The organism is Arthrobacter sp. AZCC_0090 (assembly GCF_014207375.1).
In the GTDB taxonomy this organism is placed as follows: Bacteria; Actinomycetota; Actinomycetes; order Actinomycetales; family Micrococcaceae; genus Arthrobacter.
This window is the reverse complement of record NZ_JACHEE010000017.1, coordinates 1-56759: the sequence shown is the minus strand read 5'-3', so window position 1 is coordinate 56759 and position 56759 is coordinate 1. Positions and strand designations below refer to the sequence as shown.

Here is a 56759-nt window from a genome sequence, read left to right as displayed (position 1 = left end):
ACGCGGGCATGGTTGATCTCTGGGTCCCTGGCTCCGTAAAGGAGCGTCACACGCTTCTTGCCTGCCGCCAACTCCAGCAACTGCTCCACGGCGGGGTTCCGTTCCAGTTCGGCTTGGTACGAGCGGCGGAAGTCCTCGAATCGCTCCCGCATATGGGCAAACTCGGTGCGCAGCGGAGGCGAGGGCGCGATCTCCTTCAGCCAGAGATCCAAACGGGCGCGTTCTTTGGATACCCCTCGCGGCCAGAGCCGGTCCACCAGAATCCGGTAGCCGTCGTCGTCGGCTGCCTCGTCATAGATGCGCTTGATCACCAAAACGTCCCTGAGATCCGCCATGGAGTGCACGCTAGTGCAAGAACCTGTGCAAGAACCTGTGCAAGAACCTGTGCAAGAAGATGAAACAATTGGCCCATGGCTGAATCAACGCAGGGTACAGACACGCCCGCCACCGCCCCCATCAACGTTCCCGACAAGCCGGCCCTTGAAGGCCTCGAGGCTGCCCTGACGCAGCGCTGGCTGGATGAAGGAACCTACAAGTTCAACCCGGACACCACCCGGGAGCAGGTCTACTCGATCGATACTCCCCCGCCTACCGCCTCGGGTTCGCTCCACGTGGGCCACATGTTCTCGTTCACGCAGACGGACGTCCAGGCCCGCTACATGCGCATGACCGGCAAGAACGTCTTCTACCCGATGGGCTGGGACGACAACGGCCTGCCTACCGAGCGCCGCGTCCAGAACTACTACGGTGTCCGCTGCGATCCCGCCATTCCGTACAACGCCGGCTACCGACCGCCGGCGGAACCTGCGAAGAACCAGCGGGACTTCGACGTCGTCTCCCGCCAAAACTTCATCGAACTCTGCGAGGAACTCGCCGTGGAGGACGAGAAGGTCTTCGAGAACCTGTTCCAGACCCTCGGCCTCTCCGTTGACTGGGACCTCACGTACCGCACTATCGATGACACTTCCCGTGCGGTGTCCCAGCGCGCCTTCCTCGCGAACCTGAACGCCGGCGACGCCTACATGGCCGAGGCTCCCACGCTGTGGGACGTGACGTTCCGTACCGCCGTCGCGCAGGCCGAACTGGAGGACCGCGAGGTTGCCGGTGCGTACTACCGCTACCCCTTCTTCACTGCCGACGGCGAGAAGATCTACATCGAGACAACGCGCCCGGAGCTGCTCGCTGCGTGCGCGGCCTTGGTGGCAAACCCCGACGACGAGCGCTACCAGCCGCTGTTCGGCAAGACAGTGACGTCTCCCCTGTTCGACGTCGAGCTTGAGGTCAAGGCCCACCCGCTCGCCAAGGCGGACAAGGGCTCCGGCATCGCCATGGTCTGTACTTTCGGCGACTTGACTGATGTCACCTGGTGGCGCGAGCTGCAGCTGCCCACGCGCGCCATCATGGGCCGCGACGGCCGAATCATCGCCGAGACACCTGAGTGGATCACCACCGACGCCGGCAAGGAAGCCTACGCCGCGATTGCCGGCAAGACGGCGTTCTCGGCCAAGGAAGCCGTGGTTGAGCTTCTCGCTGCCGCCGATCTGCTGGATGGCGAGCCAAAGAAGATTACCCACCCGGTGAATTTCTTCGAGAAGGGCGACAAGCCCCTTGAAGTCGTCACGTCGCGCCAGTGGTACATCCGCAATGGCGGGCGGGACGAGGGCCGCCGCGAACGATTGATCGCACGCGGACACGAAATCGAGTTCCACCCATCCTTCATGCGCTCGCGTTACGAGAACTGGATCTCCGGCCTGAACGGTGACTGGCTCGTTTCTCGCCAGCGCTTCTTCGGCGTGCCGATCCCCGTCTGGTACCCGCTTGATGCCCAGGGCAACCCGGACTACGAGAACCCGATTCTCCCATCCGACGAGTCCTTGCCCGTGGACCCCGCCGCGGACGCGGCCCCTGGCTTCGACGAATCCCAGCGCGAGCAGCCCAACGGCTTCATTGGAGACGCCGACGTCCTGGACACCTGGGCGACGTCTTCACTGACCCCGCAGATCGTGGGCGGCTGGAGCCGTGACGAGGCACTGTTCGGCAAGGTCTACCCCTTCGACCTCCGTCCGCAGGGCCACGACATCATCCGCACCTGGCTCTTCTCCTCCGCTGTCCGGGCAGACGCCCTCCAGAACAGCGCGCCGTGGAAGCACGCAGCCATCTCGGGCTGGATCCTGGACCCGGACCGCAAGAAAATGTCCAAGTCCAAGGGCAACGTGGTTGTTCCCACCGACGTCCTTAACGAATTCGGCTCCGACGCCGTCCGTTACTGGGCCGCGTCCGCCAAGCTCGGTGCTGATACCGCCTACGAGATCGCCCAGATGAAGATCGGGCGCCGCCTGGCCATCAAGCTGCTCAACGCCTCCAAGTTCGTGTTGAACCTGGGCGCTACGGAGAACTCCGTTGTCGGCGCGGACCTTTCCGTCCTGAGCAACCCCCTGGACCGTGCACTGCTCGCCCAGTTGGCCGACGTCGTGGCCCAGTCCACCAAGGCGTTCGACAACTACGACTACGCCCGTGCCCTGCAGATCACGGAATCGTTCTTTTGGCAGTTCACGGACGACTACGTGGAGCTCATCAAGGACCGCGCGTACGGTGCTGCCGGCGAGACCGAGCAGGCGTCCGTCCTTGCTGCCCTTGCCACCACGCTGGATTCGTTGTTGCGCCTGTTCGCGCCGTTCCTGCCCTTCGCCACCGAAGAGGTCTGGAGCTGGTGGCGCACGGGTTCAGTTCACCGCGCGGCGTGGCCTGCAGCCGTGGAAATCGTCGACGGCGACACCACCATGCTGGGCACCGTCGGCATCGCGCTGAGCGGCATCCGCAAGGCGAAGTCTGAGGCAAAGGTCAAGCAGCGCACCGAAGTTCTCTCCGCAACCATCACGGCTACCGAGTCGTTTGTTGCCCAGCTGGAAGCCGGATTGGGAGACCTGAAGGCCGCGGCCAACGCACAGGAGATTTCACTGGTGGCCGCTGAGGGCGAACTCACGGTGAGTGACGTGGTCCTGGCACCTGCCGAAGAGCCCGCGCAGGCCTAATTTCGAAGGTCCGGGAGTTTCCGGGTCGGTCCGGGAGTTTCCGGGTCGGTCCGGGAGTTCCGGGCAAAGGGGAAGCCCCATCAGCGTTTAGCCGTTGGTGGGGCTTCGACTTTTCGGCTGTCCGGTGACGTCTTGACAGTCTGGCGGAATCCTCAGACTTTCAGGTCTTCCTACCTCGTCACTGGTAGCTTGTATCCAACTTTGCCGAAGGCTGCGTCAGATACATATCACTGAATCTTTGGTTTCCGTGTCCCTCTTCTTTCGAAGTGGGTAAGTTCTATTCTTGACCCGCTTCCCGGTCAGCACAACCCCTCTGCAGGAACTACTGGCATGTAATTCCGGGACTTCGTGACTGGCCTGCGGGGTTCTGGCGGCTGGATGCTTGTGGCACAGTGTTGCTATGCCAGAACTTCCCGAAGTGGCCGGGCTAGCCGCCTTCCTGGGCAGGAATCTTCTCGGTGCCGAACTGACGAAGATCCAGATCACCTCTTTTGCAGTGCTCAAGACCGCCGATCCACCGTATTCATCCCTGGAGGGTCGGAAAGTCCTCCGGGTGGAGCGCTTCGGCAAGTTCGTCAGCCTCGACGTCGGGGGGATCCATTTCATTTTCCACCTCGCCAAGGCCGGGTGGCTGCGGTACACCGAGCAGCCGTCGCAGACCCAGCTACGGATGGGCGGCAGCAATATTGCCGCCAGGCTCAGCTTCACCAAGAGCGATGGTTCAACGCACGTCGGCGTGGATTTGACGGAGGCGGGAACGAAGAAAAGCCTGGCCGTGTACGTGGTGCGAAGCCCCATGGACGTTCCGGGCATCGCAACGCTGGGTCCGGACCCGCTAAGCCCGGAATTCACCGTGGAAACCTTGACCGGGATCCTGGCCACAAGCTCACACCAGATCAAGGGACTGCTCAGGAGCCAGAGCATCATCGCTGGCATCGGCAACGCCTATAGCGACGAAATCCTCCACGCCGCCAGAATTTCACCGTTCGCGATCGCCAAGTCGCTGGACAGGAATACCACGCAGGTCCTTTATGAGGCCATCGAAAGCGTCCTGGGGGCGGCTGTTGCCGCCGCAACCGGGAAAGCCTCCAACGAACTCAAGGACGCGAAGCGGAGCACCATGAGGGTACATGGCAGGGCGGGCCAGTCATGCCCGGTGTGCGGGTCCACGATCCGCGAAGTGTCCTTTGCCGACACCGCATTGCAGTATTGCCCGGGCTGCCAAACAAACGGAAAGATCCTGGCGGACCGCAGAACGTCGCGCTTCCTGAAATAGCCGTGCCAGCGGTCGCGTCAACCGCCAGCAGCTCAACCACGAGCCCGAATCGGGCCTAGTTGAATTCGGGGCTTTCGGTCCGGCTGCGCTTCAGCTCGAAGAAGTGCGGGTAGCCGGCCAACGTGACCGTGGCATCCCAGATACGGCCAGCTTCTTCTCCACGGGGAACGCGGGTCAGGACCGGGCCGAAGAACGCAGTGCCGTTGACCGCGACCACCGGAGTCCCCACGTCCTGGCCCACCAAGGAGATGCCGGATTCGTGGCTGGCACGCAGCTGCACATCGTATTCTTCAGAATCGGCAAAGCGGGCCAACTCGGCGGGCAGGCCGGTTTCAGCCAGTGCCTTGGAGATGACCTCGGCGAAATCCTTGATGCCTTCGTGGTGGATGAGGGAACCCATCGCGTCGTACAGCGGCTTGATGTACTTGGTTCCGTGCAGCTCGCGGGCGGCAATGATGACACGCACGGGTCCCCAGCCAAGCTCCATCTTCTCGGCGTACTCGGCCGGCAGTTCGCGGCCCTCGTTGAGAACAGACAGGCTCATGACGTTCCAATTGGTCTCGATGCCACGCACGTCTTCCACTTCGCCAATCCAGCGCGATGTCACCCAGGCAAAAGGGCACATGGGGTCGAACCAGAAATCAACCTTGTTTGCGGTCTGCTCGGGCACAGTGAACTCCTCGGATAGGACGTACGGGGGCGCGGCTAGCCGGAAGAATGTGCGTCCGGCACCGACTATGCCAACCTTGGGCTAGGCCGACTTATTCCGCCGCTTCGCCACGACCTCGTGCGCGATCATGGTGGGCTGGCCCTTCTTGTTCACGGCGTCGGCAGTGATGACGACGCTGGCGATGTCGTCCCTGCTGGGCAGGTCGAACATGACCGGCAGCAGCACTTCCTCCATGATGGCACGCAGTCCGCGCGCTCCGGTGCCACGTTCAAGGGCTTGGTCCGCAATCGAGTCAAGGGCGTCGTCGTCGAACAAAAGCTCGACGCCGTCCAGCTGGAACATCTTCTGGTACTGCTTGATCAAGGCGTTCTTGGGCTTGGAGAGAATCTGGATGAGCGCGGAACGGTCAAGGTTGGACACGGTGGTGATCACCGGCAGGCGTCCAATGAATTCAGGAATAAGCCCGAACTTGAGCAGGTCCTCCGGCATCACCTCGCCGTAGCTGTCTGCGTTGTCCTTGACCTCGTTGAGCGGGGCCCCGAAACCAATGCCCTTGCGACCGGACCGCGATCCGATGATGTCCTCAAGTCCGGCAAAGGCACCGGCCACAATGAACAGCACATTGGTGGTGTCGATCTGGATGAATTCCTGATGCGGGTGTTTACGACCACCCTGCGGCGGAACCGAGGCCACCGTGCCTTCGAGGATCTTCAGGAGTGCCTGCTGCACGCCTTCGCCAGAGACGTCGCGGGTGATGGACGGGTTCTCACTCTTGCGCGAGATCTTGTCGATCTCGTCGATGTAGATGATGCCTTGCTCGGCCTTTTTGACGTCGTAGTCAGCGGCTTGGATGAGCTTCAGCAAGATGTTTTCGACGTCCTCGCCCACGTATCCGGCCTCCGTAAGCGCGGTGGCGTCCGCGACGGCGAAGGGGACGTTCAAGCGGCGGGCCAGGGTTTGTGCGAGGTAGGTCTTGCCGCAACCGGTGGGGCCAATCAACAGGATATTGGACTTGGCGATCTCCACGTCCTCGTGGTGTCCACCTTCGCCAAGGCCGGTCTTTGGTGCGTGACCTGCCTGGATGCGCTTGTAGTGGTTGTAGACCGCGACGGCGAGGGAGCGTTTCGCCGGCTCCTGGCCAATGACGTACTCCTGGAGGAAATCGAAGATTTCCCGCGGCTTGGGCAACTCGAAGCTGCCCAGATCCGACACTTCAGCGAGTTCCTCTTCGATGATCTCGTTGCAGAGTTCGATGCACTCGTCGCAGATGTACACGCCGGGCCCGGCAATCAGCTTCCGAACCTGCTTCTGGCTCTTTCCGCAGAAAGAACACTTCAGCAGATCCGTGCTCTCGCCAATCCGAGCCATGTGGGAATCCCTTCGTTTCATGCGGGTGGTGCAGCCCCGTACCTATCCGCCAATTTCGCGAGATCGCAGCGGGGGCGCCACCATGACAACTTCCACTGTAGGACACAATGGGCTGCTTGGGTTGAAACAGAACGCCGATGCGGTCCATATTTCCTGAACCGCACCGGCGTCGAGTTTTGGCCAGTTACCTGGCGATCGCCTGGGGCTTGATCTTGCGGGAATCGAGCACCTGGTCGATCAATCCGTAGTTCATCGCTTCAGCGGCGGTGAGGATCTTGTCGCGTTCGATGTCATTGTTGACCTGCTCAGAGGTACGGCCGGAGTGGTGGGCCAGCGTGTCCTCAAGCCAGGTGCGCATGCGCATGACTTCGGCCGCCTGGATCTCGAGGTCCGAGGCTTGTCCGCCCTGGCCGCCGGACAGCGCCGGCTGGTGGATCAGGACGCGGGCGTTCGGCAGTGCGAGCCGCTTGCCGGGAGTACCGGCAGCGAGCAGCACGGCTGCGGCGCTGGCCGCCTGGCCCAGGCAAACAGTCTGGATCTCGGGACGGATGTACTGCATGGTGTCGTAGATGGCAGTCATGGCTGTGAATGAGCCACCCGGGGAGTTGATGTACAGGGTGATGTCCCGATCCGGATCCGTAGACTCGAGCACCAACAGCTGGGCCATGATGTCGTCGGCGGAAGCGTCGTCAACCTGTACGCCGAGGAAGATGATGCGGTCCTCGAACAGCTTCGTGTACGGGTCCTGGCGCTTGAAGCCGTAAGGGGTGCGCTCCTCGAACTGCGGGAGGACATAGCGGCTGGACGGGAGATTACCGGCAGACCATCCAAAGTTGTAATTCATGTTCATTGCTCCTGATCTGAATGTTTCGTGTGCCGGTTACTTCTCGGAATTCGAGGAGTTGGCCGTTCCGCCCCCGCCAGCGACCGATCCAGCGTGGGCTGAGATCTTGTCGAAGAAGCCGTATGCAAGGGCCTCAGTGGCGGTGAACCACTTGTCCCGGTCGTTGTCCTTGAGGATGGTCTCGACAGTCTGCCCGGTCTGTTCAGCGGTCAGCTCGGCCATGACCTTCTTCATGTGAAGGATCAGCTCGGCCTGGATCTTGATGTCCGACGCCGTGCCACCGATGCCGCCGGAAGGCTGGTGCATGAGGATGCGGGCGTTGGGCGTGGCGTAACGCTTGCCCTTGGTGCCCGAGGAAAGAAGGAACTGTCCCATGGAGGCCGCGAGTCCGGTGGCGACCGTCACGACGTCGTTCGGGATGAACTGCATGGTGTCGTAAATGGCCATGCCGGCAGTCACGGAACCACCAGGAGAGTTGATGTAAAGGTAGATGTCCTTCTCCGGGTCTTCAGCCGAGAGGAGGAGGAGCTGGGAGCAGATCGCGTTGGCGTTCTCGTCACGGACTTCAGATCCGAGCCAGATGATGCGCTCTTTCAGCAGGCGGTTGTAGATGTAGTTGTCCTGGGCCGCGGGATCGACGGTGGCCATCCTGGGTGCCTCTGCGTGCTGTGACATAAGTACTTACCTCTCGCTGGTGACAGGGCCATTGCTGAACTTGCCATCCCTGATCTTCACTACTTGGACACTAACCGTTTTCGATGGCGATTTGTTCTCCCAAATCGCGCTGTTCGCTGACGGCGCACGATTGGGGAGCGTCCGGCTTTTCGGCGCTGGCGCGGCTTAAACCAAGCCGCCCCCGGATCGAAGGATCCGGGGGCGGCAAGAGGCAAAACTAGAACTTCACTGCGGCAGGGTCATCGCTCGGAACGACGGCTGCTTCTTCGGCTTCTTCGACGCTGACGGTCTCTTCACCGGCGGGGCGCACGAAGTCGCTGAGGTCAACCTTGTTGCCTTCGGAGTCGACAACCTCGGCCTGACCCAGCACAACTGCGAGGGCCTTGCGGCGGCGGACCTCGGAAACCATCATGGGAACCTGGCCGCTCTGATCGATGATCTGGGCGAACTGGTTCGGGTCCATGCCGTACTGGCTTGCCGTGGAGACGATGTAATCGATCAGTTCGTTCTGGCTGACGTTCACTTCTTCCTTGTCGGCAATAGCGTCAAGGATGATCTCGTTCTGGAAAGCGCGGGCGGTGTTGGCCTTGACCTCCGCGCGGTGTTCCTCGGTGTCGTGCTCGCCTTCACCGTGGGCGTTCTCCGGGTTGAAGTGCGCTTCGAGCTGCTCTTCGACCACGGAGTCCGGAACCGGGACCTCGATGAGCTCGACCAGCTTGTCCAGGACCTTGTCGCGGGCTTCGACGCCCTGGCCGACCACCTTGGACTCAGCAGCCTGCTTGGCAAGGTCTTCACGCAGTTCAGCGAGAGTGTCGAACTCGGATGCCAACTGGGCGAAGTCGTCGTTTGCGTCAGGAAGCTCGCGCTCCTTGACGGTCTTGACAACAACCTTGACCTGGGCGGCCTCGCCGGCGTGCTCGCCGCCAACAAGCGTGGTGTCGAAGATTGCTTCTTCATCGGCAGACAGGCCGGTGACGGCCTCGTCCAGGCCTTCGAGCATGGTGCCGGCGCCAACCTGGTAGGACAGCCCGGTAGCGGAGTCAATCTCTGCGCCGTCGATCGTGGCGGTGATGTCGATGGTCAGGAAGTCACCATCGGCAGCAGGGCGGTCAACCGACTTCAGGGTGCCGAAGCGGCCACGGAGTTCATCCAGGGCCTTGTCGACGTCCTCGTCGGAGGACTCTGCAGCAGCAACCTCGATCTTGATGCCGGCGTAGTCGGGCAGTTCAACCTCGGGGCGGACATCGATCTCAACCTGGAACTTCAGCTCACCGTCGGTTGCGGAGGGGTCCGGAACCTCGGTGATCTCAACCTCGGGACGGCTCAGGGGGCGGAGGCCAGTTTCCTGGACAGCAGCCTGGTACCAGCCATTGAGGCCATCGTTGATGGCGGTCTCCAAGACGTAACCACGGCCGACGCGCTGGTCGACCAGCTTGGAGGGAACCTTGCCCTTGCGGAACCCGGGAACCTGGATCTGCGAAGCAACGGTCTTGTAAGCGGCATCGATGCTCGGCTTCAGTTCCTCAAAGGGAACCTCAACGTTGAGCTTGACCCGCGTGGCGGTGAGGTTCTCGACAGCGCTCTTCACAGTCTAAGTACTCCTGGTTTTGTGGGATGGGGTTCTGCCGCGTCCCGGATCGGGACAGGCACACAGAGTCGGGGTGACAGGATTTGAACCTGCGACTTCCTGCTCCCAAAGCAGGCGCTCTAGCCAAGCTGAGCTACACCCCGTGAATGCACAGGACAGTCTACGGGCATAGCGCCGGAGAATGCACATTTGACACTTGGCCCCTGAATTAGGTTTAGTTATATCCGGCTTCAACAGCCGCCGGAAAGATGCGCGGAACACCTCCAAGGGTGCATGCAGTCTCGCCCGGGGACGTAGCTTAATGGTAAAGCCTCAGTCTTCCAAACTGATTACGCGGGTTCGATTCCCGTCGTCCCCTCCAAAGAACGGAAGGGCCCCTCATTGAGGGGCTCTTCGCATTTAAGCAGGTTGAGCGTGCCTTTCCCTTCCTGACCTTCTTTGAAGGGGATTCTCCCTCAACACGCCGACGACACACCATTGAGAGAGCGTGTTCCGGTTCAAAAAGGGTAAGGACGGGAGGCACTAGGCGCCGACAGCGCCACGCGTTTTGCCTAGTCCTGGCAGCCAGGGCACCAATAGAGCTTGCGCGCACCGATTTCAGCCATCCCCACTGCTTCGCCGCATCGCCGGCACGGCTGGCCCTGGCGTTTGTAGACAAAGTGCGCCTCGCCGTCGAGCGCTCCTGCGTTCCCGCCGGTCCACAAAGCCGTTGGGGTCGTAACAATCCGCCCGTCCCGGACGCCGTCGTTCATGGCGGCCACGGTGTCATCCCACAGAAGTCCAGCAGTTTCGGCGTCCAAGGCGCCGCCCGTAGTCCACGGATCAACGCTCTGCCGGAACAGCACCTCCGCCCGATAGATGTTCCCGATTCCGGCCACAACGGACTGGTCCATCAGGAGGAGCCCCACGGCCGTCTTGCGGCGCCGCAGCCGCCGAATGAACTCGTCCCGGTCGCCCGGGAGGTTGTGGAGGGGATCGGGACCGAGCCGTGCCAGGACAGCTGCCGCCTCGGCCTCGGTGATCGCCGCACACGTGGTGGCGCCCCGCAGGTCCGCCCAGCCGTTGGCCGAGACAAGGCGAACGCGGACAGCCCCCACCGGTTCGGGCGGCCCCGCGTAGCCACTTTCCACATCCGCCGCATCGGGTCCCGCCTCCTGCTCTGTGCCTTGTGAATAGCTCTCCCGCTCGCCGATTCGCCGAGGCGCCCCGATGCTCGACGCCCCGCGGAAAGACTCGTCGCCGCCAAAGTTCCATGCACCATAGAGACCCAGATGGACATGCAGAATCACGCCATGGTCAAAACGGAGGAAGAGCTGCTTACCGTGTGCTCTCGCTTCCTGCAGCTTGTGGCCGTCCAGAAGCGCGGCACCCGCCGTGAAACGGCCCTGCGGGCTGGACAGTTCCAGTGTTTGACCGGCAAAGACATCCTGGAACTGACGCGCCAGGCGATGGATTGAATGCCCCTCAGGCACTATTCGACGATTTCGCCGGTCGTCTCGTAGGCGGCGATTTTTCCGATGCGGCGCACGTGGCGTTCGTCGTTGCTGAAGGGTTCCTGCAGGAAGGCCTCAATCAGTTCGGTGGCTTCATCGACTGTGTGCTGGCGGCCGCCGACGGCGATCACGTTGGCGTCGTTGTGCTCGCGCGCCAGTTTCGCGGTGGAAAGGTTCCAGGCCAGCGCGGCCCTGACGCCTTTGACCTTGTTTGCGGCAATTTGTTCACCGTTACCGGATCCGCCCAGGACAATGCCCAAAGCATGGATGCCGGCGCGCTGGTCGGCCACAACGGCAGCGGCCGCGTTGATGCAGAACGAAGGGTAGTCATCGAGGGCGTCGTACACCTTGGGACCGTGGTCAACCACGTCGTAGCCTTTGGCCGTCAAGTGGCTTACCAGGTGGGCGCTGAGCTCCATGCCGGCGTGGTCAGTAGCGATGTGGACGCGGGGTGTGGTCACAGGAAGTCCATTCAGTCTGGCACGCGAACGCGGCGAGGCCGGGCGCGGCGGTAAGGGATGCGGTTCCTAGATTACTAGGATCGGACCGTTGCTCACGTCTTAAGACGAAACCGGCAGACGCGGCAAACTTCGTGCCCTCAGGGAGCAGGAGGCTGCTCTCCACGCTGCGCACGGGCCGCGACGCGGTTCAGGATTCCCGCGAGCCTGTCCGCCGTGGCGGAGCTCCCGGCGCTGAACGCGACCCTGCGGCCACTGACCTGGCGGACGACGACGGCGGGCCCGCTACTCACGAGGATGGCGGTGGCTCCGGCGTGGTGCCGGAGTCCCCAGCCGCCAAAGTCAGCGGCCCTGACTTCTTGTGCGGCCGCTCCGGCGATGTCCACGGCGGGCACGGTCAAGACCTTTAGGACGCCGGCAACGAAGACCTGCACTCCTCCCCGGTCAGCACGCACCCGAACGAAGAGGAAACACGCTCCGATGACTGCGGCCGCCGCGAGCAACGCGCCCAGCCACGGGAGCGCAATCGCGATCAACAGGGCAGGAAATAGAGTGGCCACGCAGATCATGACGAACACCGAGCTTCTCGCGTGAACCCACAGCAACATGGAATCTTCCGCCAGGCCGGGGTCTTCCTTCAGGGTTACTTCGGCTTCGAGGGCGGCGTCATCCTCCGGCGTCCAGCGTGGATCAGGCTTGAAAACCATCATCATGACCACGCCCAGGGGCAGGGCCGCACCGGCACCGAGCGCGAGGACGGTGGCGTCAACGTGGGAGTTGCGGGCATCGGCGAGGCCCGTTTGTCCCACGAGTCCGGCGGCTAGCACGGCGGTGATGAAGAGCGTCACCATGAGACCCAAGCCCATCATGAACCGACGCATGATCACTGGCCTGGCAAGGGGTACGGCTTGGATGAAGACCAACCACCCTGTCAGGACCATGAGGCCGGTTCCTCCGAACATGTAGGCGGCGAACGGCGCAAAGCTGCTTCCGCCGTCGGCGTTCCACGCAATGGCGACGGGCTCGGGAAGGTTGTTGCGCAACATGAGCGCGCACACGGCGAATGCGGCGGCGAGCAGCAGCGGAAATGCCACTGCAAAGCGGAGAGCCCGGAGGTCCAACGAGTCGCGCATCTTTCCCATGTTCCAACGCTACCCCCGGCCAGCGACACTGTAATCCAGCGTCCTTGCCAAGCCGCGTTCAAATGAAAGAATGACTTCACAGCGCCGGCGTTGGCTGAAGTCAGCCGGCTTCCTGCAACCCCTTCTTGGAGGCACCACCTTGCCAGGCCTGAACCTGACGCGCGCCGAAGCCGGGCAGCGCGCAGAACTGCTCACCGTGACCTCGTATGACGTCACGCTCGACTTGACGAAGGGCGCCACGGTCTTCGGCTCCACCACGGTAGTGAAGTTCTCCGCCGTCGAAGGTTCCTCGAGCTTTATCGACGCGATCACGGAAACCGTCCACAGCGTGACGCTGAACGGCACCGAGTTGGATCCCGCAGTTGTGTCCGACGGCGAGCGCATCCAATTGCCCGGGCTCGCCGCCGAGAACGAGCTCAAGGTAGTTGCCGACGCCCCTTACATGAACACTGGTGAAGGCCTGCACCGTTTCGTGGACCCGGTGGACAACGAGGTCTACCTGTACACCCAGTTCGAGGTACCCGATTCCCGCCGTATGTTCGCTGTGTTCGAGCAGCCGGACCTGAAGGCGGCATTCAGGTTCACGGTTACTGCGCCTTCGCACTGGGATCTCATTTCCAACTCCCCCACTCCCGTACAGGTGGAAACCACCCCCGGGGACGACGGCGGTGCTCGCTCGGTCTGGCATTTCGCCCCCACTCCCCGAATCTCCTCCTACGTCACCGCCCTGATCGCGGGCCCGTACCAAGCGGTCCGCAGCAAGGTCACCAGCTCAGATGGCCGGACCATCCCCCTGGGTGTCTTCGCCCGCAAGTCCCTCATGCAGTACTTGGACGCCGATAACATCTTTGAACTGACCCGCCAGGGTTTTGAGTTCTTCGAGGCCCAGTTCGGTTTCCCTTACCCCTTCGAAAAGTACGACCAACTGTTCGTCCCCGAGTTCAACGCCGGCGCCATGGAAAACGCAGGCGCGGTGACGATTCTCGAGGGATACGTCTTCCGGGGCAAGGTCACTGGCGCCCAGATCGAACGCCGGGCCATCACAGTGCTGCACGAGCTGGCGCACATGTGGTTCGGCGACCTCGTCACGATGCGCTGGTGGAATGACCTCTGGCTCAACGAGTCCTTTGCCGAGTACATGTCCCACTTGGCTGCCGTCGAGAACACGGAATTCGACCGGGCGTGGACCACTTTTGCCTCGGTGGAGAAATCCTGGGCGTACCGGCAGGACCAACTGCCCACGACGCACCCGATTTTCGCCGAGATCAATGATCTCCAGGATGTCGAGGTCAACTTCGATGGCATCACCTATGCCAAGGGGGCTTCCGTCCTGCGGCAGTTGGTTGCCTGGGTAGGACCGGAACAATTCATGGCCGGCGTCCGCGAGTATTTCCAGAAGCATGCTTGGCAGAACACCGAATTGGTAGACCTCATGAAGGAACTCGAAGCTGCCAGTGGCCGTGACTTGGACCAGTGGGGCAAGCTCTGGCTTGAGACCGCCGGCGTTAACACGCTCGCCCCGGAGCTCGAGGTCGATGCGGACGGTATGATCACGTCGTTTTCGATCCTGCAGACAGCTATCGACGAACAGCCCACTCTGCGCCCACACCGCCTCGCCGTAGGTTTCTACAACCTCTCCTCCGATGGCAAGCTCGAGCGCACCCACAGGGAGGAGCTCGACGTCGACGGCGCCCGGACCGATGTCCCCGCCCTTGCCGGGCTGGAACGTCCGGACCTGGTCCTGCTCAACGACGACGACCTCGCCTACGCGAAGGTCCGCCTCGACCCCACTTCCTTGGCCACCGCGAAGGCCCACCTGAAGGACTTCGCCGGTAGCCTGCCCCGCACCTTGGTTTGGGGCTCGGCATGGGATGCGGCGCGCGACGGCGAGACTTCGGCCCGCGGCTATGCCGAACTGATTCTCGCGAACATCGCGTCCGAGACCGATTCTTCCGTGACCCTGGTCCAGCTGCGCCAGCTGGCCACGACACTGACCTACTACGTCGCAGCAGAACACAAGGTTGCCGCTACAGTGTCTGCCGCGGACAAGCTGTGGGAACTCTCCTCTACTGCGGCTGCCGGATCGGACGCCCAGCTCCAATTCGTGAAGTCGTTCGCGCTTCTCGCCGCCAGCAGCTCCCAGCTGGACACCGTCCAGGCGCTCCTGGACGGCCGCACCATTATGGATGGCCTGACCGTTGACCAGGACTTGCGCTGGGAACTCCTCACCTCACTGGTGGTGGGCGGCCGGCAAGGTCAGGACCTGATCGACGCCGAACTTGAGCGCGACCACACGGCCAACGGCCAGAACGCCGCAGCCTTGGCGACGGCAGCCCTTCCCACCCCGGAGGCCAAGGCCACTGCGTGGAAGAAGATCGTTGTGACCGGCGAGCTTTCCAATGCCATCCAAAGCTCCGCCGTCGCAGGTTTCACTCGCGTGCTGGATACCTCCCTGCTGGAACCGTACGCCGAAAAGTACTTTGAGGCCGTCCCGGAGATTGTTGCCAACCGCACCCATGCGCTGGCCCAGCAGATCGTCGTCGGGCTTTACCCCGCGCAGCTGACCACCCAGGCCACCGTGGACCGCACGGACAAGTTCCTGGCTGAGCTGCCGGCGGATAGCAGCGCGCTGCGGCGCATGATGCTCGAAAACCGCGACGGCGTGGCCCGCGCCTTGAGGGCCCGCGCAGCAGACGCCTAAACCGCGAGGCCCCGGTTCCGTATTCCTGGAGCCGGGGCCGCATGGCACGCCTGACCCCGAGTGCCGCCGTTAGACTTTCCGCATGAGCCTGGACGAACACCACTACTCCCTGACAGTGCGCTGGACCGGAAATCTGGGCAGTGGGACCTCCACCTACCGCGGCTATGCCCGGGACCACGACGTCGAGATCCCCGGGCTGCCCGTCCTGAAGGGATCCTCGGACCCGACATTCCATGGCGACCGTAGCCGGTACAACCCCGAACAGTTGCTGCTCGCCGCCCTGTCCCAGTGCCACATGCTGTCCTTCCTGCATGTCGCGGTCAAGCACGGCGTTGTGGTCACGGACTATGTTGACCACGCCGAGGGGATGATGCGCCTCAACCGCGATGGCAGCGGCCAGTTCGAGAACGTCATTTTGAAGCCGCAGGTCACGGTTGCCGACCCCGCGCATCTCTCCCTGATGGACGAATTGCACCATGAGGCCAACCAAGTGTGCTTCATCGCCCGGAGCGTCAACTTTCCGGTTCTGCATGAGCCGAGCACGACGGCGGCGGTCAGCTAGCCGGATGGCAAGAAGGCTCTGCGCCCCGGAATCAGTATGCGTATGCCGCCACGCTACGGCGATAGGGTTGGCTGTGGACAGAGTGTTCAGCGCCCGGCGAAAAAGGGCCCGGCGAACAATTGGATCCAGTGAGGAGCATTTCCCCAAATGAACGTCGCCTCGTCGACCGATAACATCGTGGCTGATGCCGCCAAGATCGATTTCGCGTCAATCTTCGTGACGCTTGGCATTGGATTGGTTGTCTGGGTTGTGGCCCGGTTCGTCATTCTGCGTATCACCCGCCGCGTGGCCGAGGGCACCAGTTTCTTCAAGAAACCGCATTTCAAGTGGGCCCAGCCGGCCTTCCGGGCGCTGGACCACGAACGGCGATCCCAGCGTGCGCACACCATTGGTTCACTGCTGACGAGTATTCTCAGCGTCGTGGTGGTGGTCATCGTCATCATCTACGTGCTCAAATTCCTCAACGTGGACATTGCGCCGCTACTCACGAGCGTCGGCATTTTGGGTGTGGCCATTGGCTTTGGCGCCCAACAACTCATCCGCGATTTCCTGTCCGGGATCTTCATCACCATCGAGGATCAATTTGGAATCGGCGACGTGATCGTCACCACCGAAGTGATTGGTACCGTTGAATCGGTAGGTCTCCGGATCACCCGGCTCAAGGCCGAAGACGGCGCCATCTGGTACCTGCGCAACGGAGAGATCCTAAGGGTGGGCAACCGTTCGCAAGGCGACTACGTTCCGGAGGAACCTGCTTCACCGGACGACGTTCCGCCTGCACCTCCCGGTACTGCGCCTGCCGAAGCCGCGGCATCTGGTGCGCCTCGATCTTCAAAGGAATCCCTCAAGATTCAAGAGCAGAAAGCCAGTGAGTGACATGAGCAGCCAGCCGGAATCCGCACCACCGCATCCGGCCGAACGGCGGCAGTTGATGCAAAATGATCCGTTCAGCCAGCCTGCCTACACCGACAGCTTCTATGAGGCCATCGGTGGCCACGAGACTTTCGTGAAACTCATCGATGTGTTCTACGACGGCGTCGCCGGAGATCCTTTGCTCCGGCCCATGTACCCGGAAGAAGACCTCGCTCCGGCAAAGCGACGGTTCCTCATGTTTCTTGAGCAGTATTGGGGCGGTCCAGTCACCTACAGCGAGGAACGTGGGCACCCCCGATTGAGGATGCGGCATATGCCGTTCCAGGTGACACCAGAAGCCAAGGACCGCTGGCTCTTCCACATGCGCTCGGCAGTGGATTCGCTCGGGTTGTCGCCGCTCCACGAAGGCACACTGTGGGACTACATGGAGCGGGCTGCACTCACCATGGTGAACAGCCCGTCGATCCAGCAGCCCTGAGCTTGTAGGCGGCTGGGCTGTGTTGGCTCGGGGTTGGCTCGGGCTCAGTGAGCCTGGAAGGCCAGGCCTGATCCCGATCGTGCCAGGATGTGGCCCCGGCTTCCGCTGAGCCGGAACCAACGGCCGTTGCGGAAGAGGCGGTGTTCCCCATCGCCAAGGAAACCGAGCGCCATGGCCGCGAACGCTGCACCTGCGGGCACGCCGTCGAGTCCCGGAATCTCCCGTCCCCACACTGTTGCCCTGGCATTGTTGACAATCAAAGCGCCCGGCTGATCCGGAACAATCCCGGCAACCTCGGCGATGCCGGCATTCGCAACGGACTTGAGCTCGACGTCGGGAACTGAACCCAGCGGCTCCCAGCCGCTGCGCGGCGCCCCAACTCCCGCCCACGATTCGGAAACGGTCGACGGCGGGATCGGCAACTCGACGTCGTCGGCACCGGAGCGCGCTAGGCGGTCCAAGACCGACGACAGGGTCACGGTGACGTCCGCGTGGGCCTCATCGGCCAGGGCGATGGTGCGCAGCCCGAGGATAGTGGGGGTCGATTCGCCCAGGAGGCGCGGCCTCAGGACACACACATATGCAGCCAGGACGCGGCCGGATGCCTGGAGCCGAATCGCGCCGTCGTCGATGCTCTTGGCACGCGTGACATAGGTGCGGAGATCGGCCAGATCACGGGGATCGACGAAATGGAAAGACTGGGTCAGTACATCGGACACATCATCGACTCTACCGGCATGTCCGCGGTTGAGAGGGGTCGGGGCGGCGTCTAGAGTCGAACCATGACTGACGCGCACGCCGGCCTGGAACATCAGGTTGCCATCGAGGACCCGACATCCACCCTCATCGAGCTGTTGTCCCTGGCCGATTTCGACGGCGCGAGGACAGCCGAGGACATCTTCCTTGGGCCGTCCCAGAAACAGCCGCGACATCGCGTCTTCGGCGGGCAAGTGCTGGCGCAATCACTTGTGGCCGGTATGCACACCGTGGAGAAGGACCGAACCGTCCATTCGATGCACGGCTATTTCCTTCGTCCCGGGGACGCCAACCAACCGATCACTTTCAGCGTGGAACGCCTGCGTGACGGACGCTCGTTCTCGGCGCGCCGGGTACACGCGTATCAAGAAGGAAAACCGATCCTGTCGATGATCGCTTCCTTCCAGACCGAGGCAGAGGGCGTGGAGCACCAGACCGCCATGCCAGTGGGGATCCCGGACCCCGAATCCCTGCCGAGTACGGCCGAACTCCTGCAGAAGTACGACCATCCGCTGGCCCGCCACATGTCCTTCGAGCGACCCTTCGATGTCCGCCACGTCAATCCGGCACTGTATGTGGAAGCACCCAAGGACCGGATAGCCAGCAACGCTGTCTGGATGAAGACCTTCGGCCCGATGCCGGACGACCCCAACCTTCACCTGGCAGCCCTGGCCTACGCGAGCGACTACACGATCCTCGAATCTGTGCTGCGCAAGAACGGGTTGAGCTGGATGTCGCCGGGCATGAGCGTAGCCAGCCTTGACCACGCCATGTGGTGGCATCGTCCCGTCCGCGTGGATGAATGGCTGCTCTACGTCCAGGAGTCCCCCAGCGCCCAAGGCGCCCGTGGACTGGCCACCGGCAAGATCTTCAGCCGTGATGGCCAGCACGTCGCCACGGTGGCGCAGGAAGGCATGCTCCGGATTCCGTCGTAGTTGCTTGCCTCGCCGCCACAAGGCAGCCGAGATCATCCCAACAAAAAAGGCCGGCGCCCCGGAAAGATATCCAAGGGCGCCGGCCTTCTATGGTTGCTTACGCTTAGTCGCGGGTCAACTTGCGGTGTGTCACACGGTGCGGCTTGGCAGCGTCCGGGCCGAGGCGCTCCACCTTGTTTTCCTCGTAGGACTCGAAGTTACCCTCGAACCAGTACCACTTTGAGGGGTTTTCCTCGTCGCCTTCATAGGCCAGGATATGGGTGGCGACACGGTCGAGGAACCACCGGTCGTGGGAGACCAATACAGCACAGCCGGGGAACTCGAGCAGGGCGTTCTCAAGGCTGCTGAGTGTTTCGACGTCGAGGTCGTTGGTGGGCTCGTCAAGCAACAGCAGGTTTCCGCCCTGCTTGAGGGTCAGCGCCAGGTTCAGACGGTTGCGCTCACCACCGGAGAGTACCCCGGCTTTCTTCTGCTGGTCTGGCCCCTTGAAGCCGAAGGCCGCGACGTAGGCGCGGGACGGCATTTCAACGTGGCCGACCTGGATGAAGTCGAGACCGTCGGAGACGACCTCCCAGAGCGTCTTGTTGGGGTCGATGCCGCCGCGACTCTGGTCGGCGTAAGAGATCTTCACGGAGTCGCCGACCTTGAGGTCGCCGCCGTCGAGCGGTTCCAGCCCGACGATGGTCTTGAACAAGGTGGTCTTGCCGACGCCATTGGGGCCGATGACGCCAACAATGCCGTTGCGAGGAAGGGAGAACGAAAGCCCGTCGATCAGGGTCCGGTCTTCGAAACCCTTCTGCAGGTTCTTCGCTTCCAGGACCAGGCCACCTAGACGGGGTCCCGGCGGAATCTGGATTTCCTCGAAGTCGAGCTTCCTGGTGCGGTCAGCCTCGGCTGCCATTTCCTCGTACCTGGCCAGACGGGCCTTCGACTTGGTCTGGCGGCCCTTGGCGTTGGAACGCACCCATTCAAGTTCTTCGCTAAGGCGCTTGGCCTGCTTGGCGTCCTTCTTGCCCTGGATTTCCAGGCGGGCGCGCTTCTTCTCCAAGTACGTGGAGTAGTTGCCTTCATAGGGGTACAGGCGGCCGCGGTCGACTTCACAGATCCACTCGGCGACGTGGTCCAGGAAGTAGCGGTCGTGAGTGATCGCGAGGACCGCGCCCGGGTAGGAAGACAGGTGCTGCTCCAGCCACAAGACGCTTTCGGCATCCAAGTGGTTGGTGGGCTCGTCAAGGAGCAAGAGGTCGGGTTTCTGGAGCAGGAGCTTGCAGAGGGCTACGCGGCGGCGCTCACCACCGGACAGGACAGTCACATCGGAGTCGCCCGGCGGGCAGCGGAGTGCGTCCATGGCCTGTTCGAGTTGGGAATCGATGTCCCAGGCATCTGCGGCGTCGATCGCTTCCTGGAGGTGGCCCATTTCCTCCAGCAGGGTGTCGTAGTCGGCATCCGGGTTGGCCATTTCCTCGGAGATCTCGTTGAAGCGCTGGATCTTCGAGTAAATCTCGCCCACACCTTCCTGGACATTGCCCAGGACGGTCTTTTCCTCGTTCAGGGGCGGCTCCTGCAGGAGGATGCCCACGGAGTAGCCGGGGCTGAGGCGGGCTTCGCCGTTCGACGGTGTGTCAAGGCCAGCCATGATCTTAAGGATCGTGGATTTACCGGCCCCGTTGGGGCCAACAACGCCGATCTTCGCGCCAGGGAAGAACGACATGCTGACATCGTCCAGGATAAGTTTTTCGCCAACAGCCTTGCGAGCCTTGGTCATCGTGTAAATGAATTCCGCCATGCCGTTAAATCTAATGGGTGGCAAGGCATAACTCACATTCGGCGCTACTAGCGGGAATCTCCGACGAAGCATTTGCCGCTGGCCAGCACGGGCAGCACGGAGACTGAAACCTGGCCGTCCCTGATTTCGCCCATGACGCAGTCCTTGTCCAGTTTGGCCGCCGCCTCGATGGCATCGGCGTCCAGTCCTGTGGGCGTCTTGCTCGCGGACACCTCCAAGGTCGAGGCCGGAATGCCCGCTGAAACGAGTTGCGATCGCAGTGCTTCTTGTGTCGGCTTGGGGGACGCCGCGGCCAGGGTCTTGAGCGCGGACTCCATGGTCTGTTTCAGGATCACCGTGTTCGGGCTCAGCGAGGCCGACGCCGATGAGCTTCCAGCGCCGGCACTGGCGGTGGCCGGATCGGGGGTGGCTGGACTCAGGGTGGCTGGACTCGACGGGGAAGGCGAAGAAACCGGACCGTTTCCCGACACGACAGGAGTCGGCGCGGAACAGCCGGTCGCCAGTCCGACCACAAGCAGCGGCACCGCAAGCAGCAAACGTCGACTTCCCGCTACGTGGCGGTGTCCTGATGGTTGTCCCCGTGTTCCCCTGCTCATCACCCGGCCATTCTGCCATGCGGCGCACTGCATGCTGCGCCGCATGGCAATCCGCGGATGCCCACGGCGACCTGATTCAAACACCCACGTCCACAAGCTCTCCTGTATCAGCATCAACAAGTACGGGCTCGTCACCTTCTCCGGCTGGAAGAATCACTCCCCGCTCGGCTGCGGCACTTGCGTCCTCGTCGTCGTGCGGGCCGCCGTCACCGTCGTCTTCCGCCGCGGGCCACTGATTCTCCGGCGCGTCCGCGGCCGCGGGAGTGCTTTGTGGACTCGTACCGCTTGTGGTCCGAATGAAGTTCGCCGAGCCCCACATGAGGTCGTGCCCTACTGACTCGGCAATGATTTCGGCAACATGGTAGACCTTGCCGTCGCGCTCCCATTGCCTCAACTTGAGTTTGCCAACCACGATGATCCGCTGACCCTTCTTGACGCTGCACCCGATATTTCCCGCGAGATGCCTGAAGGCTTGGACGGTAAACCAGTTGGTGTTGCCATCGATCCAGACATCGTTGGCGCGGTCGAACCTGCGCTCCGTCGAGCCCAGACGGAACGATGCAGTCCCGGTTCCGCCCGGCGTCGTCGAGCTTCTGATTTCCGAGGCCACGAATCCCCGGACGGTGATGATGTCGTTCATGGTCTTGTCCTAACCTGAGTTGAAAGTGCCTGTCTGGCCCTTTCAGCTTCACGTGCCGCCAAGATCGGCGGCAGTACGCAATTCCCGTATGTGCATAGCCCCACCAAATAGCCGTCTGTGGAGGAAGGGTCACCGCCGTGGCCGACCTGACAACACAGGCAGCCGCCACAATGTAAACTCTTGATGGCGCCTCAGCCACGAGCTGTTCATGCGCCGCCAGCCTCGGTAGCTCAGAGGATAGAGCAGGAGCCTTCTAATCTCTTGGTCGGGGGTTCGATTCCCTCCCGGGGCACTCAAAGAGCGGCTCTGACCTGCGAAAACGTAGTTCAGAGCCGCTCTAAGTACTAATTTATTACGGAGCTACCAACCCCCTACCGGGCTCGTTGCCAGGCACAGGATGGTGGCTTTCCGGGTTTCGCTACGCGCCTAGTGACCACCGGATGGGCTAGTGCCTGCCATCATTCCCTGCTGCCAGTCCTTGTCCAGACGCGAACCGACCGTGAAGAGACTTCCTGTATTTGCTTGGAACGCAACTTCAAATCCAGCGGCGCTGCCCCACGCGGAGACGCTTGGGCTGGTCTTGTTCATCATTCCAAGCCCCCAGTTCCTGATTCCGGACGGCCCTGCGGTGTACAAATCGCCGGTGTTGGCCTGGAATGCCGCTATGAACGACCCGTCACTGAGGGTGGTGATGCTGGGGCTCGTGTCTTTCATCATGCCCAACTGCCAGTCCTTATTTCCGGCTGCACCATATGTGATGAGGCTCCCCGTGTTGGCTTGGAAAGCGATCTGGTATTCGTTGCCAATAGCCGTGATCGCCGGACTGGTTCCGACCATCATGCCTTGTTGCCAATCCCTGGTTCCGTCGGGTCCAAGTGTAAAGAGACTGCCTGTGTTTGCCTGGAAGGCGATGATGGTGTCACCGTTAGCCAGCGTGGCGATGGCTGGACTCGTTCCTGCCATCACGCCCTGGCGATAGTCCCATCCGCCTGCGCTTCCGTAGGTGCAGAGGGATCCAGTGTTGGACTGCAGTGCCACCTTGTATGTTCCGTCGTTGAGAGCGGTAAGGGCGGGGCTGGTCCCGGCCATCATGCCGATCTGTCGGTTGTAGGTGCCACTGGCGTCGACCGTCCACAGTCCGCCGGTATTCGCATGAACAGCGAAGGCGTTGATTCCTGATGTCAACTTTGCGATGGACGGGCTCGTGCCAGCCCGCATTCCCAACTGGTGATCTTTTGTGCCGTTTGGCCCGACCGAGAACATGTTTCCCGTGTTGGCTTGGAATGCGACGGTGTCATTGTTGGGCAAGGGCGATCCCGGAGGCGCAACTGGGCCGACGAACTGCTTAGGACGGAGGTATCCGGCGATGCCGGACTTTGTTGTCTGCTGAACCGCACAGTGGCGGTCTGGCCAGCCGTTCTGCTCGAAGACCAGGACGTTGGAGCCTCGATCTTCGAGAACCACGGCCACGTGTGACGTTGCGTGGTTGTAGGCACCCCATTGCCACACCGCGATGTCGCCCTTTTGTGGCGCGGACCCGGCATCAATTTTATTGAAGTAGCCTCCGCTCCCGTTGTAGTCAAAGCCATCCCATATGGCACATGCATAGCCAGGGTGGCTGCCGTATTGCGTTGACAAGACATTTTGGAAGCCGACGACTTCTCGGCAGTAATAGACCCACAGGTCAAAGCACTGCCAGGGCCAATCAGTGGGGTAGCCGTCGTAGTCGATGAGCGCACCATTGTGCCTGCTGACGAACGCGTCAACATCTGCGATGCCGGCAGCCCGTGCCGGGCCCGCAGTGAGTCCCGTCAGTGCAGCTCCACCAAGTGCTACGGCCATCGACAGGGTCGTCCTGCGAGCAATCTGAACCGTCATTGGAGATATTCCCCCTGTATCTCGAGCCTCCCTGCCGGAGGCGATAGTGAGAGGCTAAGTGGTTTATCGAATGAATCGATGAACCTTTGCGAAACTCTTCATATGTGAAGCGGGTCACTCCTTTTGACTTTTGTTGGGGCGTTCGATGATGCATCATTCAGCCCTTTGCCGGCAGCCGAAGACCCAAGGCCGCAAAAACACGCCAGCCCATGCCTTCACGCCCACTGCGATCTACGCTGTTCCCATGGTCCCGAACGTCCCAGGCTCCGCCGCCATCACCACGCGCCCCGCAACCTGGCCCGACGTCGAAAGGCTCTTTGGCGTCCGTGGCGAGCCGTCGCGCTGCTGGTGCCGGTGGTTCGCCCTCCCCGGTCAGGATTGGAAGACCACTCCCCCGGAGGCGCGGAAAGAGCAACTCAAAGCCAAGTTCGACGGCGGCGGCCCCGAACCCGGAGTTCTCGCGTTTCGAGGCGGCGAAGCGGTGGGCTGGTGCGCCGTCGAGCCGCGCCAATGCTATCCACGCATCGAACTATCCCAAGTCCTCAAGGCCGCAGGAACGGCCGCCCACGAAAGCGCTGGGGTTTGGTCGGTCAGTTGTTTTGTGGTTTCTCCCGGCCACCGCCGGAGCGGCGTGGCCGCAGCATTGCTGGCCGCCGCCGTCGGGCATGCTTTCGCCCACGGCGCCGAAATAATCGAAGGCTACCCCGTGGATCCCTCGCTGCGACCGAAGGCGGGTTCGGCCGATCTCTATCAGGGGACGGTCAATTTGTTTACCGTGGCCGGCTTCACGACGGTTTCCACGGCGGTGCCAGGAAGGGCGGTCATGCGGCTACGGCGCTGATTTCCTGAAGACCGGCCGCCGAGGCAAGCCCACTTATGGCAGCGTCAGGACAACGGGGCCGTCTGCGGTGATCGCGACTGTGTGTTCGCTGTGCGCCGCACGGCGGCCATTGGCGGAGCGCAGGGTCCATTGGTCGTCATCGTGGTAGTAGTCGTCGCTGCCTCCGAGAATCAGCATCGGCTCAATGGCGATCACCAGACCCTCCACGAGCTTCACCCCGCGGCCCGGCCGGCCGATGTTCGGAACGTTGGGTTCCGCGTGCATAGTCCGGCCAATGCCGTGTCCCCCGTGATCGGCGAGGATCCCGTAGCCACCGCGCTTGGCTTCCCCGCCGATGGCGTACGCAAGATCGCCCATCTTGTTTCCAATCCGGGCGGCCTCGATTCCGCGGGCAAGGGCGGCATCCGTGGCATCGATCAATTCCTGGTCCACAGGGTCCGGAGTACCCACAATAAAACTGACGGCTGCATCTCCGCACCATCCCTGCAGGAATGCCCCGCAGTCGACGCTCAAGAGATCGCCGTCCTGTAGCGCGTATCCGTCCGGGATGCCGTGCACAACGGCGTCGTTGACGCTCGTGCAAATGACCCCGGAGAACGGCGTGGACGCCCATCGCGGACGGTAATTAAGGAATGCCGGCTTGGCTCCCGCTGATTCGATGAAAGCAGCAGCAACGTCGTCCAGTTCCTTAAGCGACACGCCAACTTCGGCTTGCGAACGAACCGCGGAAAGTGTGTTGGCAACCACCCTCCCGGCTTCGCGCATGAGTGCAATCTCGTCTGGCGTCTTCACCATGGACAAAGCGGCCTCCAAAGCACTAGGAACAAGGGGCCCGGGCCGGCCACCGGATGAACTCCCTCCACCCCACTCTATGGGCGCCCTGGTGCTAGTCAACCGGGTGGCGCACCGAGCTCGGCGCGGGAGGGCCTCGCCGCAAAAGTGTCCCCCGCAAGACTGTCTTAGAGTCGCAGTATGGAACATGGACGAATCGCCATCATCCGGGACCGCCTGTATGCGGAAGCAGATCCGGAACGCGCGAAAGCGACGCAAGCGTATATGAAATCATCCATGCCGTCCCTCGGCGTCAGGGTTCCCACTGTCCGTCGCATGGTTCTCACGACCGCGAAGGAACTGCCTTTCGGGTCTGCGGCAGAACTGCGCGACGACGTCAGGCTGCTGTGGCGGGAGGCCACATGGCGGGAAGAACGCTACGCGGCCATCGATCTGACCTCGCTCAAGTTCGTGGCCAAGGACCTGGAGATGTTGCCGCTGTATGAAGAAATCATCCGGACAGGTGCATGGTGGGATTTCGCGGACGGTGTCTCCGACCGCATTTGTGCCCTTCTTCAGCACCACCGGCGTAAGCTGACCCCGCTGCTGAAGAACTGGGCAATCGACCCGGACTTCTGGATCCGGCGCGCCGCCATCACTTCCCAGCTCAAGGCAAAGTCGGCGACGGACCAGGAACTTCTCGCCACTGTGCTCGACGCCAATCTGGCCGACAGGGAGTTCTTCATCAGAAAGGCAATCGGCTGGGCGCTGCGGGAGTACGCCAAAACGGATCCCCCATGGGTGCGGGACTATGTGGAAACCCGACGGGCCGGCCTGAGCCAGTTGGCATTGCGTGAGGCGATGAAACACCTCGACTGAATTCGGTTCAGGACCTGGGCTTGGGCCTGAGCTGCAAGATGCCGCGACGTGGGCGGAACAGCACGTGCGTCTTCTTGTCATAGAACACCAGGTAGGCAATAAAGAGGACCGCGATAGCGATAGCCACTCCTCGCACCACGGCAAGAGGAATCCACTGGAAGACACTTAATTGGTCCGTCAGTGCGATAAGGGTGAAGAACGCCGTCAAATAGAAGACGGTCCGGAGCTGGGGTCCGTCCGCGATGCCCGTCACAGTAAAGAACACCAGTAGCCAGACCATGTACCAAGGTTGAATCACCGGCGCCAAGACGACGACGGCGGCGAAGGCCCAGGCCATCCTGCGAAGCACAGTCTTGTTGAACCCAGGTTCGTCGTCGATCGGCGCTGGCATTCCGATTCCGCGACCCGGCGTGCGGACGGCAAACCAGACGATAGCAAGGGCAGAGACCGCCGTTCCGATGGTCTGGATGACATCCGTCACAGGGACTCCGGGACCGCCGAAAAGTCCGACGGCGAAGCCCGCCGTATGTGCCAGCAGGCCCACTGGCGCGTACCAGATCCACACGGCGCCAGGAGTCTGCAAGGCACCGAGCCAACCGAATCCCAGTCCGTTGACGAAGCCCGCGGCGGCCAGTAACCCCAGGGATAGGCCCAACGTGGCCGTCCAGCAGAACATCCTGCGGCCCCACCCGGCGCGGGACCCTGCCCACAGAAGGCCAGCAAAAGGCAAGGCAATCAAAGTAATTGGCTTGATGGCGATCGAAGCGGTGATCAGCACTATTCCAAGAACGGGACGTTTGACCGAGGCGTAGTACAGCCCGGTGACAACCAGCCCCAGCATTAAGGAGTCATTGTGCGCGCTTGCAATGAAGTTGATCAGGAGAACCGGATTGAGAACCCCAAGCCAAAGCGCCCTGTCCGGGTTCACTCCATGAAGTGCGGCCAATCGCGGAACGTAGACGGCGAGGAGCAAGACCCCGCCGAGTGCCGCCAGCCGGAAGGGAATCAGGGCAAGTTCGGGGATGCCTGCATCGAAGATTCCTGTGCTTACCCAAACGGCACCCTGTTCGATCCACAGCCACAACGGACCGTACGGCGTGGGGGCCTCGGTCCACAAAGTGTCCGGACCGAGGGAAAAGTAGTTACTCAGGGCGGAGATGCCGTTGGTATATGGATTCAAGCCTTGCAGCATAAGCCGGCCCTGGCCGATGTACGCATAGGCATCCCTGCTAAACAGGGGCAGCGCGAACATCAAGGGCACAGTCCACATCCACAATGCACGCCGGAGCACAGGACGTGAGGAAGAGTTCCACCCACCGATCCGCTGCGCAATACGCAGCCATGAGCGCAGGAGCAGCAGCGCACCGAGGCAGAGCATCACAGTGCACAGGATCACTCCCACAGGAGATGTCCGGGCCATGATGAAGAGGGGCATACGGATCAGAGCGCCGCTGGTTGTTGCCAGCCAGCCGACTCCAACCGAGCCGGCCACCATGAGCAAAGATCCAATGAATCCTTGAAGGATCGCCGTCCTTGCCGCTTTGGCGATAGCAGTTCCGTGTCGTGGGGCGTGGGAGCCGTCAAGCGCCTCTGGATGAGCCAACGAACTCCTCACCTCACGCTCGCGAAACTTCGACGTCACCATCAAACAAAATCCTGTCCGGTTCCCTGCCGCAACCGGGCCAAAGTGGTAGTGCCGGGTGCCATGGATTATTGCAACTGTAGCATCGCCGCCCGCGGCAGCCCGGGGTCCTCCGGACCAAGGGGCGGACTGCGAAAGTTGCCTGAGATAGGATGAACAGGGCTCTGGTCTGATGCCGAAGGCCCACAGCCACGCCGGTTCCACATGAATTTCAACGGAACCGATGTTGTTCTGGAGCGGCTCCCGCCGCAACGGCTCGCGGCACCCTGTGACGACAACTACCTGACAAGGATCCTCCCATTTCCACGGACTCATTCTTCAGCGCGCTCACACGGTTCCGTCATCGTGTTCTTCCGTCTTCGTTGGAAGAAAGGCTCAACTCCCCCAAGGGTCTGCTCGCGGGCTTCTGCGTTGTGCACTTGGTTTTCCTCGTGTTCGCTTTGATCGTCTCCTTGCGTGGCGAAGCTTTCAGTGACACCTTCATCTATCGGGACTGGACTATTGCGGGGTTCCGCGATGAGAACCTCAGTGGCGGGCCGAGTCCTTGGGTCTACCCCATCCTGGCCCTGATACCGATGGCCATCGCAGGCGCGGCTGGTCCCGGACCGTTCTTCTTCCTGTGGGTGCTCATGATCACGGTGCTCGACGCCGTGGCTCTCGCCAAGCTCACCGGGTGGGGACGTCGTCGGGAGGCGATTCCCGCAGCATGGTGGTGGCTTGTCTTCGTGTTCATCATGGGTTGGCTGGGTTTCGCCCGCGTGGATGGATTCACCGCACCCATCGTGCTTATCGCCCTGGCCTATGGGGTATCGCAGCCTTTCATTGCCGCCACCCTCCTGAGTGTCGCCACCTGGATGAAAGTCTGGCCGGCCGCCGTCCTGCTGTCCTTGTTCACTGTGGTCAAGCAGAGAACCCGCGTGGTGGCGGCGGGGATCCTGACCAGCGCCTTCGTGGTCGCCCTCGCGGCCGCGGTGGGCGCGCTGCCCAAACTCCTTAACTTCCTGACCCAGCAAGGCGATCGTGGCATGCAACTGGAGGCCACCTTCACCACTCCTTGGTTGTGGCTCTCGGTCCTCCATGTTGGTGACTCCAAGATGTACATGAACACGGACATCAACTCGATGCAGGTGGATGGCCCGGGTACGCCCTTCATGTCACAACTGATGCAACCCCTCCTTGTCTTGGCTGCACTCCTGGTCGCTGCCCTGACGTTCTGGGCACTTCACAACGGCAAGCGAAGCGGCGGGACGGACCGCACGGAGCTGTTGCTGGCTGGTTCCCTGACCATGGCCACGGCCTTCGTGGTCTTCAACAAGGTCGGATCCCCGCAGTTCATGGTCTGGCTCGCGCCAGCTGTCGCAGTAGGGCTCGCGCACAGCTGGAAGGAATGGCGGGTCCCTGCGGCCATGCTCATAGCCATTGCCGTGGCCACGTACTTTATCTACCCCCTCTTCTACGACGCACTGAGCCACAACAACCCTTGGATGGCTTTGGTTTTGACCATCCGCAATGTCCTGCTGGTGGTGCTCTTCTGCTGGTCTGTGCGCCGCCTGTACCTTTTGGGCAAAAAGACCCCGGCCTACGAACCGGCCACCACTGCCAAGGAGTCCTGAGATTTCCGTTCGATTCTTTGACAGGCTGGTCCGCGTGCGCGACGCCGCCCTGCCGCCTGCCGCCGTCGCATGGTTCAGCCGTCCTTCCAGCGTGTGGTGGGGTTTTGCCGCCGTCCATGTGTACTTCCTCGGCTGGATGGCGAGCTTTTTCATCTCGGGGAACACCTTCAGCGACACAGAGCAGTACCGCCAGTGGGCAGTGAACGGTTACAACCCTGCGGATCTCAACGGCACGATCAGCCCCTGGGTCTATCCGGTGCTCGCGCAGATTCCGATCTTCCTGGCCAACATCGCGGGCCCGGGCCCGTATTTGCTGGTCTGGACGATGATCATCACGGCGCTCAATGCCGCCGGCTTGTTCATCCTGACACGGGGACCTCGCCGGAAGACAGGCATTGCGCCCGCCTGGTGGTGGCTGTTCTTCACCGCTTTCATGGGTTACCTCAGCTTTGCCCGGGTGGAGGGCATCACCGCGCCCATCGTGTTGGTAGCTCTCCTGTATGCAGCCACGCGTCCCGTAGCAGCAGGCATCCTCCTCAGCATTGCCACCTGGATCAAGGTCTGGCCGGCCGCCGTCCTGGTACCGATCGTCATCGCGAGTGGCCGCAGGCTGCAGATCATCGCCTGCGGTGCCGCAGTCACAGCGGTCGTCGCGCTGGGTACCTACGTTTCAGGCGGGCTTCCGCACATCCTTGACTTCCTGACGAACCAAGGTGAGCGCGGTATGCAATTGGAAGCCACCTTCTCAACTCCGTGGGTCTGGCTCAGCGTGCTCAACATCGGCGGCTCCAAAATCGCCGACAACGTCGCCATCAATTCCACGGAGGTGTACGGACCGGGCGCGAATGTGGCTGCGTTCATGATGCAGCCCCTCCTGGTGCTGGCCGCCGTCGCGGGCTCAGTCCTCTTGGTTTGGGCACTTCGGCGCGGAGCCGAACCGGAAGAGCTGTTTCTTGAAGGTGCACTCATGATGACCACCGCGTTCATCGTGTTCAACAAGGTGGGTTCGCCGCAATTCATTATCTGGCTGGCTCCGGTGGTTGTAGCCGGCCTGACCCACGACTGGAATCGGTGGCGTGTTCCTGCCGCCCTTCTGATGGGCATCGCCATGACGACTTTTGTGATCTACCCGCTCTTCTACACGCCGCTCATACACGCCAACCCCGTGATGGCAGCAGTACTCACCACGCGCAATGTGCTTCTGGTCGTCCTGCTCTGGTGGTCCGTACAGCGATCCCTCGAGCTAGGCCGCAAGTCCGGCGCGGCGGCCGCTATTCAGGGCGCCTGAGCCTTCGCTCAAGCCTGCGGAGCAGTTCCATGGGCGGGGACTGGATCAGCAATCTTCGGGTGTGCACGTCCAGGACCATCAAGTAGACCGTGAATCCCACCGCCACCACGAAGGCCAAGGAAGACACCTTCACGTTCAGCTCCACAAAGGACAACACCGAAATCTGGTCCTGCGCGCCAAAGGCCACGAAGAAGGTGATGGCGACGTAGAGCGACTTGATCTGCCAGTCGTCCCTGATGCCCGTGACCGCGAGCAACGGAATGAACCACAGGATGTACCAAGGCTGGATGATGGGGGAAAGCATGACGACGGCGGCAAACCCCAAGGCCGCGCGCCGTACCAGCCGCGAATAGTCGCCACGGAACATCAGTACCACCACCAGCGCCATTCCGGCCCACTTCATGAGCGCACGGAGTCCGGTGGCCACGGCCGGCCCGGGCAAGCCCAAGAGGTTCGCGATCACCTCGACCTGCTGGCCCAGGAAGCCGGAAGGCGAATATCCGGTATAGCCGGGGGTGGGATCGAGGATGGCCCAGACCCACCCAAAACCAAGGTTGTAGGGGATTCCGCTGATGGCCAGCACGCCAAAGCTGATGGCGGCCGTTGCGCCCCAGAACAGGAACTTGCGGGTCCAGCTCGCGGCCGGTCCTGCCCACATGAGGCCGATGAAAGGTAGGAGAAGCACGGTGATCGGCTTGATTCCAATGGAAGCCGTGACCAGCAGGAGACCGGTGATATGGCGGCCGGTTGCGGCAAAATACATTCCTGCGACCGCCAGGCCCACCATGAGGGCATCGTTATGGGCGCTGGCCACGAAACTGATGAGGAAGAGCGGATTGGCCACAGCGATCCACAGCGCACGGCCCGGATTAATCCCGTGGAGCTCTGCCAGCTTGGGAACGTACACCACACAAAGCAGCACCCCCACTGTCGCCAAAACGCGAAAGAGCAAGACGGACAGATCGGGCTGGGCGTCCGTGATGCCTACTACCCACCTCGCAAGCCACAGGAAATATGGCCCATAAGGGGTCTTGGCTTCAGCCCAGGCCGGGTCGGCACCGAGGGAAAACCAGTTGCTGAGGGTTGAAATGCCCGCGGTGTAGGGGTTCTGGCCTTCCAGGACCAGCCTGCCTTGGCCGGTGTAGGCGTACACGTCGCGCGAATAGATGGGCACGGCGAACATCATGGGCGCGGCCCACGCCGCAACCGCCACGACTACCGATCTGAGCGAGCCTGGTCCCCAGTCTTTGAGCCTTTGCCCAAGGCGCAACCAGGACCGGACCAAAAGCATGGCCCCGGCCGTCAGCAAGATCGTGGAAGTGGTAACGCCCCAACCCTCGGTGCGCAAAGCGATGACAACCGGGTGCCTGAACATCGGTGATCCGTTGGCGATCCAGCCAGCGCCGATCGAACCGGCGAAGATCATAAGGGATCCAAAGAAACCTTGCCAGATGGCTACATAGGCCTTGACTTGGCTGGCGGTACCGGCACTGGTGTGAGCATTATTCGGGGAATAGAGACCCCGGGCGATCGTCCCAGACGGCATGTCGGGTTCCTTTGCCTCATCCCGGCTGTTTGAGGTGCCCACGCCCGATCCGCCTGCCGTCATGATATTCCAGTCCCTACGTACATTGATCCAGCTCATCGAGGCAAGCAACAACCGCTCGACAACGGCCCAGTTTACCAGCCGGAGTGCGTCGCAATCGCGGAATCGAGCGCTCCGCCACGCGTCCCGCGCGGCCGAACGGTAGGCTGGAACGCGTGCCTATTACTAATGAACGCATCGTCTGGATCGACTGTGAGATGACCGGCCTGGACCTCGAAAATGACGCCCTGATCGAGGTGGCGGCCTTGGTCACAGATTCGGAGCTCAACATCCTGGGTGATGGCGTGGACGTCGTCATCAAACCGGAAGACGCCGCTCTTGAACAGATGAACGACTTCGTCCGCGACATGCACACCCGTTCGAAGCTCTTGGACGAGCTCCCCCACGGCAAGACCATGGCCGAAGCCGAAGCAATCGTCCTTGAGTACATCGAGAAGTGGGTACCGGACCCCAAGAAGGCACCGCTCGGCGGAAACTCGGTAGGAACAGACCGGATGTTCCTCGCCCGGGACATGCCCAACATCGTTGAACACCTTCACTATCGGGTCATCGACGTCAGTACCATCAAGGAACTCTCGCGCCGCTGGTTCCCCCGCGCCTATTTCCAGTCTCCCGCCAAACATGGCGGCCACCGCGCGCTTGGAGACATCAGGGATTCCATCGACGAATTGCGTTACTACCGCGAGGCAGTCTTCGTCCCGGCGCCTGGGCCTGACACGGCTACGGCACAAAAGATTTCCAAGCAGATTGCGGCCACCCCGGAGACGCCGCCGAGCGCGTGATCTGCGGCACGTTTTCGGGAAATTTCACCTAAACGGTCAAAAGTGGCAAAAGCACCCCCAAACACGGGGTATAGTTTTTGTCGTTGCCTTCGCAGCTGACGGGTCATTCCGAAAGCGGTCAAAGGCGTATGGTGGGCGTAGCTCAGTTGGCAGAGCGCCTGGTTGTGGTCCAGGAGGTCGCGGGTTCAACCCCCGTCGCTCACCCTCATGAGATCGGTTGAAGTTTGCCGATCGCAGCCAAAGGCCGTACTGGTTATCCAGTGCGGCCTTTGCTTTGTCCGGGCCTCTTCCGGCAGCCCCTTCCAGACCCGAAAGCCAGAGGAGCACCTGACATGACCGTCCTGCCAGTCACCATCTGGGGCGAACCCGTGCTTCACCGCCGGGCGAGCGAGGTCGAAGAGTTCGACGACGAACTACGCAGCTTGATTGCCGACATGTTCGAAACGAACGAAGCCGCCAACGGCGTTGGACTGGCTGCACCCCAGGTGGGAGTCGGCAAACGGATCTTCATTTTCAAATACGCCAATGACGACGACGCACCCGACGAAGGCGTTCTGGTAAACCCGGTTCTCACCCTCTCCAAGATCCCCGGAGCCCTTCCGGACCCCGAGGAAGACGTAGAAGGCTGTTTGTCTTTCCCGGGTGAGCATTACCCCCTGCAGAGAGCCGAGTGGGCTCGTGTCCAAGGGTTCGACGGTCACGGAAAGCCTGTGGATTTTGTGGCGACAGGCTGGTTCGCCAGGGTCATGCAGCACGAGTTCGATCATCTCGATGGCAAGCTCTATGTGAATCGCCTCGTCGACCGCTATGCCAAGAAAGCCATGAAGCAAGCCAAGAAGAACGGCTGGGGAGTCCCTGGCTTGAGCTGGATGCCGGGCGTCGATCCGGATCCCTTCGGGCACTGACTGATGAGCGGCATCGCGCAGGACGAATTGTTCAGGCTCCTCGACATCCATGGCGAGGACGCACAGGAGTGCGCCGCGCTGCTGGCGTCACCTCCAGGAGACGGTACGCGGCGGGCTCTTGCCATCTTGAACGCCCGTCTGGGCACCTTTCCCACCGAGTCCGCCTCAGCGGAGGGCTGCACGGAAACGGACTGGATCGAGGCGCTTCTGCGCTTTGCGCCTGTGGTCACCAACCATCATCTTTCCCTCGGCATCTCCCGGGAATCGTCCGCCGCGATCCTGGCCGACGTCGGACTGAACCTTCGCATCAACCGGCGGGTGCATGGACGTTTCGGCTTGGACACGTGGGCCTGGCTGACGCTGCACATGGCGGGAAACATCTTCCGGATCGGCCGTTTGCAGTTCCACCTTGTCCGCGGCAACGGAGAAAGTTCCCCAGCTGCACATGGAGAATGGGTGCTAGGCGTACACATCCCCGAGAATGGCGGCCTCTCCCCCGCCCTCGTGGACACCAGCTTCAGCCAGGCCAGGGAGTTCTTTGACCGCTTCTTCCCGGACAAAACAATTGCGGTAGCGAGCTGCGATTCCTGGATGCTGGATCCCTATCTTGCCCGCAAACTGCCAGACAGCAACATCGCGGCATTTGCTCGCAGGTTCACCCTGGACCGCTGTTCGGACGCGCCGAGCGACGCCGTCTACTTCACCTTCCGGCACCGGGACATGAATAGCCTTGCCGAGCTGCCCCGCGAGACGTCGCTTCAGCGCGTGGTCCTGGAAAGGATCGACGACGGCGGGGCCTGGCAACTTGGACACGGCCACGTGGTGCTTCCGCCGGCTCCAGGGAACCACTCCTGACGGATCCGTTCCTGTGTCCTCAGCCCGCTACTTCGCCGTGATGGTCTGCTGGCCTGGGCACGAGTCCAGGACACGCTTCATGGCGTCTTTCTCGGCCTGGGTGACCCAAAGCCGGTACGCGGCCTTGACGGAGATTTGGCGTGCCACGTAATGGCAGCGAAATCCCTTGTTCGCGGGTAGCCAGGTTGCGGCGTCGCCGGCACTCTTCTTCACGTTCGCTGGACCGTCGACGGCGATGAGGTTGAGGGGATCATTGGCGAGGCTTTGACGCTGCTTCGCGGTGAGCTGTTGGGCACCCTTCTGCCAGGCATCGCCGAGGGCCACCACATGGTCAATCTGCACGGCCGCGCTGCTTTCGGATCCTCTGCGGAAATGGATGTCCTGCCCGACGTAGGGCTCGCGGAGTTCTCCAGACGCGATCCTGCATTTGGAGCCTGTAGTGAACTCAACCGCCGTGAGGTCCCGCCTCAGGACGTCGTTCCGGGTATCGCAACCGTTCCGGTCAACGTCGAGCCAGGCTTGGCCGAATTCGTTGCGGTCGTAGTTGTCCTTGGCGGCACGCCCCTTCACGGGGATCGCGTCTAGGGCATCAACGGCCAAACCGACGGGAACTGGCTGCACGGACTCCACCGGCTTCATCCAGGCGGGGTCGAAGACGGGCGCTTCCGTGGGTCCATTGCCTGGGGATTCAGCGACGGCGAACTGGCCAGCGGCGAAGAACCATGCAAGGCCTCCAAGGGCACCCGCGGCCAAGAGAATCAGCAGCACCCAGGCTTGAAGGGACTGGCGGCGAGCACGTCGATATGCAGCCCAAGTGGTGCTCAAGGAGTCGGATCCTTTCGAGGAGGAATACGTCCCTTGAGACTAGGTCAGGGCATCGACAACGAATGCCGATATCCACAGTGTGGAGGACAAGTCACTGTGCCGGAATCATCACCGCGGGGTAATGCCCTACGTCGGACAGATCACCGCGCAGGCGACTCGGGCGGCTTGCTATTGCTCCTTGGTGACGCGTTTCAAGTCATCAGCTGCGAGCTGAAGAAGTGACTCGAGTTGGACGACGCGGTCCTCGACGATATCACCCGCCGCGAATGCCCTCTTGGCCTCGTCGAGCAGGCGCTGGGCCTCTTTAAAGTTGGCTCGCGCCACGTCCAGTGCGTGTTCCAGGGTTGTGTCGTGTTCCAGAATCTTTTCGCGTTCCATGGGTCCATTCTGGTCAGGTTTCCCGGCTGATACCAGCGCATCAGCCGGGAAACCCCTGTGTGTCTTTCCTGGCCTCGGCCAAACCTGCTAGACGCCGGCCGTCTCCAACGAAGTGTTGGGCTCGACGTTAACAGCGACGCCGCGTGCCGGGAACGACGGCGGGTTCACGCCAGCCATTTCTTCCATAACGCGCACTACCTGGCAGCTGTAGCCGAATTCGTTGTCGTACCAGACATACACCACGAGGTTCTTATCGTTCGCGATGGTGGCCAGGCCGTCCACGATGCCAGCACGGCGCGAACCGACGAAGTCGGTAGAGACAACCTCGGGCGAGTCGATGAAGTCGATCTGCTTCCGCAGCTCCGAGTGCAGCGACATCTCACGAAGGTAGTTGTTGACCTCGTCCTTCGTAGTTCCCTTTTCGAGGTTGAGGTTCAAGATGGCCATCGAAACGTCCGGGGTGGGAACGCGGATCGCGTTACCGGTCAGCTTGCCCTGCAGTTCCGGAAGCGCCTTTGCCACGGCCTTGGCCGCGCCGGTTTCGGTGATGACCATGTTGAGCGCGGCAGAGCGTCCACGGCGGTCGCCCTTGTGGAAGTTGTCGATCAGGTTCTGGTCGTTCGTGAACGAGTGCACGGTTTCCACGTGGCCGTGGATGACGCCGAACTTGTCGTTGAGTGCCTTGAGCACCGGGGTGATGGCGTTGGTGGTGCAGGAGGCCGCGGTGACGATCTTGTCCGCGTCCTCGATGGAGGAGTGGTTGATGCCGTGGACGATGTTCTTAAGGTCGCCTTTGCCCGGAGCCGTGAGCAGGACGCGTGCGACGCCCTTGCTCTGCAGGTGCTGAGACAGGCCTTCGGCATCGCGCCAGCGGCCCGTGTTGTCGACCACCAGGGCATCTTTGATGCCGTAGGCCGTGTAGTCAACCGTGGAGGGGTTGTCTGAGTAGATGACCTGGATCTGGACACCATTGGCCGTGATCGTGTTGGCGGACTCATCCACGCGGATGGTGCCTTCGAAGGAACCGTGCACGGAGTCGCGCCGCAACAGGCTGGCGCGCTTGACGAGGTCATTCTCGGCGCCCTTGCGGACAACGATGGCGCGCAGGCGCAGCCCGTGGCCGCCGCCGGCCTTTTCGATCAGGAGCCGGGCCAGGAGCCGGCCGATCCGGCCGAACCCGTAGAGTACGACGTCGGTGCTGGTGCGGTCGTCCGCGCCGCGGCGTCCCACGACCGCGGCGAGTTCGGCGCGGAGGAAGTCTTCGAGCGGGGTGCCCGAGGCCTCGGCCTTGTACTTCTCGTTGAGGCGGGCGATGTCGATCGCCGCGGCCCCGAGTTCAAGTTCGGCGAGCGTATTGAGCAAAGGCGCGGTTTCCTCGAGCAGGAGTTCGTCCTTGCTCATCCGGCGCGCAAAGCGGTGGGCCTTCAGGATGTTCATGGACGATTTGTTGATGAGGCTACGCCCGTGGATGCTGGTCACCACGTTGTTTTCACGGTACAGCCGGCCGATCACCGGGATCATGGCCTCGGCCAGCGCTTCGCGGCCCATCCACGTGTCAAGACAAGAATCTGATGACTGGCTCACAGAACTACCTTCCTAGGGTCAGCTACATACGTCCTCGTACGTAGTTGGCGGCCGCCCGGAGTAATCCTGCGGCACTGGCATCGGCGGGACTTCGGTCTGCCCGGACACCTCGAACGTTGCAAAGAAAAACCGCCGGCTGCGAACGCAGAACCGGCGGTGGAACTTCTACGTTCAGTTCCCATTCTAAGGTCTGGCACGGAAGGCTTGGGCAGCCGCGATGCGTGAATTCACTCACACACGGCTGGCGGATGGGACAGCCGATACGCCGGGTTCTGTCATTCCAAGCCGTTACCGGCAGGGAAGAGGCGGCCATCCATCTACGGATGCCGTTGCCGACACCCTCCAGCGGCCTACCCGGACACTCGGGCGAGCAGCCCTCAAACGTGCCCTGTCTGGCCTTGCTCCGGGTGGGGTTTACCTAGCCTTCCCGGTCACCCGGGAAGCTGGTGGTCTCTTACACCACCGTTTCACCCTTACCTTGATCGCCTGTGCAGGCACACGCGATCAAGGCGGTCTGTTTTCTGTGGCACTGGCCTGCGGGTTACCCCGAGTGGGTGTTACCCACCACCCCGCTCTGTGGAGCCCGGACGTTCCTCGAGCCACTTGCGTGACGCGCGGCCGCCTGGCTGTCCCATCCTTTGTACAGTCTATCGTCGTCGAGCGGCGCTCCCGTCCCGGTAATATCGACAGGTGCTGATTCTCCTGCCGCCTTCCGAAGGTAAGACCCCCGCTGTCAAAGGCCCCGCCGTCGATTGGGAGTCCCTAAGCTTTCCGGAACTCAACAGCTACAGGGCTAAAGTGCTTGACGCCCTGGGTCTGGTCAGCGCGCACGAGGACGCCCTTGCGCTGTTAGGTGTGGGCGCATCCCTGAAGGACGACGTCGAACGCAACACCCGGCTCCACGCCGAACCAGCAGCCCCGGCCCATCAGGTGTATTCCGGGGTTCTCTACGACGCGCTTGGGTATAAGTCCCTGACGCTGGCACAGCGCCGCAAAGCGGCGGAGTCAATCCTCGTGGTGTCCGCCTTGTGGGGGGCCATTGGCTTCGGCGATCGCGTGCCCGCCTATCGGCTGTCCATGGGAACCGCATTGCCCGACGTCGGACGCCTCGCCTCATTCTGGAAGCCGCAGCTCACGCAGGCCCTCGCCTCGCGGGTGGAGGGCGAGCTGCTGGTGGACTGCCGCTCCAGCACCTACGCCGCGGCTTGGGCTCCGCCCGCGGCACAAACGGTCGCTGTCAACGTCTTTTCCGAGTCCAATGGCAAGCGCACCGTGATCAGCCACTTCGCCAAGCACACCCGCGGCGAACTGGCCCGGCATCTCCTGAGCCGTCGAGGCAAGGCTCCGGGAACCCCCGAACAGCTACTCAAGGCTGCCTCGGAAATCTGGACAGCGGAGTTGACGGAAGGCATGGCGCGCAAGCCGCACACCCTCAGCATCATCCTCCCCAACTAACTAGCAGTAGGTGTCGTTTTCAGCCCTGAAAACGACATTAACTGCGAGTCAGTTGGGTGGGAAACAGGCGGTTAGTTCCACTCGGCGGAGCGCACCAAGATACAGCCGGAATCGGGGCAGAAGACAATGTCGTCCTCGGCGGCTGCCCTGACCTCGGCAAGATCGCCGGCGCTGAGCGTCATGCCGGAGCCTTCGGACTTGCCATGGAACAGCCTGGCAGCCCCCACGCCGCGCTTGGCAAGGGTCTTTTCGTAGATTGCCAGCATCCCGGCGTCGAGACCGTCAGCGAAGCTGGTCCGCTGAGCGCGCACATCCGTCTCCTCGGCAACAATCTCAGCGATCGCGGCGTCCAGCTCTGCACGAATGCCGGAGAAGGAACCCTGGATATCATCGACAATCTGCTGCTGCGCGGCTTGGCGCTCCCTCAGCCCATCCAGGCGTTCGAGGATTTCCAGCTCGACGTCCTCAAGGTCGGAGCGGCGCTTGTTGAGTGACGCGATATCGCTCTGCAATGCAACGAGGTCCTTGGAGAGTCCGGTGCCGCTGTTCAGCCTGGCTTCGTCCCGCTCAATGCGGCCCGCAACTTGTTCGACGTCAGCTTCGGACCGGCGTAGTTCGGCTTCGGCATCGTGGACGGCGAGCTTCGCAGTTCCCAGTGCCCCGTTGGCCACGCCCAGGGCGTCCTGAAGATCGGTGATGCGGGGGTCGCTCTCCAAAGTGCGCCGGCGGTTGGCCAAGGATTTGAGCTTCGCGTCCAACCCCTGCAGTTCGAGCAATTTCAACTGTTCCGCCGGTGCTGCCTTGGCCACGCTTACCTCCGCTTGATCGTGCCGGAGAAGATACCCGCTCCCGGCCAGGCTCTCCAGCCTGTTTGTCTCGACTCTAGCGCCTAACGTGCTCCCCTGCCTCGCTACATCGCCACCGGCTCCCAAACCTCGCTGCGCTCGGTGTGGGTCCCTCGCCGGGGTGGGCCCTGGGACAGAGCTCGCACGCCAGGCTTTAGCCGGGAGTCAGGATGAAGTCCCAGGGATCGCTATTGGTGGAAGCGACCCGGATCTCGACGTCGTGCCCCTGGTCCGCGAGCACGTTCCCAAGCGCTTCGGCCGCGGCGGGCAACCATAGCCACTCGCTCGCGAAGTGCGATACGTCGATGAGGTACGGCCTCCCGTCAATGGCAGCTTCGCGTGCTTCCGACGCCGGGTGGTGGCGCATATCTGCCGTGACGTAGAGGTCCGCTTGGCTCGCCCGGACCGCATCGAACAGACTGTCACCGGCTCCGCCGCACACAGCAACACGCCGCACCAGCCCGTCCTTGTCCCCGGCCACACGGACTCCCCCTGCTACCGAAGGCAGAATCTCGAACACACGCGCCGCGAAATCGCCCAGGGTCATGAGCTCCGGAAGGTCTCCAACCCGGCCGATGCCTTCTTCCGGCAGGCCGTGGGCAGCCGGGGCCAGCGGGACAACATTGTCCAGCCCGAACGCGTCGGCGAGGACATCCGAAACGCCTCCGACGGCGGAGTCCCCGTTGGTGTGCACGGTCAGCAGCCCGGTACCTGACTCTATGAGCCGGTGGACGGCGAGGCCTTTGGCGCTCGTGGCAGCCACAGAGGTGACGCCCTTGAGCAGCAAGGGATGGTGGGTGACGAGGAGCTCGGCACCCCATTCAATGGCTTCGTCAATGGCTGCGAGGGTTGGATCCACTGCGAACATGACCTTCGTGACGGTCGCAGTGGGCCGCCCGACCACCAGGCCCACCTCGTCCCAGTCCTCGGCGAGGGACTCAGGCCAGAGTTCCTCCACGGCCAGCAAAACCTGACCGAGTGTCGGGGTACTGGTTCCTGAAGTTCCGTCCGCACCGTCTTCCGGTTCTTCCCCGGATCCTGTATCTGCAACCGCGGTGTTCACAGCTTCCATGCACTACATTCTTGCGCATTTCGTGGCCATGACGCGCTTGCGCAACCGGACTGTCTGAGATTGCTGCCTGTGACGGCGTCTGCGCCGTCACACTCCCGTAAGGTTGTGCGGGAATCATCCAGGACTCCCGGCCATTGAAGAGATCATGAAAACTTTTGTGCTTGGCGGAGGCTGCTTCTGGTGCCTTGATGCTGTCTATCAGAAGACCAAGGGAGTCAGCTCCGTGGTTTCCGGATACACAGGAGGGCACATCCGCAACCCCGACTATTACGATGTCTGCTCCGGCATGACGGGCCACGCAGAGGTCGTCGCCGTGACTTTCGATGAGGACGTTATCCCGCCGGAGGTCATCCTGGACATGTTCTTCGCCCTGCACGATCCCACCACTCTCAACCGACAGGGCTACGACGTCGGAACCCAGTACCGTTCCTCGATGTTCTACACCACGACCGAAGAAAAGATCCTCTTCGAGGAAGCCATCCTCCGGAACCAGGAATTGTGGTCCAAGCCGATTGTGACCGAGGTCAGCAGGCTGCCGGAATTCTACGAAGCCGAGTCCATCCACCAGGACTACTACGCCAAGTTCCCGGAGCAAGGCTATTGCCAGGTGATCATCAACCCCAAGCTCGCCAAGGCCCGGAAATATTACTCTTCGTGGCTCCGCGCGTAGCAGCGTGTAGCACCGCTCGTTAGGCTGACCTCAGCAGTAGCTATTTCAGCGAATTCAGAGAATAGGCATGATTACATGGCACGGATCTACGACGACGTCACCCAGCTCATCGGCGGAACCCCCCTGGTCCGCTTGAACAGGCTCACTGAAGGCTTGGACGCCACGGTTGCCGTGAAGCTGGAGTTCTACAACCCCGCCAATAGCGTCAAGGACCGTATCGGTGTCGCCATCATCGACGCCGCCGAGAAATCTGGTGCGCTGAAGCCGGGCGGCACCATCGTCGAGGGAACGTCGGGCAACACCGGCATCGCGCTGGCCCTGGTTGGCGCGGCGCGCGGTTACAAGGTCATCCTGACAATGCCGGAAACCATGTCCACCGAGCGCCGTGTCATGCTGCGCGCCTACGGTGCTGAGATTGTCCTGACTCCCGGCTCTGAAGGCATGCGCGGCGCCGTCGAAAAGGCCCAAGAGATTGTCGCCAACACAGAGAACTCCGTCTGGGCCCAGCAGTTCGCCAACGAGGCAAACCCGGAGATCCACCGCACCACCACGGCTGAGGAAATCTGGGCCGACACCGACGGCGGCGTGGACATCTTCGTCGGCGGAGTCGGCACGGGCGGCACCATCACCGGCGTCGGGCAGGTCCTGAAGGAGCGCAAGCCGGAGATCCAGATCGTGGCCGTCGAGCCCAAGGACTCCCCCATCCTGAACGGCGGCGCCCCTGGCCCGCACAAGATCCAGGGCCTTGGCGCGAACTTCATCCCGGAAATCCTGGACACCAACGTCTACGACGAGGTTCTCGACGCAACTCTGGAGGACTCCGTGGCCACCGCCCGCGCCCTCGGCACGAAGGAAGGCATCCTCGGCGGCATCTCGGCCGGCGCAGCCGTCTGGGGTGCCCTGGAGCTCGCGAAGCGTCCCGAGAACAAGGACAAGCTCATCGTGGCGATCGTTCCCGACTTCGGCGAACGTTACATCTCCACCGTGCTTTTTGACGATATTCGCGGCTGATTGCAGACCCTGCGCAACCGCCTTCTTTCATTTCCTGTAGAAAGGTCTTTGTGAGCTTCTTCGCAAGACTTATGGAGGACCTCGAGGCCGCCCGGTCGCATGACCCGGCGGCCCGAGGCTCCTTTGAGAACTTTTTTGCATACTCCGGGCTGCATGCCATCTGGGCGCACCGCTTGACGCACAAACTGTGGCAGAACCCTGAGCTGCGCTTTCCGGCAAGGCTCATTTCGCAACTTGCCCGGTTCCTGACCGGAATCGAGATCCATCCAGGCGCGACCATCGGCCGGAGGTTCTTCATCGACCACGGCATGGGTGTGGTGATCGGTGAGACAGCGGAGATCGGCGAAGACGTCATGATCTACCACGGTGTGACGCTGGGCGGCCGCTCGCTGGCCAAAGTCAAGCGTCATCCCACCATCGGAGATCGGGTCACCATCGGAGCCGGAGCGAAGGTCCTTGGCCCGATCACCATCGGCGCGGACAGTGCCGTAGGCGCCAACGCCGTCGTGGTCAAAGACGCACCGCCCGAGTCGATCATCACCGGCGTTCCCGCAACGTGGCGGCACCGCGATGCCAAGAGCGAAACCAAACCGGCCGTCGACCCGGCCGAGTACTACATCGAATACCGGATCTAGGCAGCGAAGCGCTTGTAGGCGTTCCAAAACACGGTGTCGAAGGCCCGGTCCGGAAGGACCCTCCGCAACGTCAGGATGGTCCAGGCTCCCCTACCCACCGGGTAGCGGGTCCTGGGCCGTCGCGCGGTTGCAGCATGCATAATAGCACCTGCCACGGTGCGCGGGTGCGTCGACAGCGCTGTTCCCGACGTCGATGCCAAAGCGGCCGCGACGACGCCCGCCTGGTCCCGATAGGGTCCCTGTCCGGACACCGTCAGCAGGCTCTCCCCTGCGATGGTGCCCCATTCCGTGTCGGTTCCGGCGGGCTCGATGATTGCGACGTCGATGCCATGCGGCTTCAGCTCGAGCCGCAGCGAGTCGCTGAGGCCCTCGACGGCGAACTTGGTTGCGTGGTACCAAGCGCCCAAGGGTTCATACATCTTGCCGCCGATCGAGGACACGTTGATGATCCTGCCCGAACCCGCGGCACGCATCGCCGGAATCGCCAGTTGGCACATACGGGCGAGACCGAAGACGTTGACCTCGAATTGGCGCCGGCCCTCGTCGAGCGGTACCTCTTCCAACGAGCCGTAGGACCCGTATCCGGCGTTGTTGACCAGTACGTCGATCCGCCCCTGTTCGGCCAAGACAAGGTCTACGGCGGCCTTCATCGATTCTTCGACGGTGACGTCCAGGGACAACACCTTGATCCCCTGGGCTTTGAGGGGCTCCATCTTCTCGACCCTCCGCGCCCCCGCATACACCACCATCCCTGCTTTGCTGAGCTTGATGGCGGCTTCAAACCCGATTCCGGTTGACGCCCCTGTGACGAATGCGACGCGTTGCGGCATGGACTGCTCCCTCGTGCGGCGGGTGGTGTTTTCCTTCAGGACGTACCTACGGCAAAGGCCGGCGCCTCCACAGTAACGCGGAAGTGCCGGCCTTTGACTCGGGCAGCAGGGTCAGTCTGGGCCCACGAGTGGGGCAGCAGGTCCCTAGTGCGTGTCGACTGCCGAGATCTCGGACTTGTCTTCGCCCCACAGGGTGTGGAAGGTGCCTTCTGTGTCAACTCGGCCGTAGGTGTGCGCGCCGAAGAGGTCGCGCTGTCCCTGGATGACTGCTGCGGCGAGGCGCTTGCGGCGCAGTCCGTCGTAGTAGGCCAGCGAGGAGGAGAACACGGGAACCGGGATGCCCAGCTGGACCGCGGTTGCCACCACTCGGCGCCATGCCGGCAGGGCGCCCGCGATTGCCTTGGTGAAGGCCGGAGCGAACAGCAGGTTGGCCGGCTTCTCCTCTGCTGCGTAGGCGTTGGTGATTTCCTTGAGCAACTCCGCGCGGATGATGCAGCCGCCGCGCCACAGCGAAGCGATTTCATCGAGCTTGAGGTCCCAGCCGTACTCCTTGGCGGCCGAGGTCAGCATGTCCAGGCCCTGGGCGTAGGAAACCAGCTTGGACGCGTAAAGCGCCTGGCGGACGTCCTCGACGAAGTTCTCTGGAACGTCGACGGCGATTTCCTCGCCGGCGAGGAGCTCCTGGCCCAGCTTCCGCTGTTCCGCCTGCGAAGACAGGGCGCGTGCGAAGACGGATTCCGCGATGCCCGAAACCGGTGAACCGAGCTCGAGGGCGGAGATGACCGTCCAGCGGCCGGTGCCCTTCTGGCCGGCCGCGTCCACGACGACGTCGACGAACGGCTTGCCGGTCTTGGCGTCGACGTGGCCCAGGACCTCGGCGGAGATTTCGATCAGGAAGGAAGCGAGTTCGCCCTTGTTCCATTCGGCGAAGATCTTGGACTGCTCGGCCGGCTCGATTCCGGCGCCGGAGCGAAGGAGATCGAAGGCTTCGCCGATGACCTGCATGTCGGCGTATTCGATGCCGTTGTGGACCATCTTGACGAAGTGTCCGGCGCCGTCGGTGCCGATCCACGCGCAGCAGGGCTGGCCGTCAACCTTGGCGGAGATCTTTTCGAGCAGCGGGCCCAGAGCCTCGTAGGACTCCTTGGAACCACCGGGCATGATGGAGGGTCCATTGAGGGCGCCCTCTTCGCCGCCGGAAACGCCGACGCCCACGAAGTGCAGGTCCTTCTCGGCCAGTGCGGATTCGCGGCGGCGGGTGTCCTCGTAGTGCGAGTTGCCGGCGTCGATCACGATGTCACCGGGCTCCAGCAAGGGAACGAGCTGGTCGATGACGGCGTCAACCGGCTTGCCGGCCTTCACCATGATCAGGACGCGGCGGGGCTTCTCCAGGGAGTCCACGAGTTCCTGGAGGGTTTCCGTGCGGATGAAGTCGCCGTCCGTGCCGTGCTTGGCCAGCAGGGCGTCGGTCTTTTCGACGGAGCGGTTGTGGAGGGCAACGGTGAAGCCGTTGCGGGCCAGGTTGCGGGCCAGATTGGCGCCCATCACCGCGAGGCCGGTGACACCGATGTGTGCTGACATCAAAACTCCAATTCATTCTTGTGCATTGAGTCCTGCTAGGAGCGAGGAAACGCTTTCTAGAGCAGTAGCTGGAATAAACCATACGTATTCGGACCACGTCTGGGAAAGTTGCGCCCACGTTTTGGAAACGTCCGCGTCACAAAAGAGTCTATGTTGCGAGCTCGCCCTCTGGGGAGTTCGCCGGCGCTCGGGCTTCCGGTGGCGGGGCGGTCAACGCCACTATGCTTACGACTATGTCAACCAGTCTCCACTACCGCGCTGTCGAGCACCTGGGTACCCGGATCGTCGGCGGTAAGCTCCCCACCGGTCACGTCATGTTGGCTGAGCACCTTGAGGAGGAGCTCAAAGTGTCGCGGTCGGTGGTACGTGAGGCCGTCAGGGTACTGCAGTCTCTGGGACTGGTGGAAACCATCAAGCGTGTTGGCATCCGGGTCCTCCCCGCGCACCGCTGGAATCCCTTCGATCCGCTGGTCATCCGCTGGCGGCTGGCCGGAGAAGGCCGCGGCGCACAGTTGCGCTCCCTCGCCGAACTCCGCTCCGCCGTCGAGCCCGTAGCCGCGGAACTGGCCGCGGAAAACGCTCCGGAGTCACTGCGAAGTGAGCTGTTGAAAATCTCCCTGGCCATGCGTGAGGCAGGCCGTGCAGGCGACATGCCCACCTTCCTGGACCTGGACATCCGCTTTCACGCGCTGGTGCTGTCCGGTTCCGGCAATGAGATGTTCGCGAACCTGATCGGTCAGGTTACGGAGACCCTGACCGGCCGGACGGTCCACGGGCTCATGCCCGAACACCCGAAGGAAGCGGCCTTGCAATGGCATGTGGATGTGGCCCAGGGCATCAGCGACGGAGACGGCGACAAAGCCCGCGATGCCTCGTCCAACATCATGCGGGAGACCATCGCGGACTTGTCGCCCAGCTGGGAAGGCCAGCCTCGGGTTTTTGTTCCAGTCGAGCGGCGCTGACGGCTGCTCGCCGGCGCCGCTCGACTGCCTGAGAGCCTAGGCCACAGGTTGGAAGTTCAGCAGGACCTTCCCGGATTCGGCCGAGTTCCTGGCTACCTCGAAGGCCTCCAGACCGCGGTCCAGCGTGAATTCGTGGGTCACCACCGGATCCACGTAGAGCGAGCCGTCCGCGAGCGCCGCAATGACCTCGTCAATTTCGTTGTTGAAACGGAAAGAACCGAGCAGTTCGAGCTCGCGGGTGATGGCCAGCGAAATGAAGACCGGCTGCGGACCCGAGGGCAGCAGCCCGACCATGACCACCTTGCCACCACGGACGGCGCCCTTGATTGCGGATGCCAGTCCGAAGTGGCTGCCGGAGGACTCGATGACGACGTCGGCCTCCACCGCTGCGATCGCGTCGGCGTCATCGCCCTTCAGGAGCTCGTCCGCACCCACTGCACGGGCGATCTCAAGCGGCTTGTCGTGCATGTCGACGGCCACGATCCGGGTTGCCCCCGCACGCTTGAGCACAGCGACTGCCAGCGCGCCGATCGGACCGCTTCCGATCACCAGCGCCGTCTTTCCGGCCACATCCCCGGCGCGGGCGACGGCGTGCCAGGCAACGCTGGCCGGCTCCACAAGCGCCGCCGTGCGCAAGTCCAGCGTGGCCGGAAGGGCCCGGAGCATGCGGGACGGCAGGGTGGCGTAGCGGCTGAAGGCGCCGTCCGTGTGTGGGAAACGTGCTGCACTGCCGAGGTAGGTGCAGCCGGGGGAAAGGTTGGGACGGTCTTCAGGATATTTGGCGGCACCAGGGGCAGGGCTTGCCGGGTGGACGGCAACGGCGGTTCCGGTTGCCGGGCCGCTGCCATCGGCGGCCTGTTGGACCACGGTGCCGACGATTTCGTGGCCGAGTACCAGTGGCGCCTTGAGGATGGACTCGCCGGCCGCACCGTGAAGCCAGTAGTGCAGGTCCGAGCCGCAGATGCCACCGTAGGCGATCTCGACGACGGCCTGGTTAGGAGCCGGTGCGCTGAGGGTTATGTCCTCAATGCGAAGGTCGCCGGCCGCATGGGCAACGACGGCGGGCGAAGTCCGGGGAAGCTGAAAGCCAGCGTGCTGGATATTGCTCATTAGACGACCACCGTCATTCCGCCGTCGACGAAGATCGTCTGGCCGTTGACGAAATTGGACGCCTCCGAGGCAAGCCACACCGCAGGACCGGCGAGATCCTCCACGGTGCCCCATCGGTGGGCCGGCGTGCGGCCAAGTATCCACGTGTTGAAGTCGGGATCGTCCACGAGGTTCTGGGTCATTTCAGTGTGGATGTAACCAGGGGCAATGCCGTTGATCTGCAGGCCCGAGGCAGCCCATTCAGCGGTCATGGCGCGCGTGAGGTTGCGCAGGCCACCCTTGGCGGCGACATAGGGCGCGATCGTGGGACGCGCCAGGTCCGTCTGCACCGAGCAGATGTTGATGATCTTGCCGCGGCCTCGCGGGATCATGTGGCGTGCAGCTTCACGACCGACCAGGAAAGCGCTCGTGAGGTCGGTGGTGATGACCCGGTCCCAGTCCTTCACATCGAGGTCGAGCATGGGGACGCGGTGCTGGATGCCCGCATTGTTGACGAGGATTTCGAGAGGGCCGACATTCTCTTCGACCCAGGCAACGCCGCGGGCTGCTTCGGAATCGCTGGTGACGTCGAACGCGCAGCTGTGGACGCGGCCGGGTCCGAAGTCCGCAGCCATGGCGGCTTCGGCGTCCTTGAGCCGTTCGGCGTTGATGCCGTTGAGGACGATCGTGGCACCGGCGTCGGCCAATCCGCGGGCCAGCGCGTTGCCGATGCCGCGGCTGGATCCCGTAACGAGCGCAACGCGCCCGGTGAGATCAAAGAGTCCACTCATAGTTGTTTCCTTACTTAGTTCAAAGGGCTTAGGGAAGAGTCGCTGAGGTTGGCGATGGCCTGGCGGACAACGGCGAGGTCCTGGTCGCCAAGGCCCTGATCAATCAGTTCGCGGTAGAGTTCGACGCCGGCAGTCGCCATCGGGACGGCGGCACCGGCCGCCTCGGCGCTTTCGAGCACGAAATTGAGGTCCTTGTGCATGAATTTCGCGGGACCCGTGGGCGTGTAGTCCTTGGCTGCAAGGCGTGGCCCGACGATCTCCAATACACGGCTTCCGGCAAGCCCGCCGGCCAGGACATCGAACAGGGCAGAAGCGTCCATGCCCGAACGCTCGGCGAGTTCGGCAGCTTCCGCAAGCGCCGCCGTCGTGGTCCCGACGATCAGCTGGTTGCAGGCCTTCGCCAGCGAACCGGCACCCAAGTTGCCCATGCGGCGGACCGTGGTGCCCATGGCCTGAAGCACGGGAAGCACCTGTTGGAAGTCTTCCTCTCCGGCTCCCACCATGATGGCCAGCGTGCCATCCTGCGCACCTTTGGTCCCGCCGCTCACAGGGGCGTCGACGACGACAGCGTTCCCGCCACTGGTGTCATGGACCGCTCTGCCGAATTCCTGGACGGCCGTGGGAGACACGCTGCTCATGACGACAAGTGTGGTTCCAGGGAGCGGGCTGGCCGAACGCCAGGAGTCGAGCAGCGGCGCGGCCGCGTCTTGGATATAAGAGAGATCCGGAAGCATGAAGATAATGGCGGCTTGGTCGCGCAGTCCGGCAACCGATTCCGAACGTTTCCCGCCGAGCTTCTCCAATTCGGCCAGTGCCTCGGCCGAACGGTTCCAAGCGGTCACTTCCCGGCCGCTGGCAAGTAGATTGGCGGCCATGGGGAAGCCCATGAGCCCGAGCCCCACAAAACCTACAGTCCTGGCAGTCATGTCCCGTTGCACCTCACTTCTTTGTGGTTCATATTTTCAAAAACTGTTCAATATCCTAGCCGCTATTCAGTATGATGAACACTATGACGACTGATGAACTTACCATCGCGATCGCAGTCCCGCTCGAAGCTGAGCATGTGGAGCGTATCCGCGCAGTAGATCCCAGCATTACTGTCCTTTACGAACCCGAGCTACTTCCCCCGGAACGCTTCCCGGCGGACCACTCCGGCGATCCGGACTTCAAGCGCACTCCGGAACAAGAGGAGCGCTACTGGTCCATGCTGAACAAGGCACAGGTCCTTTACGGTTTCCCCAATGAAAACCCGGCCGGACTGGCCCGCATCGCCCAGAGCAACCCGCACCTGCAGTGGATCCACGCCATGGCAGCGGGCGCCGGCGGCGCGGTCAAAGCTTCCGGCCTCGACAGCGAGACTCTGCAAAAGTTCAAGGTGACCACCTCCGCGGGCGTGCATGCCCTTCCGCTTGCGGAGTTTGCCGCCCTTGGCATCCTCAACGGCTTCAAGCGGAGCGCGGAACTCGCACAGGACCAGGCCGCCAAGGTCTGGCCAGAGCTACGAACTCCCACCAAACTTGTGAACGGTTCCAAGCTGGTCATCACCGGCCTCGGCGAGATCGGCATGGAAACTGCCCGCATCGCCCGCGCGTTGGGCATGAAAGTCAGCGGAACCAAGCGGAACGTCGAAACCATCGAGGGAATCGACGAAGTGGCCAACAACCAGGGCCTGGCAGGACTCCTGGCATCGGCTGACGCGGTCGTCAACACCTTGCCCGGCACGCCGTACACGGAGAAGCTCTTCAACAGCGAGGTCTTCTCGGCCATGAAACCCGGCACGGTTTTTGTCAACGTTGGCCGCGGAACCGTGGTTGATGAGGAAGCGCTCCTCGAAGCCCTGGAAAATGGCCAGGTGTCCTACGCTTGCCTGGACGTTTTCGCCGTCGAGCCGTTGCCCCGGGACAGCCCGCTGTGGAACCATCCGAAGGTCATGGTCTCCCCCCACACCTCGGCACTCAGCGCCGCAGAGAACCGCCTCATCGCCGAGCGCTTCGTCAGCAACCTGCGCACCTTCCTCGACGGCGGGGAACTCCCCCATCTGGTGGACACGGTGCACTTCTACTAAACCGTCCGCGACCAGCGCATTGCCCTTGCGGCCCCTCCGGTATTCCGGAGGAGCCGCTTTGCTGTGCGGCGGGCTTGCTGTACGGCGGGCTTGCTGTACGGAGGCTTTTGCTGTCCGGCGGGCTTGCTGTGCCAAACCAGGGCCTGTTTGCCATTCCGGCGCAACTAGCCGCCCATCCCCTAAACAAGCTCCGAGCTGGACCACGAACGCCGTGCATGACCCGGGCGCAACAGAGCGAGGCCCCCTCCGAACTTCGGAGGGGGCCACCACTGCTTGCCACGTCGTGGTACTGGGATCCTTACTTCGCGTCCTCCAGGGAAAGGAGGTCGCGGCCGGCTGTTTCCGGGGTGAAGAACGTGGTGATGTATGAAATCAGCGCCAGGACCAGCGAGTAGACCGCCAGGACCACCCAGGAGTTGCCTGTCACGGCAAGGAAGGCGGCACCAACCAGTGGAACGAGTCCGCCAGCCAGGACGGCAGACAGTTCGCGGCTCAATGCCACACCGGTGAAACGGTACTGCGAGCCGAAGAGCTCGGGCAGCAGCGGGCACTGCGGGCCAAGCATCGACTGCACGCCAAGTGCGATGCCGACCACCATGACGGCCCACACGAGGGTGACGTTGCCGAGGGTCACCAGGTAGAACGCGGGAATCGCGAAGATTGCCTGGAACAGGGCGCCATAGCGGTAAACCTTGACGCGACCAATACGGTCAGACAGGGCGCCGAAGGAGACCACCATGACGGCCGCGAACCCTGCTGCGATCAGGAGACCGACCGGGCCGATGAACTTGTCGCCAGGGAAGACGCCTTCCTTGACCGACATGAAGGAAATGAGCAGGGTCGAGTAGATCGAGGAGTTGCCGTTCTCGCCCATGCGGAGGCCAATTCCGATCAGCACGTTCTTCTTGGAGTGCCTCACGAGCTCGCCAACGGGGTTCTTCACCACGTTCTTGTGCTTTTCCAACTCTTGGAAGACCGGGGTCTCCTTGAGCCGGAGGCGGATGAAAACGGCCACGATGATCAGGATGAAGCTGGCGAGGAACGGCACGCGCCACAGCCAGCCTTCGAGTACGCTCTTGTTGGCCATGCCAATCAGCGCGAAGGTGCCTGCACCGAGGAGGGTCCCGAGCTGAATGCCAACGAACGGCAGTGACGCGAAGTAGCCGCGGCGCTTGGGTGGAGCGACTTCGGAGATCAGCGTGGTTGCGCCTGCCTGTTCAGCTCCGGCGCCGAGGCCCTGGATGATGCGAAGCGTCACGAGCAGGACAGCGCCAAGCATTCCGGCCTGGTCGAACGTCGGCAACAAGCCGATCGCGAAACTGGCAAGGCCCATCATGCCGATGGTCATGAGAAGGACCATCTTGCGGCCGAAGCGGTCTCCGATGAATCCGAAGAAGATACCGCCGAAGGGCCGCGCCGCGAATCCAACACCATAGGTTGCGAACGACGCGATCAATGCGCCGCTTTCACCCAAAGGCTTGAAGAACAGCGGTCCGAAGATCAGAGCCGAAGCCAGACCGTAAATGTAGAAGTCGTAGTACTCCAGGGCGGATCCTACGGAGCTGGCAAGAGTTGCCCTTCGCAGCTGTTCCGGCTCAACTACTGCGCCGTCCATATCAGCAAGCTTTGTCTTAGTACGAGTTGTCACAAGCACTCCCTCAAGAACACTCCAGACCCCCGTTGGCCTGGCGAGATAGCGTCAGCCGCCATGGCGTGAATCACTATATTGAACAGAGTACAGCACGTTGGACAAGTTTCAAGTGGTGTAATCAGATTTATGTATGACCCCCTTGGACTGCGAGATCAGTTAGCCCATCGGGTTGCCCAGCGAGTGAGCGAGCTCCTTAAGCTCCTTCACCATCAGGGCAGCCTGTTCCTCGGAGAATGTGGCCTTCAGGGCAGTCACCGAGAGACCGAGGCTAGGGCCGTGTGCCCCATGGGTAGGCACGGGCACGGCAAGGCAAACCACGCCAAGAGTGGATTCCTCGTCCTCCAGGGCGTAGCCCTGCTTGCGGATGGCAAGCACCTGGGACTTGAGTTCAGCGGCACTCCGAAGGGACTTGGGAGTCATGACAGGAAGTTCCACATCGTCCGGGAACATCTCTTCGATGTCATGGTCATGAAGCTGGGCTAGGAGCACTTTGCCGACGGCACTCAGGGAAAGCGGCATCTTGTCGCCGATGTTTGACGTAAGTCGAACGGCCGGGTGACCTTCGTAGCGCGCCAGGTAGATGATGTGATCGCCGTCGATCATCGCGATCCGAACCGTTTCGCCGGACAGCGTCGGCGCCTGCTCGCAGAACTTGTAGAACTCCTGAACCTCGTCGAGCCGGCTGAGGTAGGCGGCACCAAGTTCAACCAGTTTCCGTCCGAGCGAGAAGTCGGCACCTTCGCGGGTAATAAGCCGGGCCTCCTCGAGGGCAAGCAGCAGGTTTGACGTGGAGGATTTCGGAATCCCCAGCTCCCTCGAAAGGTCACTGAGTGTCAGCCGACCCGAAGGAGCTTCAGCCAAGGCGTCCAGTACGGCAGCTGCGCGAGTCACGGCCGGCGCCGGCGAGGAGCTACCCAATCCATCGGCGGAACGGGGAGTGCGGGAATCGGCCATGATTCTCCTTCGCAATAGTGCGTCTGGCGCAGAGCGGGCGCGTGCCGGCCAGAAATGCCGCCCTAGGGCAGCTGAACTCCGACCACGGCAATCACGCTTGTTCAATCCACTGAACAAATACCATCATAGTGGCTCACGGCTGGAAGGAGCCCTCCCGGACGTAGAACACCCTTCCTTCCCATATCCAGAAATTCTCTGTATATTCATCTTTGAGTTCTCCACCGCGGCATCCCCCAATAGTCGCGGTGGAGAGCTCTTCCAATTCCCCGCAGAACTGATCTGGTCCGACGCTAGCTCTGCCGCCAAGGGGTGAACCTCGGGAGCCAGCGCGGGACGTTGGCGCGGTAATTCTCATACTCCGCTCCGAATCTATGTGCGAGCGTTGGCTCCTCATACAATCTGACGAAGGCCGCCACCGGAACCGCGCCCAGCGCCGCCAGGCCGAACAGCTTCGGCTGTCCCAGCAGGAGGCCCTGTCCGGTGATTGCAGCGCCAATTCCCACGTATATGGGGTTCCGCACGAATCTGTAGAACCCGCTGACCACGAGGTTCTTCGGCGGCGCAAAGGGTGCCGGGGTGCCCATTCCCTCAAGGGCGAACCGCACAAACGAATTGCTGATCACCGCTGCACCAGCGCCGATCAACAGAACACCTGCGCACTGGGCCGCCAGTCCGCCCGGCACGGGCTGTTGCACTTTCCAGCGGGTCACCGCCCACGGCAGCAAGCCTGCCACGGTTGCCGGGGCAGCGGCGAACACCGCCGTTCCGATCTTCGCCAGCCTCTTGTCACGCGCTGCATCTCCGGACGCTGTCATGCTGCCATTCTGAACCGCCAAATGATTGGCGACAACCACCGGAGCCAGAACACACGTGGAATAAAAGAAAGAGCCCCTGAGCTGCGTTTTCGCAGCTCAGGGGCTCTTTCGTTGGGTGGGTCCTACCGGGATCGAACCGATGACATCCACGGTGTAAACGTGGCGCTCTACCAGCTGAGCTAAAGACCCAAACACTGATTTCAACGCCTTCGACGCTTCAACCAACGAACATGTACTCTACCGGATCATTCGCCCGGAACACTAATCGGCGAATCCGAGGTCAGCAGATCTGGAAGCTCCGCGGCAAGCCAGACCAACGCGCCACTGACCCCGGCTTCCACTTTGAGGCTCGCGAACTCGTCGCCGCGGGTCGGTCCTCGGTTGATGATCACCACGGGCTTGCCGAGTTTGGCTGCATGTCTGACGAACCTGAGCCCGCTCATGACCGTCAACGAAGATCCAGCCACCAGGAGGGCCCCGGCTTCGTCCACCATGGAATAGGCTCGCTGCACCCGATCTTTGGGCACATTTTCGCCGAAGTACACGAAGTCGGGCTTGAGCGTTCCTCCGCAAACAGGGCAAACGGCGACGACGAAAGATCGGATGAGCTCGGGATCCTCCACTGAGGCATCCGCGTCGGGAGCCATCTCCACGACGCCGGCAGCTTGGGCAGCCTCCAGGAATCCTGGATTGATTTCCTCAAGGATGGATGCCACGAGCCTTCGCGTGAAGACGTGTCCCCCGTCAAGGCAAATCACGCGATCATAGCGGCCGTGCAAGTCCACCACGTTGACGCTGCCTGCGTCCTCATGCAGGCGGTCCACGTTTTGCGTGATGAGTCCCGTGATCAGCCCGCGGCGCTCAAGGAGGGCGACGGCGGCGTGCCCGGCATTGGGATCCGCATGCCGGAGATGGGACCATCCAAGGTGGTTCCTCGCCCAGTACCTGCGCCGGTTGGCGGAACTTTCGATGAACTCCTGGAAGGTCATGGGATTCCGTGGCGCGGCTCCGGGACCCCTGTAGTCAGGGATTCCGGAATCCGTACTCAGGCCGGCGCCTGTCAGAACAGCAAGCCGCTCGCCGCCGAGAATCACTGCGGCTTGGCGGAGAGCTTCGAGCTCATCAGCGTCCAACCCAACCGTGCAAGCCGGCGGCAGAATGGCAAAGCCAGTCATTCCGACGCCGGGCCGCTGGGTACTCATCGGCATTAGGCCTGGCCGAGCCCGGACAACGCCTCACGATATTCCGCTAGATCGCGTGCTTGGCCGCGCGGATTGACGACGACATAACGGACGATGCCCGCGGCATCGATGATGAACGTGCCCCTCAAGGACATACCGGTAGCGGAGTCGAACACCCCATACTTTTCAGCGACCGCGCCGTGCGGCCAGAAGTCGGCCAGCAGATCAAACTCGTAGCTTTCCTTCTCCGCGTAGGCCCGCAAAGCAAACTTGCTGTCAACCGATATGCCAAGGACAGTGGCGTTGGCATGTTCGAAAATACCGAGATTGTCACGGATCTCACACAGTTCCCCGGTGCAGATCCCGGAGAAGGCGAAGGGATAGAACACAAGCACAACGTTGCGGCCGCGAAGACCGGACAAACGAACCGGCTCCCCATACTGGTTCACCAGCTCAAAATCCGGGGCTTCCTGGCCGACAACGGGAACTCCGGGTCGCAGCCCGGCAGGGTTCAACTTGGTGTGCGTCACTTGTTCTTCTTGCGTGCCACCAGCCGGGTAGCGCTCCAGTCCTTGGAGACGCCTGCCGACGTAGTGCAGTGCAATCCCGCCGTAGGAGCTGCGTCCTGAATATCCGAAGGCGACACGTAGTTGTCGCGGCCCGATTTAGGAGTCAGAACCCAAACCACACCGCCTTCACCCAAGGTAGTCAGTGAATCCACGAGCGCATCGACAAGGTCTCCGTCGCCGTCGCGCCACCAAAAAATGACGGCATCAACTACCTCGTGATCGTCTTCATCGAGCAGTTCGGAACCAGTGAGTTCCTCAATGTCATCACGCAAATCGAAATCGACGTCATCGTCGTAACCGAGTTCCTGAATCAGATCCCCATCTTTGAAACCCAATCTTTCCGCCACATTTACCGATGTGGCGGCGTCGGCCTCGCTCACGTTTCCTCCTCTTGAAGTGATTTCGATTACTACAAGCCAACACCCTTTGGGCGTGGGCTTCAAGCCATTGTCCCGCGTTCCGCCATATTCTGCGCTCCAGCCACGCCTGCGCCGGGCTACAGCCATGAGTACATGCGATGTAACAGTTTGAGTGTGACATACAACGCCTTCGCGGCAGCATGGCTACGCATCGCGGCTCGTACAAAGCTACAGTGGCCAGTGAAGACTTTGGCTGCAAGGGCAACCGCCCGCCGCGAATAGCGCAGCTTGAGCTCAAGAGAACCTGTCCGGCGCACATGACCGGGCTGTTGTAACCGATATGTCGCACACGCCGCGTTCATGACGGGCAGTTACCCTGCCGGACCTGAGGCGACGATGGATGCGCCAAAAGAGAGGTTGGACGTGGCTGCAGGAGAAGAGACCTCACACATCCTTAGCGGGTTGACTTCCCAGCTGCCTGATCGTGATCCGGAAGAGACTGCC

53 protein-coding genes, 5 tRNA genes and 1 other RNA gene (1 of these 59 running past the window's edge) are annotated in these 56759 nt (G+C 62.2%); 23 read left to right on the top strand and 36 right to left on the bottom strand.

Translation table 11 applies throughout. The features are described from left to right. Positions 1 to 335, bottom strand: the 5' portion of a protein-coding gene (locus HNP00_RS21110) for a DUF488 domain-containing protein (RefSeq protein ID WP_184741671.1). It extends 43 nt beyond the left edge of the window; 335 of the gene's 378 nt are visible here — the first part of the coding sequence; its start codon is at positions 333 to 335; its stop codon lies off the left edge, out of view. A 75-nt stretch (positions 336 to 410) separates the two neighbouring features. Between HNP00_RS21110 and valS the strand changes: the two genes are divergently transcribed. Continuing rightward, entirely contained in the window at positions 411 to 3032 is a 2622-nt protein-coding gene (valS, locus tag HNP00_RS21105; RefSeq protein WP_184741670.1) for a valine--tRNA ligase, read from the top strand. Positions 3033 to 3432: 400 nt separating this feature from the next. Next, positions 3433 to 4308: an Fpg/Nei family DNA glycosylase gene (locus HNP00_RS21100; RefSeq protein ID WP_184741669.1), complete on the top strand. Its 876-nt coding sequence runs from the start codon at positions 3433 to 3435 to the stop codon at positions 4306 to 4308. Positions 4309 to 4363: 55 nt separating this feature from the next. On the opposite strand, the gene HNP00_RS21095 is transcribed toward HNP00_RS21100, so the two are convergent. The 6 genes from HNP00_RS21095 to HNP00_RS21070 all read right to left on the bottom strand — a co-directional run bounded on the left by HNP00_RS21095 (position 4364) and on the right by HNP00_RS21070 (position 9596). Continuing rightward, positions 4364 to 4933, bottom strand: a complete 570-nt coding sequence (locus HNP00_RS21095) for a disulfide bond formation protein DsbA (RefSeq protein WP_184741696.1) — start codon at positions 4931 to 4933, stop codon at positions 4364 to 4366. Positions 4934 to 5059: 126 nt separating this feature from the next. Next, positions 5060 to 6346, bottom strand: coding sequence for an ATP-dependent Clp protease ATP-binding subunit ClpX (gene clpX / locus HNP00_RS21090; protein ID WP_184741668.1), 1287 nt, complete (start codon positions 6344 to 6346; stop codon positions 5060 to 5062). 184 nt (positions 6347 to 6530) lie between these two features. After that, positions 6531 to 7190 (bottom strand): ATP-dependent Clp protease proteolytic subunit, encoded by a 660-nt coding sequence (locus HNP00_RS21085; protein WP_018777832.1) that lies wholly within the window; start codon positions 7188 to 7190, stop codon positions 6531 to 6533. A gap of 36 nt (positions 7191 to 7226) precedes the next feature. Beyond that, a complete protein-coding gene (locus HNP00_RS21080; protein WP_184741695.1) occupies positions 7227 to 7838 on the bottom strand; it encodes an ATP-dependent Clp protease proteolytic subunit in 612 nt (203 codons plus the stop codon). Positions 7839 to 8082: 244 nt separating this feature from the next. After that, positions 8083 to 9453, bottom strand: a complete 1371-nt coding sequence (gene tig, locus HNP00_RS21075; protein WP_184741667.1) for a trigger factor — start codon at positions 9451 to 9453, stop codon at positions 8083 to 8085. Positions 9454 to 9521: 68 nt separating this feature from the next. Continuing rightward, positions 9522 to 9596, bottom strand: a tRNA-Pro gene (locus HNP00_RS21070). A 144-nt stretch (positions 9597 to 9740) separates the two neighbouring features. Between HNP00_RS21070 and HNP00_RS21065 the strand changes: the two genes are divergently transcribed. Beyond that, positions 9741 to 9814: transfer RNA gene (locus HNP00_RS21065), tRNA-Gly, on the top strand. 190 nt (positions 9815 to 10004) lie between these two features. On the opposite strand, the gene HNP00_RS21060 is transcribed toward HNP00_RS21065, so the two are convergent. The 3 genes from HNP00_RS21060 to HNP00_RS21050 form a co-directional block, all read right to left on the bottom strand. Further along, entirely contained in the window at positions 10005 to 10925 is a 921-nt protein-coding gene (locus HNP00_RS21060) for a DNA-formamidopyrimidine glycosylase family protein (RefSeq protein WP_184741666.1), read from the bottom strand. Continuing rightward, the gene (locus tag HNP00_RS21055) at positions 10925 to 11407 is read right to left on the bottom strand and encodes a ribose-5-phosphate isomerase (protein WP_184741665.1); all 483 of its coding nucleotides are present in this window, start codon (positions 11405 to 11407) and stop codon (positions 10925 to 10927) included. The genes HNP00_RS21060 and HNP00_RS21055 overlap by 1 nt, the downstream gene beginning before the upstream one ends. A gap of 137 nt (positions 11408 to 11544) precedes the next feature. Continuing rightward, positions 11545 to 12546: a hypothetical protein gene (locus HNP00_RS21050; protein ID WP_184741664.1), complete on the bottom strand. Its 1002-nt coding sequence runs from the start codon at positions 12544 to 12546 to the stop codon at positions 11545 to 11547. Positions 12547 to 12685: 139 nt separating this feature from the next. Here HNP00_RS21050 and pepN point away from each other — a divergent pair, with 139 nt between their 5' ends. From pepN to HNP00_RS21030, 4 genes are all read left to right on the top strand, one after another. Next, positions 12686 to 15247, top strand: a complete 2562-nt coding sequence (gene pepN / locus HNP00_RS21045) for an aminopeptidase N (RefSeq protein ID WP_260405101.1) — start codon at positions 12686 to 12688, stop codon at positions 15245 to 15247. An 82-nt stretch (positions 15248 to 15329) separates the two neighbouring features. Further along, positions 15330 to 15809 carry an OsmC family protein gene (locus tag HNP00_RS21040; RefSeq protein WP_184741662.1) on the top strand — a complete coding sequence of 160 codons (480 nt, stop codon included), beginning with the start codon at positions 15330 to 15332 and terminating at the stop codon, positions 15807 to 15809. A gap of 147 nt (positions 15810 to 15956) precedes the next feature. Continuing rightward, on the top strand, positions 15957 to 16685 hold the full coding sequence (locus HNP00_RS21035) for a mechanosensitive ion channel family protein (RefSeq protein ID WP_184741661.1): 729 nt from the start codon (positions 15957 to 15959) through the stop codon (positions 16683 to 16685). Position 16686: 1 nt separating this feature from the next. Beyond that, positions 16687 to 17160: a globin gene (locus HNP00_RS21030; protein WP_311770643.1), complete on the top strand. Its 474-nt coding sequence runs from the start codon at positions 16687 to 16689 to the stop codon at positions 17158 to 17160. Between the two features lie 44 nt (positions 17161 to 17204). On the opposite strand, the gene HNP00_RS21025 is transcribed toward HNP00_RS21030, so the two are convergent. Continuing rightward, the gene (locus tag HNP00_RS21025; protein WP_184741660.1) at positions 17205 to 17879 is read right to left on the bottom strand and encodes a hypothetical protein; all 675 of its coding nucleotides are present in this window, start codon (positions 17877 to 17879) and stop codon (positions 17205 to 17207) included. 63 nt (positions 17880 to 17942) lie between these two features. On the opposite strand from HNP00_RS21025, the gene tesB reads away from it, so the two are divergent. Beyond that, positions 17943 to 18851: an acyl-CoA thioesterase II gene (gene tesB, locus HNP00_RS21020; RefSeq protein ID WP_184741659.1), complete on the top strand. Its 909-nt coding sequence runs from the start codon at positions 17943 to 17945 to the stop codon at positions 18849 to 18851. 103 nt (positions 18852 to 18954) lie between these two features. Here the strand turns inward: tesB and ettA are convergent, their stop codons facing one another. The 3 genes from ettA to HNP00_RS21005 all read right to left on the bottom strand — a co-directional run bounded on the left by ettA (position 18955) and on the right by HNP00_RS21005 (position 21873). Further along, entirely contained in the window at positions 18955 to 20637 is a 1683-nt protein-coding gene (gene ettA, locus HNP00_RS21015) for an energy-dependent translational throttle protein EttA (protein ID WP_184741658.1), read from the bottom strand. A 47-nt stretch (positions 20638 to 20684) separates the two neighbouring features. Then, positions 20685 to 21107, bottom strand: coding sequence for a DUF6993 domain-containing protein (locus HNP00_RS21010; RefSeq protein ID WP_311770642.1), 423 nt, complete (start codon positions 21105 to 21107; stop codon positions 20685 to 20687). A 202-nt stretch (positions 21108 to 21309) separates the two neighbouring features. Then, a complete protein-coding gene (locus tag HNP00_RS21005; protein WP_184741657.1) occupies positions 21310 to 21873 on the bottom strand; it encodes a single-stranded DNA-binding protein in 564 nt (187 codons plus the stop codon). A 219-nt stretch (positions 21874 to 22092) separates the two neighbouring features. Here HNP00_RS21005 and HNP00_RS21000 point away from each other — a divergent pair. Next, positions 22093 to 22165 (top strand) — tRNA-Arg (locus tag HNP00_RS21000). 134 nt (positions 22166 to 22299) lie between these two features. Here HNP00_RS21000 and HNP00_RS20995 read toward each other — a convergent pair. Continuing rightward, positions 22300 to 23715: a CHAP domain-containing protein gene (locus tag HNP00_RS20995; protein WP_184741656.1), complete on the bottom strand. Its 1416-nt coding sequence runs from the start codon at positions 23713 to 23715 to the stop codon at positions 22300 to 22302. 280 nt (positions 23716 to 23995) lie between these two features. On the opposite strand from HNP00_RS20995, the gene HNP00_RS20990 reads away from it, so the two are divergent. Then, the gene (locus tag HNP00_RS20990) at positions 23996 to 24592 is read left to right on the top strand and encodes a GNAT family N-acetyltransferase (RefSeq protein WP_184741655.1); all 597 of its coding nucleotides are present in this window, start codon (positions 23996 to 23998) and stop codon (positions 24590 to 24592) included. A gap of 33 nt (positions 24593 to 24625) precedes the next feature. On the opposite strand, the gene map is transcribed toward HNP00_RS20990, so the two are convergent. Next, entirely contained in the window at positions 24626 to 25393 is a 768-nt protein-coding gene (map, locus tag HNP00_RS20985) for a type I methionyl aminopeptidase (RefSeq protein ID WP_184741654.1), read from the bottom strand. A 171-nt stretch (positions 25394 to 25564) separates the two neighbouring features. On the opposite strand from map, the gene HNP00_RS20980 reads away from it, so the two are divergent. Beyond that, the gene (locus HNP00_RS20980) at positions 25565 to 26242 is read left to right on the top strand and encodes a DNA alkylation repair protein (protein ID WP_184741653.1); all 678 of its coding nucleotides are present in this window, start codon (positions 25565 to 25567) and stop codon (positions 26240 to 26242) included. A gap of 7 nt (positions 26243 to 26249) precedes the next feature. Here the strand turns inward: HNP00_RS20980 and mptB (HNP00_RS20975) are convergent, their stop codons facing one another. Beyond that, entirely contained in the window at positions 26250 to 27845 is a 1596-nt protein-coding gene (gene mptB, locus HNP00_RS20975; protein ID WP_184741652.1) for a polyprenol phosphomannose-dependent alpha 1,6 mannosyltransferase MptB, read from the bottom strand. 401 nt (positions 27846 to 28246) lie between these two features. Between mptB (HNP00_RS20975) and HNP00_RS20970 the strand changes: the two genes are divergently transcribed. Beyond that, positions 28247 to 29497 (top strand): glycosyltransferase family 87 protein, encoded by a 1251-nt coding sequence (locus HNP00_RS20970; protein WP_221451709.1) that lies wholly within the window; start codon positions 28247 to 28249, stop codon positions 29495 to 29497. A 34-nt stretch (positions 29498 to 29531) separates the two neighbouring features. After that, positions 29532 to 30785, top strand: a complete 1254-nt coding sequence (locus HNP00_RS20965) for a glycosyltransferase 87 family protein (protein WP_395893845.1) — start codon at positions 29532 to 29534, stop codon at positions 30783 to 30785. On the opposite strand, the gene mptB (HNP00_RS20960) is transcribed toward HNP00_RS20965, so the two are convergent. Further along, entirely contained in the window at positions 30769 to 32331 is a 1563-nt protein-coding gene (mptB, locus tag HNP00_RS20960) for a polyprenol phosphomannose-dependent alpha 1,6 mannosyltransferase MptB (RefSeq protein ID WP_395893844.1), read from the bottom strand. The two genes, HNP00_RS20965 and mptB (HNP00_RS20960), sit on opposite strands and share 17 nt — an antisense overlap. Positions 32332 to 32546: 215 nt before the next feature. Between mptB (HNP00_RS20960) and orn the strand changes: the two genes are divergently transcribed. The 4 genes from orn (at position 32547) to HNP00_RS20940 (ending at position 34933) form a co-directional block, all read left to right on the top strand. Continuing rightward, on the top strand, positions 32547 to 33173 hold the full coding sequence (gene orn / locus HNP00_RS20955) for an oligoribonuclease (RefSeq protein WP_184741649.1): 627 nt from the start codon (positions 32547 to 32549) through the stop codon (positions 33171 to 33173). A gap of 131 nt (positions 33174 to 33304) precedes the next feature. Then, a tRNA-His gene (locus HNP00_RS20950) sits at positions 33305 to 33377 on the top strand. A gap of 128 nt (positions 33378 to 33505) precedes the next feature. Continuing rightward, positions 33506 to 34078: a peptide deformylase gene (gene def, locus HNP00_RS20945; protein ID WP_184741648.1), complete on the top strand. Its 573-nt coding sequence runs from the start codon at positions 33506 to 33508 to the stop codon at positions 34076 to 34078. Positions 34079 to 34081: 3 nt separating this feature from the next. Further along, a complete protein-coding gene (locus tag HNP00_RS20940; RefSeq protein ID WP_184741647.1) occupies positions 34082 to 34933 on the top strand; it encodes an acyltransferase domain-containing protein in 852 nt (283 codons plus the stop codon). A 27-nt stretch (positions 34934 to 34960) separates the two neighbouring features. On the opposite strand, the gene HNP00_RS20935 is transcribed toward HNP00_RS20940, so the two are convergent. From HNP00_RS20935 to rnpB, 4 genes are all read right to left on the bottom strand, one after another. Beyond that, positions 34961 to 35758: an HNH endonuclease family protein gene (locus HNP00_RS20935; protein WP_184741646.1), complete on the bottom strand. Its 798-nt coding sequence runs from the start codon at positions 35756 to 35758 to the stop codon at positions 34961 to 34963. Between the two features lie 168 nt (positions 35759 to 35926). Further along, entirely contained in the window at positions 35927 to 36136 is a 210-nt protein-coding gene (locus HNP00_RS20930) for a hypothetical protein (protein WP_184741645.1), read from the bottom strand. 87 nt (positions 36137 to 36223) lie between these two features. Next, positions 36224 to 37720, bottom strand: coding sequence for a glyceraldehyde-3-phosphate dehydrogenase (locus tag HNP00_RS20925; RefSeq protein ID WP_184741644.1), 1497 nt, complete (start codon positions 37718 to 37720; stop codon positions 36224 to 36226). A 245-nt stretch (positions 37721 to 37965) separates the two neighbouring features. Next, positions 37966 to 38354, bottom strand: an RNA gene (gene rnpB, locus HNP00_RS20920) — RNase P RNA component class A. Between the two features lie 56 nt (positions 38355 to 38410). Between rnpB and HNP00_RS20915 the strand changes: the two genes are divergently transcribed. After that, the gene (locus HNP00_RS20915; protein WP_184741643.1) at positions 38411 to 39175 is read left to right on the top strand and encodes a YaaA family protein; all 765 of its coding nucleotides are present in this window, start codon (positions 38411 to 38413) and stop codon (positions 39173 to 39175) included. Between the two features lie 71 nt (positions 39176 to 39246). Here HNP00_RS20915 and HNP00_RS20910 read toward each other — a convergent pair whose 3' ends face one another. Next, complete coding sequence (locus HNP00_RS20910) at positions 39247 to 39984, bottom strand: zinc ribbon domain-containing protein (RefSeq protein WP_184741642.1); 738 nt, start codon at positions 39982 to 39984, stop codon at positions 39247 to 39249. A 190-nt stretch (positions 39985 to 40174) separates the two neighbouring features. After that, positions 40175 to 41092, bottom strand: a complete 918-nt coding sequence (locus HNP00_RS20905) for a Nif3-like dinuclear metal center hexameric protein (protein ID WP_184741641.1) — start codon at positions 41090 to 41092, stop codon at positions 40175 to 40177. Positions 41093 to 41237: 145 nt separating this feature from the next. Here HNP00_RS20905 and msrA point away from each other — a divergent pair, with 145 nt between their 5' ends. The 3 genes from msrA to epsC all read left to right on the top strand — a co-directional run bounded on the left by msrA (position 41238) and on the right by epsC (position 43408). After that, a complete protein-coding gene (gene msrA, locus HNP00_RS20900) occupies positions 41238 to 41762 on the top strand; it encodes a peptide-methionine (S)-S-oxide reductase MsrA (RefSeq protein ID WP_184741640.1) in 525 nt (174 codons plus the stop codon). 75 nt (positions 41763 to 41837) lie between these two features. Then, positions 41838 to 42773 carry a cysteine synthase A gene (gene cysK, locus HNP00_RS20895; RefSeq protein ID WP_184741639.1) on the top strand — a complete coding sequence of 312 codons (936 nt, stop codon included), beginning with the start codon at positions 41838 to 41840 and terminating at the stop codon, positions 42771 to 42773. A gap of 50 nt (positions 42774 to 42823) precedes the next feature. Then, a complete protein-coding gene (gene epsC, locus HNP00_RS20890; protein WP_078108643.1) occupies positions 42824 to 43408 on the top strand; it encodes a serine O-acetyltransferase EpsC in 585 nt (194 codons plus the stop codon). Here the strand turns inward: epsC and HNP00_RS20885 are convergent. Both HNP00_RS20885 and gndA read right to left on the bottom strand, forming a co-directional pair. Continuing rightward, positions 43405 to 44238 carry an oxidoreductase gene (locus tag HNP00_RS20885; protein WP_184741638.1) on the bottom strand — a complete coding sequence of 278 codons (834 nt, stop codon included), beginning with the start codon at positions 44236 to 44238 and terminating at the stop codon, positions 43405 to 43407. The two genes, epsC and HNP00_RS20885, sit on opposite strands and share 4 nt — an antisense overlap. 144 nt (positions 44239 to 44382) lie before the next feature. Beyond that, positions 44383 to 45819, bottom strand: a complete 1437-nt coding sequence (gene gndA, locus HNP00_RS20880; protein ID WP_184741637.1) for an NADP-dependent phosphogluconate dehydrogenase — start codon at positions 45817 to 45819, stop codon at positions 44383 to 44385. Positions 45820 to 46052: 233 nt separating this feature from the next. Between gndA and HNP00_RS20875 the strand changes: the two genes are divergently transcribed. Further along, positions 46053 to 46781, top strand: coding sequence for a FadR/GntR family transcriptional regulator (locus tag HNP00_RS20875; protein WP_184741636.1), 729 nt, complete (start codon positions 46053 to 46055; stop codon positions 46779 to 46781). Between the two features lie 36 nt (positions 46782 to 46817). Here the strand turns inward: HNP00_RS20875 and HNP00_RS20870 are convergent, their stop codons facing one another. From HNP00_RS20870 to HNP00_RS20860, 3 genes are read right to left on the bottom strand one after another with little or no spacing between them, the layout of a single operon-like run. Next, positions 46818 to 47891: an L-idonate 5-dehydrogenase gene (locus HNP00_RS20870; RefSeq protein ID WP_184741635.1), complete on the bottom strand. Its 1074-nt coding sequence runs from the start codon at positions 47889 to 47891 to the stop codon at positions 46818 to 46820. After that, on the bottom strand, positions 47891 to 48661 hold the full coding sequence (locus tag HNP00_RS20865) for an SDR family oxidoreductase (protein WP_184741634.1): 771 nt from the start codon (positions 48659 to 48661) through the stop codon (positions 47891 to 47893). The genes HNP00_RS20870 and HNP00_RS20865 overlap by 1 nt, the downstream gene beginning before the upstream one ends. Positions 48662 to 48675: 14 nt before the next feature. Beyond that, positions 48676 to 49587 carry an NAD(P)-dependent oxidoreductase gene (locus HNP00_RS20860; RefSeq protein ID WP_184741633.1) on the bottom strand — a complete coding sequence of 304 codons (912 nt, stop codon included), beginning with the start codon at positions 49585 to 49587 and terminating at the stop codon, positions 48676 to 48678. A gap of 71 nt (positions 49588 to 49658) precedes the next feature. Between HNP00_RS20860 and HNP00_RS20855 the strand changes: the two genes are divergently transcribed. Next, positions 49659 to 50726, top strand: coding sequence for a D-2-hydroxyacid dehydrogenase (locus HNP00_RS20855; RefSeq protein WP_184741632.1), 1068 nt, complete (start codon positions 49659 to 49661; stop codon positions 50724 to 50726). Positions 50727 to 51024: 298 nt separating this feature from the next. On the opposite strand, the gene HNP00_RS20850 is transcribed toward HNP00_RS20855, so the two are convergent. The 7 genes from HNP00_RS20850 to HNP00_RS20820 form a co-directional block, all read right to left on the bottom strand. Next, a complete protein-coding gene (locus tag HNP00_RS20850; RefSeq protein WP_311770641.1) occupies positions 51025 to 52380 on the bottom strand; it encodes an MFS transporter in 1356 nt (451 codons plus the stop codon). Between the two features lie 153 nt (positions 52381 to 52533). Further along, complete coding sequence (locus HNP00_RS20845) at positions 52534 to 53331, bottom strand: IclR family transcriptional regulator (protein ID WP_184741631.1); 798 nt, start codon at positions 53329 to 53331, stop codon at positions 52534 to 52536. A gap of 290 nt (positions 53332 to 53621) precedes the next feature. Next, positions 53622 to 54146 (bottom strand): isoprenylcysteine carboxylmethyltransferase family protein, encoded by a 525-nt coding sequence (locus tag HNP00_RS20840; RefSeq protein ID WP_184741630.1) that lies wholly within the window; start codon positions 54144 to 54146, stop codon positions 53622 to 53624. Positions 54147 to 54262: 116 nt separating this feature from the next. After that, a tRNA-Val gene (locus tag HNP00_RS20835) sits at positions 54263 to 54335 on the bottom strand. A 56-nt stretch (positions 54336 to 54391) separates the two neighbouring features. After that, positions 54392 to 55348, bottom strand: coding sequence for an NAD-dependent protein deacetylase (locus HNP00_RS20830; protein ID WP_184741629.1), 957 nt, complete (start codon positions 55346 to 55348; stop codon positions 54392 to 54394). A gap of 5 nt (positions 55349 to 55353) precedes the next feature. After that, on the bottom strand, positions 55354 to 55857 hold the full coding sequence (locus HNP00_RS20825; protein ID WP_395893842.1) for a peroxiredoxin: 504 nt from the start codon (positions 55855 to 55857) through the stop codon (positions 55354 to 55356). After that, positions 55854 to 56276 (bottom strand): DUF3052 domain-containing protein, encoded by a 423-nt coding sequence (locus tag HNP00_RS20820; protein WP_059387755.1) that lies wholly within the window; start codon positions 56274 to 56276, stop codon positions 55854 to 55856. Before HNP00_RS20820 ends, HNP00_RS20825 begins: the two co-directional genes overlap by 4 nt. Positions 56277 to 56759: the final 483 nt, after the last annotated feature.

Coding starts and splice junctions, on each gene's coding strand:
- HNP00_RS20990 (WP_184741655.1), top strand. CDS start 23,996: ATGGTCCCGAACGTCCCAGGCTCCGCCGCCATCACCACGCGCCCCGCA.
- HNP00_RS21005 (WP_184741657.1), bottom strand. CDS start 21,873: ATGAACGACATCATCACCGTCCGGGGATTCGTGGCCTCGGAAATCAGA.
- tesB (WP_184741659.1), top strand. CDS start 17,943: ATGACTGACGCGCACGCCGGCCTGGAACATCAGGTTGCCATCGAGGAC.
- HNP00_RS20980 (WP_184741653.1), top strand. CDS start 25,565: ATGGAACATGGACGAATCGCCATCATCCGGGACCGCCTGTATGCGGAA.
- mptB (WP_395893844.1), bottom strand. CDS start 32,331: ATGCCGTCTGGGACGATCGCCCGGGGTCTCTATTCCCCGAATAATGCT.
- HNP00_RS20840 (WP_184741630.1), bottom strand. CDS start 54,146: ATGACAGCGTCCGGAGATGCAGCGCGTGACAAGAGGCTGGCGAAGATC.
- HNP00_RS20860 (WP_184741633.1), bottom strand. CDS start 49,587: ATGACTGCCAGGACTGTAGGTTTTGTGGGGCTCGGGCTCATGGGCTTC.
- ettA (WP_184741658.1), bottom strand. CDS start 20,637: ATGGCGGAATTCATTTACACGATGACCAAGGCTCGCAAGGCTGTTGGC.
- HNP00_RS21095 (WP_184741696.1), bottom strand. CDS start 4,933: ATGTGCCCTTTTGCCTGGGTGACATCGCGCTGGATTGGCGAAGTGGAA.
- valS (WP_184741670.1), top strand. CDS start 411: ATGGCTGAATCAACGCAGGGTACAGACACGCCCGCCACCGCCCCCATC.
- HNP00_RS21100 (WP_184741669.1), top strand. CDS start 3,433: ATGCCAGAACTTCCCGAAGTGGCCGGGCTAGCCGCCTTCCTGGGCAGG.
- HNP00_RS20865 (WP_184741634.1), bottom strand. CDS start 48,661: ATGAGTGGACTCTTTGATCTCACCGGGCGCGTTGCGCTCGTTACGGGA.
- HNP00_RS20905 (WP_184741641.1), bottom strand. CDS start 41,092: ATGGAAGCTGTGAACACCGCGGTTGCAGATACAGGATCCGGGGAAGAA.
- HNP00_RS21040 (WP_184741662.1), top strand. CDS start 15,330: ATGAGCCTGGACGAACACCACTACTCCCTGACAGTGCGCTGGACCGGA.
- HNP00_RS20930 (WP_184741645.1), bottom strand. CDS start 36,136: ATGGAACGCGAAAAGATTCTGGAACACGACACAACCCTGGAACACGCA.
- HNP00_RS20845 (WP_184741631.1), bottom strand. CDS start 53,331: ATGGCCGATTCCCGCACTCCCCGTTCCGCCGATGGATTGGGTAGCTCC.
- HNP00_RS20870 (WP_184741635.1), bottom strand. CDS start 47,891: ATGAGCAATATCCAGCACGCTGGCTTTCAGCTTCCCCGGACTTCGCCC.
- gndA (WP_184741637.1), bottom strand. CDS start 45,819: ATGTCAGCACACATCGGTGTCACCGGCCTCGCGGTGATGGGCGCCAAT.
- HNP00_RS20830 (WP_184741629.1), bottom strand. CDS start 55,348: ATGAGTACCCAGCGGCCCGGCGTCGGAATGACTGGCTTTGCCATTCTG.
- HNP00_RS20940 (WP_184741647.1), top strand. CDS start 34,082: ATGAGCGGCATCGCGCAGGACGAATTGTTCAGGCTCCTCGACATCCAT.
- HNP00_RS21080 (WP_184741695.1), bottom strand. CDS start 7,838: ATGGCCACCGTCGATCCCGCGGCCCAGGACAACTACATCTACAACCGC.
- HNP00_RS20885 (WP_184741638.1), bottom strand. CDS start 44,238: ATGCCGCAACGCGTCGCATTCGTCACAGGGGCGTCAACCGGAATCGGG.
- HNP00_RS20875 (WP_184741636.1), top strand. CDS start 46,053: ATGTCAACCAGTCTCCACTACCGCGCTGTCGAGCACCTGGGTACCCGG.
- HNP00_RS21035 (WP_184741661.1), top strand. CDS start 15,957: ATGAACGTCGCCTCGTCGACCGATAACATCGTGGCTGATGCCGCCAAG.
- def (WP_184741648.1), top strand. CDS start 33,506: ATGACCGTCCTGCCAGTCACCATCTGGGGCGAACCCGTGCTTCACCGC.
- HNP00_RS21050 (WP_184741664.1), bottom strand. CDS start 12,546: ATGGGAAAGATGCGCGACTCGTTGGACCTCCGGGCTCTCCGCTTTGCA.
- cysK (WP_184741639.1), top strand. CDS start 41,838: ATGGCACGGATCTACGACGACGTCACCCAGCTCATCGGCGGAACCCCC.
- HNP00_RS20855 (WP_184741632.1), top strand. CDS start 49,659: ATGATGAACACTATGACGACTGATGAACTTACCATCGCGATCGCAGTC.
- clpX (WP_184741668.1), bottom strand. CDS start 6,346: ATGGCTCGGATTGGCGAGAGCACGGATCTGCTGAAGTGTTCTTTCTGC.
- msrA (WP_184741640.1), top strand. CDS start 41,238: ATGAAAACTTTTGTGCTTGGCGGAGGCTGCTTCTGGTGCCTTGATGCT.
- HNP00_RS20995 (WP_184741656.1), bottom strand. CDS start 23,715: ATGGCCGTAGCACTTGGTGGAGCTGCACTGACGGGACTCACTGCGGGC.
- HNP00_RS21085 (WP_018777832.1), bottom strand. CDS start 7,190: ATGAATTACAACTTTGGATGGTCTGCCGGTAATCTCCCGTCCAGCCGC.
- HNP00_RS21030 (WP_311770643.1), top strand. CDS start 16,687: ATGAGCAGCCAGCCGGAATCCGCACCACCGCATCCGGCCGAACGGCGG.